Consider the following 57,671-nt stretch of genomic DNA (forward strand, 5'->3'; position numbering starts at 1 on the left):
GGACTTGACAAAAAAGCTTTAGGTGAGGCAATGTTGCTTTCTAATTCAGTTTTTCCACTGCATTAAAATACCCGGATACCGACTATCTTACTTTCGGGATTGATCTGTGAAAGATCGTTTCTAGCCAAATTTTGCTGATATAGATCAGTGAGATCATTGAAGAGAAACTCGATGTTTTTTAGTTCTGCTACAGAGACTGCGAGGCAGGCATCTTGTTCATAGGGGTGCTGGTCAAATTTATTGACTTCTAACTTCGAATAGGCAGTTTGTAATGCTGAAAGTGAACTTCCTACTTTGATATTTTCACTAGTTTGCCACTTATCAGATAAAATGATGATCTCTGATATCTCGGCTGCTGTAGGGTCTAATTCATAAGATAGGGTTGTCTTTACGAGTAAGTTTTCTTTTCCAAATCTATACACTGTAAACCAAGGAGTGTCTTTGCCAGTCTGATCTTGGAGCGTATCTAGTGTGACTTCCCAGTCATCTCTTCCATATAGATTGGTAGCTTCATCGCCTAATTTCAAATCACCCACTTGTCCCTCTAGGATGAGTTTCAACTGAGCCAGTGTATCGAGTGGCTGTTGCTTATTGTCAGGAAGTGAGCAAAATGTGAAGACTAAAAATGCCATATAGATAAGCCAGATACCTTTTTTCATTTTAGGAGGAGTTTATATTTTTTCCCAGGAAGTGCTTTGACTAAGCCCTGAAATTCTAAGTTAAGTAAAATACTGGCTACTTGGGAGATTGATAGCTGAACTTGCCAACTCAGTGTGTCTATATGTAAATCTGTAGCTGAATCAGAGAGTTGCTGAATGACTTTTTGTTCATTTTCTGAAAAGGCACTAAGATCTAGCGTTGCTTTTTGTGGTCTCGCACTGGTACTATCCTCTAGATCCCAGCCTAATGCTTGTGCTACTTGATGAGCGTCAGTATATATACTCGCTTTCATTTCTTTGATCAGGGCATTGCAGCCTGCTGAGTATTTGCGGTCAAGTCCACCAGGTACTGCAAAGACTTCTTTATTGTAGGAGTGAGCGATATTGGCAGTGATGAGCGCGCCACCCTTTTCAGCTGCTTCTACTACAATCAGGGCATCTGAGAGTCCTGATATGATCCTATTTCGCTGTGGAAACTGCCTAGGATCTAGCTTGCTAAATAGTTGAAATTCAGAAATCAGTCCACCTTTCTCAAGCATTTGTTTGGCGATACTTTTATGCTGGGTAGGATAAATCGTATCTAAGCTATTGGCTAAAACACCAATGGTTGGGAGCTGATGTGCCAGTGCGGCTTTGTGTGCTTGTATGTCTATGCCGTAGGCCAGTCCACTAATGATCGTAGGTTGATAAGACGCTAGGTCTGCGATGATTTGATCAGTGACTTCCTTGCCATAATCTGTCGCTTGGCGAGTACCCACGATAGAGATCATCCTAGGACTATTGAAATCCGCTGCACCACTTGTATACAAGACAGGAGGTGCATCCATTAGTTGGTTTAGTCGCTTAGGATAGTCTTTTTCGAGAAAGGTCAATAATTCGATGCCGAGATCTTCTGCAGCTTTGAGTTCTGCTTCGGCCTCCTTTAGGACATCACCCCTTTCCTTGAAGGCATTGACGAGTTTTTGCCCAACTCCTGGGATTTTAAGCATTTTGCCTGGTGGCATATTCAGTACTGCTTGTGGAGAACCCGCATAGGAGATAAGGGCCTTGAAGCCCACTTTACCTATAAAAGGGATTCTTGAGAGGGCTATATAGTATAGCTTATCATCAGCCTGCATTGGTATCAAGTTGGCCTTTGATCTCAGTCAAAAACGCTCGAATATTTTTAAGGGAGTTGATGATTTCTGATTTATCATCCATACTTCCTTGATCATTTTTGAGGACTTCTTGTGCGCCTTGCAGCGTATAGCCTTTTTCTTTGACCAAGTGATAGATAAAGGTCAGTTTCTTAATGTCTTCTTTAGTGAACTGACGATTTCCTTTTTTATCTTTTTTGGGTTTGATAGCCGTGAATTGACTTTCCCAAAAGCGAATCAATGAGGTAGCTACACCCAGTTTAGTAGCTACCTCACCAATACTATAGTATTTTTTCTCTATCTCTTTTTCCTTGTAAGGCATGAGCTTGAGGAAGGTTAAGAGAGTGACTGGTTTTCTTTACTTGCCAATTCGAGAATTTTCTCAAACTCATCTGGCTGGAGGTCTCTGAAGAAGTAGTTGACAGGATTGACATGCTTGCCGTCTTTCCATACCTCATAGTGTACGTGAGGAGCGGTCGATGAGCCAGTATTGCCTACATATCCTATGCATTCTCCTCTCTTTACTTTTTGTCCCTTTTTTACATTAAACTCATTCATGTGAGCATAGCGTGTCATCAAACCAAATCCATGATCTATTTCTACATACTTGCCATAACCATTGAGCAGCGTCACTACTTTAGTGACTACACCATCTCCAGTAGCATAAATTGGAGTGCCTTTAGGGGCTGAAAAGTCTACACCTGTGTGCATTCTGCGGACTTTGTAGATAGGGTGTAGTCTAATACCATAACCGGAAGCAAGTCTTTTTAGCTCTTGGTTGTTGATAGGTTGGATGGCTGGGATAGATGCCCAATAAACATCTTTATTAGTAGCCATCTCCGCCAGATCATCATATGATACTGATTGGATATAGAGTTTCTTTTTTAGAATATCTACTTTCTGGATAGTATTGAGGATGAGCTTTTCTTGTTTCAAACCTTCTTCACGAAGCTTTTGGTAGCGGTCTGATCCACCAAATCCTGCATTTCTGATGGTAGATGGGATAGGTTCTGTGCCAAAAAGTACCCGATATAAGTTGTCGTCTCTTTCTTGAAGCAAAGCGGTCATTTCAGCCATATTGCTAAGCTCTTTGTCCATCAGCTCATAGTAGTACTTTAGCTCTGCATTTTCCTTCTTGAGCATCAGCTCTTTAGGGCTATCAAAGTAGGTGTTGAATAAGATCAACATCCCAATAGCAAAGACCAATGAAAGAGATAAAAATCCTAGTAGGCGCATCGTAATCTCCCACTTAGTGCGAGTGATTCTTTCGTATTTACAGGTCTTAGAGTCGTAGTAATATTTTATTCTAGGCATTATTGATTAACGGCTAAATCTTCTAATTTTGTGCATGTTTGGCTTTTATAGCCCACATTTGTCAAATAAAACGCTAAGATAACAAATTTTAGCAATTCGAAATTAAGCATAACCCTCTTCACTAGATGAAAGCTAAGGAAATACGCAATCAATATATTGAATTTTTTAAAACTAAAGCACATGCTTATGTGCCATCTTCACCTATCGTAGTTAAAAATGATCCCACGCTGATGTTTACCAATGCTGGTATGAATCAGTTTAAGGATTATTTTCTAGGTAACGATGTTGCCAAGCAAACTCGTGTAGCTAACAGCCAAAAGTGCCTGAGGGTTTCGGGAAAACACAATGATCTGGAGGAAGTGGGTGTGGATACCTATCATCATACGATGTTTGAGATGCTAGGTAATTGGTCATTTGGAGACTATTTCAAAAAGGAAGCTATCGACTGGGCTTGGGAGCTTTTGACGAGTGTTTATAAGTTGCCTAAAGATAGACTTTACGTGACCGTATTTGGTGGAGATGCTGGAGATAGACTGGATAAGGACATGGAGGCGTATGATCTATGGAAAGCACATATATCGGAGGACCGTATTTTATTCGGCTCTAAAAAGGACAATTTTTGGGAGATGGGAGATACAGGGCCTTGTGGACCTTGCTCTGAAATTCATATAGACCTAAGAACTGCTGATGAGATAGCCAAAATCCCTGGAGCAGAACTAGTCAATAATGATGATCCTCAAGTGATTGAGATTTGGAACCTAGTTTTCATGCAGTTTAACCGGATGGCTTCAGGCCAATTGGTCAATCTGCCTGCTAAGCATGTCGACACTGGGATGGGCTTTGAGCGTCTGGTTCGTGCGATTCAAGGAAAGAATTCTAACTACGATACGGATGTTTTTACTCCATTGATCAACTACGTGAGTCAATCGGCTAAGGTCAATTATGGTAAAGATGAGAAAATAGATATCGCTATACGTGTAATCGTAGATCATATCCGTGCCATTTCTTTTACGATAGCTGATGGTCAGCTGCCTTCTAATAATAAGGCAGGATATGTCATCAGGAGGATCTTGAGAAGGGCTGTTCGTTATGGTTATACATTTTTGGGTTTTAGAGAGCCTTTTATGTATCAACTTCTACCGATTTTGGCTGATCAGTTTGGAGAGTTTTTTCCAGAGATCAAATCTCAGCAGGACTTCATCGCTAAAGTAGTACAAGAGGAAGAAAGCTCATTTTTAAGAACACTAGAGAATGGTTTGAAGAAACTTGATCAAATCAAAGAAGAGTTGATTGCCTCTAAGCAAACTACCATCTCAGGAAAAGTGGCTTTTGAGCTTTATGATACTTTTGGATTTCCACTGGACTTGACTTCTCTGATCGCAAGAGAAAACGGCTTTTCTATAGATGAGAAGGGTTTTGATGAAGAAATGGAAATCCAGAAAAACCGCTCCAGACAAGCCGCTTCTCAAGAAACGGGCGACTGGACGATCTTGCGTAAAGACGAAGGAGTCGAGTTTCTAGGATATGATCAGCTTAGCAGCGAGTCGCAGATCATCAAGTATAGAGAGGTCAAGGAGAAAGGAAATACAAAGTATCAAGTAGTGCTTGACAGGACGCCATTTTATGCGGAAAGTGGTGGACAGGTTGGTGATACTGGCTGGCTCGAAGCTGAAGGGCAACGCATAGCGGTGATCGATACTAAGAAGGAAAATGACCTGATCGTACACTTTGTCAATCAGCTACCATCTGATGCTTCTGTGAGTTTTTCTTCTAAAGTCAATGCAGAGCGCAGACACCTAACTGAGAACAATCACAGTGCCACGCATTTACTTCATGCAGCCCTAAGGGAAGTACTTGGAGAGCATGTGCAACAAAAAGGCTCTTTGGTAAATGATAAAATATTGCGATTTGACTTCTCGCATTTTTCAAAAATGACAGATGAGGAAATCTCTCGCGTAGAGCAGATCGTCAATGCCAAGATCAGAGCTAATATACCACTCATCGAGCAGCGAAATGTGCCGATAGAAGAAGCCAAAAAGCTAGGAGCCATGGCGCTTTTCGGAGAGAAATATGGGGATTTTGTGAGGGTGATCACTTTTGACAAAGACTACTCTGTAGAACTTTGTGGTGGGACACATGTGACAGCTACAGGGCAGATTGGTTTATTTAAAATCACTTCTGAAGGATCCGTTTCAGCTGGTGTTCGTAGAATAGAAGCAATCACTGCAGCGGCAGCAGAAGCCTATTTTCAGCAAAAGGTAGATCTCATTAAGTCACTAGAAGAGTTACTTAAACATCCTAAAGATCTTGAGAAAGCCGTAGAAGCGCTCATAGAAGAGAGAAATGGTCTGAAAAAAGAAATTGAAGCTTTGCATTTGAAACTTGCAGGTGACATTAAGTCTGCGCTTTTAGAGCAAGTAGTCGCTCATGGAGATTTTAACCTGCTCATTTCTGAGGTCGTACTTCCAAATGCGGATGCTTTGAAAAAACTCGCTTATGAATTGCGCAATGAAGTGCCTCGACTAGCACTTGTACTAGCAGCTAATGTAGCTGATAAGCCTCAAGTAGCCGTGATGTTAGCAGATGAGTTGACTACCGAAAAATCGCTCCATGCAGGTAATATGGTCAGAGAACTGGCTAAGGAAATCCAGGGAGGTGGCGGAGGTCAGCCTTTCTTCGCGACTGCAGGAGGAAAAGATATTAATGGCTTGAGCAAAGTAGTAGCTAAAGCCAAAGAAATGATCCAATCAATTGTCTAATCAAAACTCCAATAGGAGAATCTAAAATATGTTGAGTCCTGAAATCAGAGATAAATACACCGTAGTCATAGGTTTAGAAGTGCACGCACAGCTTTTGACTAAAAGTAAAATGTATGCTCCTGACTCTACCGAGTATGGCGCTTTGCCCAATACGCACATAAGTCCTATTACGCTAGGTCATCCTGGTACACTTCCAAAAGTGAACAAGCGCGCTGTTGAATTTGCAGTAAAGATGGGCTTAGCCTGTGGGTCTGAGATCACACGCCACAATATTTTTGCGAGAAAAAATTACTTCTATCCAGATCTGCCTAAAGGCTATCAAATCACGCAAGACAAAGGCCCAATCTGCATAGGAGGAGAAGTGCATATCAAAGCTAAAGATGGTCTAGAGCGTTCTGTGAAGCTCACTAGGATTCACATGGAAGAGGATGCAGGAAAGTCCATGCACTTAGCTGGTGAGGTAGATACTTTAGTGGATTTCAATAGAGCTGGTGTGCCTCTGATCGAGATAGTATCAGAGCCAGATATCCGAAGCTCAGAGGAAGCCTATGCTTATCTCGTAGAGATCAAAAAGCTAGTGCGCTACTTAGATATCTGTGATGGTAACATGGAAGAAGGCTCACTCAGATGTGATGCTAACGTATCTGTGATGCTCAATGGCGCGAAGGAATTTGGTAAAAAAGTCGAGGTCAAAAACATGAACTCATTCCGTAATGTACAGCGGGCTATCGAGTTTGAAGTGGAGCGCCAGATCACTGCTATAGAAAATGGTGAGAGTATCGCTTCTGAGACACGTACATTCGATGCGACTACTGGCACTACAGCAAGTATGCGCTCAAAAGAGGATTTGAATGATTACCGTTATTTTCCTGAGCCGGATTTGAGTCCTGTCGTCATTTCAGATGAGTGGTTAGAAGCTATTCGAGCGGAGATGCCTAGCCTTCCGCATGCACTTTATACCAAGTTTACGAAGACTTTTGGTTTGCCTGAGTATGATGCACAAGTTTTGACTGACTCTAAAGAGATCGCACTTTACTTTGAAGAACTGTGTGGCTTGACAGACAATTATAAAGCAGCTTCTAACTGGATGATGGGACCTGTCAAGTCTTATTTGAATGAATTGACACTATCAATTGATGAATTTCCTATTCGTCCAAAAGGTATAGCAGATTTGATTGCTTTGGTAGATGCTGGTAGTGTGAACTTCTCGGTAGCGTCTCAAAAGGTGTATCCTGAGATTTTAAAAAATCCTTCGGCATCACCGCTTAAGGTAGCTGAATCTCTCAACTTGATACAAGAAAGTGATGCTTCCTCACTTCAGCCGATCATCGATCAAGTGCTAGCAGCTCATCCAGATAAAGTAGCCGCTTATAAAGCTGGTAAAACAGGTCTAATGGGAATGTTCATGGGGCAGGTGATGAAAGAAAGTAAAGGGAAAGCAGATCCCAAAGTTGCAACCCAACTGCTCGAAAAAGCGTTAAGCTAATATTGTGAATTGTATAAAGGAGATTCTTCGGAATCTTCTTTTCGTTTAGAGAAATTTTATTCTGTAAAAAACTATACTTTATAATGAAAAAATTAAGTGTTGTCCTTTTGAGTTTAGTTACGGCATTTAGCTGCTCATCAGATCAATCAACAGCGGATGCTTTTGATGGAGAAGTGATCCTCAGTGGTAAAATCGAAAACCCTAGAGAAGGTTTAATCCTGCTAGAAGAGTTTACGGATGAGGGGGTTGTGGTGAGAGATACGATCTCATTGGATGCCCAGTCGAGCTTTGAACTACCTGTAGCTATCAAGGAGCCCACTTTTTTCTCATTTAATCTTTATGGAGAGCGTCAGATCACACTAGCGCTTTTTGCCTCGGATATTAAACTCACTGTGGATGCATCAGAGGGGGGCGACTATACAGTAGAAGGGTCAACAGATACAGAATATGTCAAGCAGATAGACGATGTCATGCAGCGATATCAAGAGACTATCAATGAGCTCAACACTGAATATTATGAGGCGATGTCTCAAAAGGATGAAGAGCAAATGAAAGCTATTCAGGCGAGAGGTTTAGCATCTGATAAGGCTAAAAATGATGAGTTGGTAAAAGTCATCAAAGATATGGATGGCTCTTTTTCAGCTATCTATGCGCTTCAGCATCTTAATACACGTGAGTATTTCGGCTTTTTAGATACTTTATCAGCTGATTTGGTGAAGAATTATCCAAATTCTAAATATACGATCAGGCTTCGGGAGCAGATAGACAATATGCGTGCTTTGAGTTTTGGGCAAGTAGCTCCAGAGATCGCACTTCCAAATCCAGAAGGTGATACGCTAAGACTTTCAGACTACAGAGGATCTTATGTGATGATTGATTTTTGGGCTGCTTGGTGCAGACCATGTAGAGCAGAAAACCCAAATGTGGTGAGACTTTATGAGAAGTATCATGACAAAGGATTTGAGGTGTTTGGTGTGTCACTTGATAGAGGTAAACCTGAGTGGGTGAAAGCCATAGCTGATGATGGATTGACTTGGCCTCAGGTATCAGACCTACAATATTTCAACTCTCAAGCAGCAGCTACTTATAAAGTTGATGCCATTCCAGCGACATTTTTACTAGATCCAGAAGGTAAGATCATCGCTAAAGACCTGAGAGGTCCAGCATTGGAGGCTAAGCTTGCAGAGCTTTTTGGAGAATGATTAGTTGATGAATTTATAGCAAAAGACATGGATGCTAGTCCATGTCTTTTTTGTTTTAGGATTACTTGGTTTGAGCCTTTTCATATAACTCCGTGCATTCATCAAATGAATTCCCTTCCATATGGATACAAGCACAAAAGTTAATGCAGGCATCTATATTCCCATTTGGATCACAATCAGCAATGCAGTCTTCATAAGTATTTCTAGTTTTTTTCTGATATGACTGCGTGACCATTAGAACTGTTAATATGATCGTAGCGATGACTCCAATGAAAAACTTTACTGGAAATAATTGATTTACAGAGTGTTGAGCCAGCGGTATTATTGGTGGCTTAATGCCTAAAGGAAGCACATACTTGATTTTGTCATAGTCGTAGCAGATCAAGTACAGATTGGCCAACACCATTAAAGGAGAAGTCACGAGTGAGCCATCAAATCCTACAGATAGAGAGAGTATGCAGATATTGAGAATAATCGGGAAATAGATCAGGGCACCCAGTGTAGTCGTACGTGGAATGAGTAGTAGAATAGCCGCCAAAACTTGCATATAGCCGATAAAAGGGTAGTAGTATCCTGTATGAAAGAGTGCTTCGAGATAGTTGCCCATAGGATGCTCATTTGACAACGAAGTGAAGCGTTCTCCAATGATCTTGGTAAGTCCTGAAGGGATAAATCCTGCGGCTAATGCAATACGGTTGAAGATGGCAAAGTAGCGATACCATTTATTAGCTTTGATATCAGCATGGATTTGATCGAGTGTTAGTGATAGTTTCATTAGTGGTGTCAAAAGCAAAAGCCTCTCACAAGGAGTGAGAGGTGTGAAGTTTAGTGATCAGATGGTTAATTCCAAAGTGTACCATTGAGACCAAGGACCGTTCCTACCCATAGTATCACGACATAGCCTACAATACTGACAAATGTAGCTAGGATAGTCATCCATCCACCTTGATATCTGAGAGGATTCATCAGGTTATAAAATAGACCTCCCATAACACCCGCTGTAGGAACTACGAGTAGTGGCTTGATCATCCAGTATTTTCCCCAAGCTGGATCTGGATTTTTGACTCCTGATAAGAAAACAATGATCAATATTAGTGCAATAGCACCACCTAAGATCATACGCTTAGTTGTTGAGCCTTTTTGAATAGGCTTAGTTTGAGTGTTCATGATGTTTTGTCTAAAAGTTCAATGATTATAAAAGTACTTTGTAATTCAAAGTAATGGAGAAATAAAAAACCTTCCAAACAAATGCTCAAATATTTTTTAATCTTTATAAGCTATTGATTAGAAGGATTGGTTTGGTTATTTCTTTTTGACCACAAATGCTATCACCGCGGCAGTCAGTGCTCCCATGAACATAGATCCGATGACACCTTGGATGATGTAACTCTTCAAGTTAAAGTATGCTTCCAACTCTTCCGCTGATCCCTTGTTCTCTGCTATGCCATAGGCTATGGCATTAGTCAAATAATCTGGACTGATATAGCCTAAGCTGATATAGATGGCTAATGGACTGAGGGCTGCTACAAATAAGGAAATGTATAAACCAGCGACAAATCCTTGTAGCCAAGTGATACTGCCGCCAAGTTGGCTGCGTTTTTCTCTTAGGGCAAAATAATAAACGAGAATAGAGGGAATCGCATAATAATTGGTGTAGGAGGCATGCTGTGCAATGAGTTCATCATGCCATCCCATGAGCTTTTCAAAAGTTAGCCAAAGGATTGTCATTAGGCTAAATATGACTGCCCATTTGATTTCAAGGGTAAATTTCTTCATAGTCTGTGTTGGTTTATTTGTTAAACCAATTTACACAGAATTCTAATGATTCAGAATAACGATGAAAATACTTGTGGAGCTTTTGATCTAGGCTTAGTTAGGGTTTATCTTTTTGATCTTAAGTGAGATGTCATCGTCACCTTTTTCTAATCGCACACTGACCATATCACCGATCACTAACTGATCAAACTTAGCCTCTGTGACGCGATAGTGGTGCTCATCATCCAATACCACATAGTATCTAAAGTGAATATTGATATTGGGTTGATAGGATAGCGGTTTCACACTGTCGATAGGCACCATGCTCTTAAATTTATCTGTTACTTTCGCGAGGTTTTCGCCAGCGGGCTCTTCTTCATCTTCTTTGGATACGCTGGAAGCAACTACATCTACAGACTTGATGATTTTTTCGAATTGATTGTGTTTAAAAGTTATTTTATCTGTTGGATAGATGTATTGAGATACATGTTCTGGCTTTACGAGATATTCTTCTCCTGCCACCTTGATGCCTAGGTAGCTATCGACCTCTTGCTTATTTCTATTAGTTACGAGTAGTATTTGGTAAACATCTGCGATATCTGCCTGTCTTGTAAGTTCGAAGCTATTGCGCTTGATGCTTATCCATTCTGTATACTTTTTTATACCAATCAAAAAAGCGATCAAATTAATACTAGCAAATATGCTGAATACGATATGATCGACATCTAGATATAGGATCACAAAAATAGAGGAGATCATCAATGCACCTGCTACATAGGTGAGTACTTGATAGGGAAGAAAGGTATTTTTTATACTGCGCATCTCTTGTGGAGAGATGTCCGTTTTTTTAATGATTTTCAAAACTAGCTTAGGCTGATGTAAATGTCTCGCAAGGTAAAAAGAATATACCTGCTAAAACATCACCTTTTATGGGTATTTTTCTTGCTTGAGTGAAAATAAAAAACCTGCAAATACAAGACTTGCAGGTTTTCGTTTTGATGAAAATGTATAAGATCTAGTTCATTTGTTTTAGAATGAGCTTGACAGCCTCTTCTATTTGAGGATCATTTCCTTTGAGTCGATCTTTAAATGTCTGATCCACTTCTATATCAGGCTGAACACCAGTTAGTTCGAGATCATTTCCCTCCAAATCATAAAGTCCCCAGGCTGGCATTCTATGTGATGAACCATCTACTAGGCCAAATGCAGAAGTGAATATGATCCATCGGTAAGTTTCTTTACCCATAATAGTCCCTAGCTTCAAAGCTTTGAAGCCAGCGGCAGTCACCTCGGCATCACTGAGACTTTGCTCATTGATCAGCAGTACGATAGGTTTATCTGAAGGAGTGAAGTTTGGTTGAGAGGTTGGATTCCCTTCTCTGTATTGCCAGTTGGCATAGGTTTTCTGACTGAGTGTTTGCAGCACTTTATCATGTACATTGCCACCAGTATTATTTCTCAAATCCAAGATGAGTCCATCTTTATACTGTGCTTCATTGGCCATTTCTATGAGAAATCTTTCTAATTCACCACCGCTCATATTTTTCATATGGATGTAGGCGATTTTTTGATTACTCAATTCGTCTACTTTGGCTTGGTTAGCATCCATCCACTCATCATAAAGTAAGTTAGAGTAAGCGCCAGTGCTAATAGGATGTATCTTTACCATTTTACTATTTTTACCATCACTGAATGTCAGTGTAAGTTCAGGCGAGATATCAGCACTGGTGAGGTATTGATACATGTTGACCTTGGAGTCGATCTTTTGTCCATTGATTTCGGTGAGGATGTCTCCCGATTTTATGGTATTGTTTGGGTAATCAAGGGGTCCATTTTTGATGATATAATCTACTGTGTAGGGTTTGTCCGTTTGAAATACTATACCAAGCATCGCAGTTCTTTGACGATAGTAGCTAGATTCTTCTCTTCCTGAGCTATTAAAGCCCATGTGAGAAGCATTGATCTCGCCAAGCATCTGATTGGTCAACACACGAAGGTCAGATCGATTGGTCACCTTAGGTAAGTGTACTTCATAGGTCTTTTTGATGGCTTTCCAGTCTATGCCATGAAAGTCTTTATCATAGAAATTCTCAGCAATATTTGCCCATGTCTCATAGAACATTTGCTCAAATTCAGCTCTGAGGTTCTTCTCAAATCGGTAATCTATACTGATCTTTTCGACTGTGCCAGCATCTACTTTGAGTTGATGGATATCTCCACCCATCAGTCCATAGATATTAGATTTGGCTGCTACTATATTATTGATACTTCCTCTGGTTCCTTTAAACTTTTCTGTTTTATTATTTTCAAAAGGCGCTATTTCTGTTTTCCAAAGCGTAAATCCTGCACCATCTTGATTGGAATTATAGAGCACTGTATGCTTTCCATCTTTGACAATGGTAAAAGGGCTCACCTGAGAGTTGCTAGCTGTAGTCACTTGTTCCCATCGCTTCTCTATATCTTTGAAATCAATGCTTACATTTATTTTATCGCCTTTTTTGTCGAGACCTTCATCCTCGAAGAGTTTTTCAAACTCATCACTTTTAAAAGGCTCCATCAGCTTGACAAGTGGGATACGGTAAATTTTTGGGCTTGTAGCACCAGTAGGATAGGAAGGCTGCGTACGATCTGTAGAAAAGTAGATATACTGTCCATCAGCTGAGAAGTGAGGACTGTTTTCGGAAACCATAGTGTGTGTCAGATTGGTGATCTGCTTGGTTTCTAGATTGACTATGATGATTTCCTTCTCAAAATTTCTAGTGCTATTGAAGGCTAGAAATTTATTGTCTGGAGAGAAGTGTGCTGGATTATTTTGAAATCCCCACAGCTCATCCGATGCAACTGTTTGCACTTTGAGATCGGTAAGATTGATCACTTTGACATCATTTCTCCCACTATAGAAAGCCATTAACTTCCTATCAGCTGACATCACAAGATCACGATCATGCTGCTCTTGAGAGGTGATTTGCTTTGGAATTCCCTTACCATCTGCTGCAGCAGTATAGAGGTTTCTCCAGCCTTTGTTGGTTTGATTGAATATTAAAGTTTTATTGTCCTCAAGCCAATTGACTTCTTGAACTCTTTCATGCAGAGGTGTAGGGATTCTTTGGGTAAACTTTCCTTTGATATCAGTCACAAAGAGGAGTCCTCTAGAAACAAAGGCGATCTTCTTGCCATCTGATGAGATATCATAGTGGCTGATGTTTCCACTCGTGTTAAAAGTTTGACTAGTTTCTAGGGCATTGGCACTACTGATGCTGATGGGTATCTCTTTTGTAGATTTATCAGCAGGGTAGTAGGCAAATAGCTGATAGTCTTTTTCGAACACGACCACTTGTCCATTGGCACTCACTTGTGGATTTCTGATGGCTGTTTTGAAGTTTGTCAAGGCTACTTTTTTACCCTGTTCTAAAGTATAAAGGTTCATTTCCTCATTGACTTCATCAGAAGCAAAGTATAGCTGTCCAGCTTTCGAAAAGCTAGGCCACATGTCCTTGCCTTCATAGTTGGTTAATTGCTCATAGCTATCTTTTTTGATATCATAGGACTTGATATCAGGGTTAAAAGCCCCTTTGTAACGTTTGCGAGAGGCTTGATTGTAGCTCTCCCATGAATCTGTGAAGAAATACTGCTCTTTGTTCAGTGGATTTTCTAGTAAGTCGTGAGGGATATTAAAGTAATGTCCAAAAAGTCGCTTGGGGGTACCACCTGCTAGCGATACTTGATAGGTGGAGACCCTATTGTAGCGATTAGAGGAAAAGTAAAGCTGCTCACTATCCCAGCTCCAAGAACTCATCAAATCCGCGCCATCGTGATAGGTAAGTTGTCTGATATCACCGCCATCGATAGGCATGACATAGATATTTGGATTGCCGTCTTGAGCGCCAGTAAAGGCTAGCCATTTGCCATCTGGAGAAACCCTTGGGTGAGATTCATCTCCAGGCATTGCGGTGACTCTACGCGCTGTACCACCTTTAGTTTCTGTGACCCAAATATCCCCCTGATAGGCAAAGTACACTTGGGTACCGTCAGGGTTTGGGGCAGGATGTGTACTAAAGTAGGCGTTTTGAGCTTTTAGTGAATAGCCAAAAGTCAAGCCTATAGATAACATGAGTATTTTCTTGATCATGATGTATAGCTGCTTAGATTAGTTTGGGTGTTTTACATAGCGTTCAAAGAACTCAATGATGCGATTGAGCCTGTCCATGCGTCTATGGATAGCGCCAGATCTGCTGAGTTCGTGTCCTTCATCTGGATAGCGTACATACTCAGTTTCTTTGCCTAGGATTTTCAAACTTTTGTAGAGTAGCTCAGACTGTCTGACACCTGTGCGGTAGTCTACGCTACCATGTTGAATGAGTAGTGGCGTACGGATGTCTTGCACATAGTTTTGGGGAGAGTTATAGTCTAGGATTTCTTTGACACCGTCTTCCCATGGATAGCCAAAGTGATTAGGGACGAGTCTCCAAGCATTGCCTTCCCCCATGAAGAAAGTAAGTTCATACACGCCACGCTGCGCATAGGCAGCCTTGAATCTGTGGTCATGTCCTACGATCCATGCGGTCAGATAGCCAGCGTAGCTACCACCTGTTAAGACATATTGATTGCGATCTATCCAGCTGTATTGCTCTGTAGCGAGATCGAGTGCTTCGAGTACATCAGCGGCAGGTCCATCTCCCCAGTTGCGATAGTTTCCTCTCTGGAAGTTTTTGCCATAGCCACCACTTCCTCTCGGATTGGCGTATACCACTCCATATCCCCATGCAGCCATGAGTTGAAATTCATGCCACATACTAAACTCGCCAGGTCCCCACATCGCACTTGGTCCACCATGCATCTGGAGTACTGTTGGATACTTAACTCCTTCTTGGCGCTTAGCTGGCTCCATCACCCAATAGTCTATTTCATAGCCTTCTACTGTAGTATACCTGTGGGCGGTAGGCTCTACGATCAGTCTGTTAGCTAGCCAAGACTCATTAAATTTTGTGAGTTGTTTGGTTTCTACTTTTTTTCCTTTGATCTCTCTGAGATAGAGTTCACTTGGATTTGCTACTTTGGTGAGGGTGTAGAGTATTTTATCATTTGCCAAAGCAAAATCTGTCACACCAACTGGTCCAGAGATGGTTTCATTGATCTCTGCAGTTTTGACATTATATTGGTATAAGGTAAATCCTCCTTGGTTGGCAGCTGTGAAGTAAACTGATTGACCATCTGGTGACCAAGTATGGCTCCCAGCGCTTCTATCTAGTTCTTCAGTGATCCATTGGGTATTAGTGCCTTCAGCACTGACTACTCCTAACATACTCTGGTTGTAACTGCTTTCTCTGATGTCTTGACCTCCAAATAGCACGAGTTTTCCATCTGGAGAATAGACTGGGTTACCTACTCGATGATTAGTGATATGAAGAAATAGAGATGCTTTTTTATCACTAAGATTGATTTTATAAATGTCGGTATGCATTGTTCTGTCAGGATGTTCTTCATACTTGACAGAGGTAGCTAGTAGGTGGCTCCCATCTGGTGCCCAAGTAGCACTGTAGTAGTTTTGAAAGCCATCAGTTAGTTGTATTTGTTCGCGATCGCTCAGTCTTATCGAGAATAGATGGCTGAAGTAGAGGTCTGGAGAAAGTGATTTTTCACCTAAAAAATTCAATCTATCAATCACTGTAGGGTCATTTTTGGCTGCATTTTCTGCTAGCCAAGCACGAACTTCTTCAAGTGTGCCATCAGGATTCCCTTTGATAGAAGGTTTTTCTTTTGCTTTGTAGTTAGGTTCATCACCATACTTTCTTCCTGGACGCTCATAAGGCCAAGTTGGTTTTCCTTCGAGATCCCACATAGGGATGGTGCTACTGAAAAGTATCTGAGAGCCATCAGGAGACCAGCTTGGCGCGCTAGCGCCATTAGGATGCTCAGTGAGAGCAAATGCTTCTCCTCCAGCTATCGGTAGTAGCCATATCTGATTCGATCTAACGAAGGCTATGTGTTTGCCATCTGGAGAGATCGCAGGCTGACTATCATTTTTATCCCCATGGGTGAGTTGTTTGAGCTCACCTGTGCTGAGGTCTACCCACCATAGATGACTTTGATAGTTGTACTGATTTTCGCTTTTGTGTTGAATACTATTTTTGACAAAAACGGCCCATTTGCCATCATTTGAGATATCTTGACCACCTGTGGTGACGATCTTAGTCAGGTCGCTAGTTTTGATCAATGTTTTTTCTTGAGCTAGGGCTGATAGGTTTAAAAGGAATAACCCTAGTAAAAGCAGCAAGTGATTTTTTCTTTTTATCATAGGTTGTTTCGATCGTTGGATCATTAAATATAGTTTTCTTTCAGATAAGTACTGCATTTTCAAAGCAGACACTTATTGGTTACTTGGCTTTTTTTTTCGTAAATAGCATTAGGTTTATTCAGTTTGAGTGCATCTTATTTGGGACTTTATCCAAATAAAAAAAGGAAGTATCAAAATGACACAATTGATAAAAACTCAAACGGTAAAGTAAAATAAATGGAGATTAATAGTCCTAGCATCGATTTTAATAAAGATCAGTCACTTTTAAAACTATTGATAGATAGTCAAAGTGATTTGATATGCTATTATGATCCGCAGTATAGATTGCTTTTTTCCAATCAAGCGTATGCTGATTTTTTTGGTTTTAAGACCGAACAAATCAAAGGGTTTAATCTACTTGATCTGGTCGATGAGGATGAAAGAGAAGTGTTTTTAGAAAAACTCCAACATCATAATAAAACGCGTAAGACGGTCAAAGATGAGGCGCTGATCACTGATGCTCAAGGAAAAGCGCATTGGATAGAATGGACAGATATCCCTATCTCTAATGAAGAGGGTGACTTGCTTTTTTGGCAATCGATAGGAAAGAATATCACCACGCTCAAGCTACAGGCAATCAAGCAAGAAGAGGAAAATATTAGGTTCAAACTTGCGCTAGATGGAGCACATGCAGGTACATGGGAGTGGTATGCAACTGAGCAATCACCGCAGATCTGGTCTGAGGGTACGTATAAGTTGCTAGGATTAGCCTATCCACCTGTAGCAGGATTTGCTCCAAACTGGTATAGTCAAGTCTATCACTTAGACAAAAGTAGCTTCGAACAACAGATGGCGATAGGTTGGGAGCAAGAAAAGGAAATACGCATAGAATTTAGACTCAGTAGAAATCCATCCAAATGGCTAAGAATACAAGGGCTTCCAGTATTTGGAGCGAATGGTCAGCTACTAAAATTTACAGGGTTGGTTACAGACATCACTCCTGTCAAAAACTCTATTTTTTTAAAAGATCGGAACATTGATTTCTTCAATTCATTATTGAAAAATAGCTCTGACTTCATAGCGATCATAGGTGAAGATGGGTCGATGCTCTATGAGAGCCCTTCTTTTTACAGTTATTTCGGATTTACAGAAGAGGAAGTGATCGGTCAGCCTGCATTCAACATGGTACATGAAGATGACAGACAGGCGATCAAGGAGTTGTTTTACAAGGAGCGAAACAATTTTGGAAAAACACTTCAAGTAGACTTCAGACATGTGACTAAAGATGGTGGATATGTGCTGCTTGAAGGTATCGCTACGGTGCTCACGCATGATCCTTCTATCAATGGCATCTTGCTCAATTCAAGAGATATCACCGCTTATAAAAAGGCGGAGAAATCACTCAAGAAGCGGTTTGAGTTAGAACATTTGATTAATGAGGTATCTACTTTATTTATCAATGCTACCTCTGCTGATTTTGATCGCTTGACCAAAGAAGCGCTTCAACGGTTAGCCATTTTCGAAAAGGCCGACAGAGCCTATTTGTACATGCTCTCTGAAGGAGCGGATTTTTTCTATTTGCAAGAGGAATGGAACTTACCTGAAGTGACGCCCCTATCGGCTAGTCAGCATATACTCGTAGGAGATTTGGCAGATTGGCTGATGAATAAGTTTGAGGCAGATGAAGTCGTTTTTATCAACGATGTCGATACTGATTTCCGAGTTTCAGCATCATTTCTCGAGAGCATATCCAAGTCTGTCACAAAGTCATTTGTAAGCTTTCCATTGATGTCTGACGGAGTTCTGAAGGGCTTTTATGGTTTTGATACGGTTTTACAAGCCAGAAACTGGCATACAAATGACGAATATGTGCTCAGGCAGTTGGGACATATCATCATGGGTGCGTATAAGCGAAATGAGGTGGAGAAAGCGCTTAAAGCTAATGAGCAGCTACTTTCCCAAACAGAGATCATCTCTAAATCAGGCAGCTGGAAATGGATTGCATCGAGTAATGAGTTGATCTTCTCTGAGGGGCTAGCTGAGATTTATGGTGTCAAACAAGGAACCTTGGAGCATTCATTCAAAGGCCTTTTTGGTCGTGTAAGCAAGCGTGATCGAGCGAGAGTCAAGAGACAGATTAAGAGATTACTTTTTGGAGAGACTGTAGAGCCATTTGAGTTTAGAATTAAAAATGGCCTAGGAGTCAAGAGACACGTGCTTGCGAGTGCACGTCTCAAAGCCAATGAACTAGGAGAACCTATCGAGCTTGTCGGTATCGTTCAGGATATTACAGAGCGGAAAGACGCTGAGTACAATATCGTATTGCAAGCACAAATGCTCTCTCAGATCAATGATCCTGTGATGGCCATTGATGCTGATTTTAGAGTGACATATTGGAATCAGGCCTCAGAGCGAGTTTACAAAATATCAAAAGAGGAGATCCTCGGTAAAAAGATCAAAGAAGCCTTGATCTGGGAGTACTATTCGACAGCAGAAAAAGAGGCGTGCTTTAAGCAAATAAGAGAAGAAGGATCTTGGCGCGGTGAAGTGATTCATCATCTCAAAGACGGTAGAGCCATTCCAGTCGAATCTTCTTTTCAAGTGCTCTTCAATGAGCGGGGAAAGGCAATAGGCTATACCTCTATCATCAGAGAAGTAGAGACCAAGAAACGCTATGAAGAGCTTAGTAGAAAGGCGCGTCTGATCGTAGAGAATAGCCCTGCTGTACTCTTCTTATTAGAAGCAGATGATCGCTTTCCGATACGCTACATGTCTGATAACATCAGCCAGTTTGGCTACAATGCTCAAGACCTCATCAATGATAAAGTGAATTTTCTCGACTTAGTGTACGAAGAGGACATTGCGAATATTTCTAAATACTTTGATACTGTAAAAACCAATAAAGGTTTTAAAGCTTTCAGTGGGGAATATAGGATCAAGTGTAAGAGTGGCGAACTGAGATGGGTAGAAGATAAAACCAATGAGGTCTATGACGAAAAGGGAAATATCATCTCACATCAGGGAGTTTTACTTGATATCACTGAGAGAAAGCTGGCAAGACTGGCCTTGGAGCAGAGTGAAAGTAGGTACAGGGTATTAGCAGCCAATATTCCAGAGACTAATGTGTTTCTTTTTGATCATGAGCAGCGCTATATCATCGCGGAGGGCACTGATCTCAAAGATTGGGGAGTATCTTCAAAGATGTTTGAAGGATTCAAGATCAAGGATGTGAAGATCAAAAGTCAAGAATACATCCAATCCTTGGTCAATACATGCTTTGAGCGAAAAATGACTGTCACGGGTGCTTTTCCTTTCAATGAAGCTTTTTACGAAGTGATCATCCACCCAATATTAGATGAGTACAAAAAGATCACTTATGGTTTGGGTATCGTCAGAAATATCACAGAGCGCACCAAGGCCGAAGAAGCCCTGAGACAAAGTGAAGAAAAGTATCGAACGCTTGTTGAAGAGTCTTCAGAGATCATTTTCTCTATTGATTTGGAGTTGAGATTCTCTTATTTATCACCCAATACGAAGCATTATCTAGGCTATGAACCAAGGCAATTGATTGGTAAATCCTTTCTAGATTTCCTTCATGAAGATGATCGAGGGAAGATTCAAGAAAGTTTTGCTAAGGTAGTTCAAGAGAGAGAAGATGTGCCAAACTTTGAGTATAAAATAAGGACTAATGCTGGTGAGTATAGAGTCTACACGCATGAGGGAAAACTCATCAAAGATGAACATGATAAGCCTCGATACTATGTGGGTATAGCTAGAGATATCACGGAGCTGTCCTTTGCTCAGAGGCAGTTATTAGAGGCTAAAGACAAAGCTGAGCAGGCTGCTGTAGCCAAGACACAGTTTCTCTCTATCATGAGTCATGAGATCAGAACTCCGATGAATGCTGTAATTGGATTGTCACACTTACTCATAGAGGATGATCCTCGTCCAGATCAGTTGGAAAATCTCAAAACACTTCAGTTCTCAGCTGAAAATCTACTTGGCTTGATCAATGACATCCTCGATTACAATAAAATAGAATCGGGGAGGCTTGTGCTAGAGCATATTGACTTTAGTTTTAGAGAGTTGATGCAGCGCATCGTTCACAGCTATTCTTATCAAGCACGTGAAAAGTCCATCCATATAAGCCTCAGCATAGATGATGAGATACCTGAGGAAGTGAGAGGAGACTCTATGCGACTCAGTCAAGTGATCAATAATCTCCTAAGTAATGCTGTGAAGTTTACTGACAAAGGATCTGTGAGCGTCAATGTACAGCTACTTTCTTCGGATGAGAAGGGACATCTGTTGCGATTTGAGATTTCAGATACGGGCATAGGGATTTCTTCTGATAAGTTAGATTCTATTTTTGAAGCTTTCACGCAAGCCAGTACAGATACTACGAGAAAGTACGGAGGTACTGGGCTAGGTTTGGCCATTGTGAAGCGATTACTAACGCTATTTAAATCTGAAGTTACTGTAGAAAGTGAGCTAGGAAGTGGTGCTAAGTTTACATTTGACTTATTATTAGAAAGAGCAGAAAACCCAAAAGCCCTTCAAAAGCAATTAGAAAATACTGATCTCAAAGACCATACAGCAGCGAAAATTCTAGTAGTAGAAGATAATGCAGTCAATCGTCTGATGGTAGAGAAGTTTTTAAGAAAATGGCAGATCAAACACATAGATCATGCGAGCAATGGCGTAGAAGCACTTCGTAAAGTCTATTTAGAAAGATATGACCTGATCTTGATGGATTTACAGATGCCTGTCATGGATGGATTTGAAGCAGCTAAAGCGATTCGCCTCATGAAAGATCCGCACTATCTCCAAGTACCGATCATAGCCCTGTCTGCAAGCTCTTTGATAGAGGTGAAAGACCAATTAGAAAAAAATGGACTAGATGACTACATCTCTAAGCCTTTTAATCCCAATGAATTAAGTACTAAAATCGCCCATTACCTAGAGCGTTTCATTAAGTATTAATACCTGATATTGGGTATTTTTTATGTAAATCTTTTCTCTTGCTACACAGTTTGCTATTTAATTGGTAACTTTCCTAAGAGATCATCTTTACACATATCATGAGAAAAATCACTCTATCATTTGTCGCTTTGTTGTTTAGCTTGTCCCTGTTGGCTGAACCGATCAATTTCAATAAAGGAGATTGGAGCGATGTACTCAAACAGGCTAAGGAATCGAATAAATTAATTTTTGTAGATGCCTATGCGACTTGGTGTGGTCCATGTAAGATGATGGATCAAAATGTCTTTGCTGCTGATGAGGTAGGGGAGTTTTACAACGAGACTTTTGTTAATTTCAAAATTGACATGGAATCTGAAGCAGGTCTGGTATTTGATGAAACGTATCCAGTGACCGCTTATCCTACTATGTTTTTTATTAACCCTGATGGAGAAATCGTCAAAAAGCTGGTAGGTTATAGAGAAGTCGAAAACTTTCTAAATGTTGGAAGATGGGTAAAAGATCCAACATCAGCTCCTTCCTATGAGCTTTCTAAACAGTATGCTACAGGAGATAGGTCTCAAGAGTTTTTGAAATCATACATCGATGCACTCAATGAAGAAGGTGAAGATGTAAGCCACTTGATTGATGCTTACTTCCAGACATTGCCAGGTAGTGCATTAGAAGATGAGGATACCTTTATACTTTTTTATCAAAATGCTACTGATATCAACTATCCTGCGACAGAGTATTTTCTAGTGAATATCAATACTTACTTGAATATATATGGTGATGAATTGATGAATGAAAAGGTGTTTTCAATTATTGATGCTAACATTATTAAAGCAGCAAATAATCAGGATGATGACACATTTGAGAAGCTGCTAGTACTCATTAAGCCAATCTTTTTGGAAGATAAATGGCCAGAGTTTGAAGAGAGACTTAGAGGATATTACGCTGAGATGAAGGAAAGGTAAGTTTAAAAGAATCTAAAGTAAAAGCCATCTCTAACTATAGGGATGGCTTTTGATTTTTATATACTTTTGATCTTTGATAAATTCTCAAAAATCCGAGTCCAAACTTTCATAATCCATATTTCTAGCCTACATTTGAGCTTGCTTATCGAGAAAGACTGAGGGACGGGCCCGTTGACGTCTTAGCAACCTGAAAACAAGGTGCTAATTCCCATTCTAAATGATCTATTTAGATAAAGATGAGCAAACGCTACCTCTTAGCGGTTCTTTCTCGATAGTTGATTAGTAGACTATGAATAGAAAAGAACAACTCCTTAAACTCCTCAAAGAACGTATTCTCATATTGGACGGTGCCATGGGCACGATGATCCAGCGATATAAGCTAGAGGAAAATGATTTTCGCAATACCTCACTCGTGGATCACACGCATCCTCTCAAAGGAAATAATGATCTATTGACACTGACAAGGCCAGATGTCATCAAAGAGATCCATGCTGCCTATTTTGAAGCTGGAGCGGATATAGCAGAGACCAATACTTTTAGCAGTACTAGTATCGCTCAGGCTGATTATGGTTTGGAGCATTTGGCTTATGAACTTAATCTTCAAGGGGCAAAGATAGCTAGAGAAGTTGCTGACGCATTTACAGAGAATAATCCTCACAAACCTAGATTCGTAGCCGGATCTATAGGTCCAACCAATAGGACTGCTTCCATCTCTCCAGATGTCAATGATCCAGGTTTTAGAGCAATTAATTTTGATCAATTGGTGGAGGCTTACACTGAGCAGATCAGAGGTTTGATAGATGGTGGAGCGGACATATTATTGGTAGAGACTGTTTTTGATACGCTCAATGCCAAGGCAGCACTGTATGCGATACAAGATGTCTATGAGGAATATGCTAAGCAATTAAATCAACCTGATTTTGGCCTTCCGATCATGGTTTCGGGTACTATCACAGATGCCAGTGGACGCACACTCTCAGGTCAGACCACTGAAGCCTTTTTGATCTCATTGTCCCATGTGCCTCTTTTAAGCATTGGATTAAACTGTGCCTTAGGTGCTAAAGAGCTTAGACCTTATCTACAAGTCCTAGCCCGTAAAGCTCCGTTTGCAGTGAGCGCCCATCCTAATGCTGGACTACCTAATGAGTTTGGTGCTTACGATCAAACACCAGAGTTGATGGCTGCTCAAGTAGAGGAGTTTTTACAAGAAGGACTGCTCAATATAGTAGGAGGCTGCTGCGGGACAACTCCCCCTCACATTAAAGCCATCGCTGAAGTAGCAGCCAAGTATAGTCCTAGAACAACAGCAGAGGCATTAGCTTAAGATATTTTCCATCATGACACAAACGAGTAAAGATTATACCCTAAGATTATCTGGATTGGAGCCTTTGGTGGTTACTCCCAGCGCTAATTTTATCAATATCGGTGAAAGAACAAATGTAACTGGGTCAAAGAAGTTTGCCAGACTGATCAAGGATGGTAGATTTGATGAAGCTTTAGGAATCGCTTTGGATCAAGTACAAGGTGGCGCTCAAGTACTTGATGTCAATATGGACGAAGGGATGCTTGATGGGGAAGCTGCCATGGTTAAATTCCTCAACCTAATAGCTGCGGAGCCAGATATATCACGCATTCCGATCATGATAGATAGCTCTAAGTGGCACATCATTGAAGCAGGCCTAAAGTGTATTCAAGGTAAGGGTATTGTCAATTCCATTAGTTTAAAAGGTGGTGAAGCAGAGTTTTTAGCCCAAGCAAAAAAGATCAAAAGGTTTGGAGCAGCAGTAGTGATTATGGCCTTTGATGAAGACGGTCAAGCGGATACTTATGAAAGGAGGATAGCCATCTGTGAGCGAAGCTATAATCTCCTAAGAGAACAATTGGACTTTCCTCCTCAGGATATTATTTTCGATCCAAATATATTTCCTGTCGCTACTGGAATGGAGGAGCATGTCAATAATGCCATTGATTTTTTCAGAGCCACCAAGTGGATCAAAGAAAACCTACCAGGAGCTAAAGTAAGTGGAGGCGTAAGTAATGTTTCTTTTTCTTTTAGAGGGAATAATACGGTTAGAGAAGCTATGCATTCGGCTTTTCTATACCATGCGATACAGTATGGTATGGATATGGGCATCGTGAATCCTACGATGCTCGAAGTTTATGATGATATCCCAAAGGATCTCTTAGAGCATGTCGAAGATGTCCTATTGAATAGACGACCTGATGCCACAGAGCGTTTGATGGCCTTTGCAGAGCAGGTGGTAGGTTCAGATAAAAAGGAAAAAGAAGCTGAGCTTTGGCGTAATGATCCCGTAGAAAAGAGGCTCGAACATGCACTGATCAAAGGCATCGTGGAATACATTGATGCTGACACGGAAGAAGCTAGGTTGAAACTAAATGATCCACTGAAAGTGATCGAAGGCCCTCTAATGGATGGAATGAATGTCGTAGGAGACCTTTTTGGCTCTGGCAAAATGTTTCTTCCACAAGTGGTTAAAAGTGCTCGTGTCATGAAGAAAGCTGTAGCTTACTTAGAACCCTTTATCCTTGAAAAAAAACGAGAGATACAAGCAGCAGGAGGCACCCAATCAAGAGGTCCACTCAAAATACTCATGGCTACCGTAAAAGGCGATGTGCATGATATCGGTAAAAATATCGTGAGTGTAGTACTCGCATGCAATAATTATGAAATCATCGATCTAGGAGTGATGGTGCCAGCTGATAAGATCATCGCTGCGGCTATCAAAGAGGAAGTTGATATCATAGGTTTATCTGGACTGATCACCCCTTCACTAGATGAGATGGTCTTTGTCGCGAAGGAGATGGAACGTCAAGGACTCAAGATCCCTCTCCTCATAGGAGGTGCTACTACCTCACGAATACATACCGCTGTAAAGATAGATCCCGTGTATAGTGGAGCTGTTGTGCACGTGCTTGATGCTTCTAAGAGTGTCCCTGTTGCTGGCGAGTTGACGGGAGAGGAGTCTTATGATAAGCTTTTTGGTAAAATCAAAGAAGAGTATGCACAACTTAGAGAGGATCACCTAAGTAGACAAAAGGAGAAAAACTATATCAGTTATCAAGAGGCTAAGGCAAATGCACTTCAGATAGATTGGAATGATTACACACCACCTAAACCAAAGCAGTTAGGTCTTCAGACCTTTAATACCTATGATTTAGCGGAAATTAGAGCTTATATCGATTGGACGCCATTTTTCAGCACATGGATGCTTAGCGGCAAATATCCTAAAATCTTTGAGGATCAAGTAGTAGGTGAAGAAGCTAAAAGACTTTTTGATGATGCTCAAGCCATGCTCGATCAAGTGATCAGTGAAAAATGGCTTCAAGCCAATGCAGTGGTGGGTTTATTTCCAGCTCAGAGAAATGGTGATGATATCAAGGTCTTTGATCCACAGACTGGTGCTGAGATAAAGAGTTTTCACTTTTTACGTCAGCAAGGAAAGAAAGGTAAAGGACTTGCCAATGTCTCTTTAGCGGATTTTGTCAAGGAGCAAGATGATTACCTTGGCTTCTTCGCTGTCACAGCTGGTATAGGTATAGAAGAGCACTTGGAGAGATTCAAACAAGCACACGATGACTATAATAGTATCATGCTAAAAGCCATAGCGGATAGACTTGCAGAAGCTTTTGCAGAGTTGATGCATGAGAAGGTCAGAAAAGAAATTTGGGGATACGCACCAGATGAAAAACTAGAAAATGAGCAGCTGATCAGAGAAAACTATCAAGGAATCAGACCTGCTCCTGGCTATCCTGCATGTCCAGATCATACAGAGAAAGCAGATCTATTTGATTTGCTTCAGGCAGAGAAACTCGCTGGGATCAAACTCACAGAGAGCTTTGCTATGTATCCTGCGGCAGCTGTGAGTGGATTTTATTTTTCACATCCTAAGTCTCGATATTTTGCACTGGGCAAAATAGAGCAAGATCAGGTAATCGACTATGCTCAAAGAAAGCAGAAGTCTCTGGAAGAAATGGAAAAATGGTTAGCGCCTAACTTAGCTTATTAATCAATCGATATGAAAATCACCGAACATATTCAAAACGCAAAGCAAACACTGTTTTCATTTGAGATTTTGCCTCCATTGAAAGGACAAAATATGAATGAAATGATGAATAGCATAGAGCCTTTGATGGAATTTAACCCACCCTTCATCGATGTGACTTATCATAGAGAAGAATATATCTATAAAAAGCATCCTAATGGATTGTTGGAGCGTGTATCTACTCGCAAAAGGCCAGGAACTGTAGGGATCTGTGCAGCGATCATGAATCGATTTAAAGTAGATGCTGTACCGCACTTGCTTTGCGGTGGATTTAATAAAGAAGAAACAGAAAATGCATTGATTGATCTCAACTTCATCGGTGTGGACAATGTGCTAGTACTTAGAGGAGATGCGATCAAATCTGAAGGTCGATTTATGCCAGAAGACAATGGACATGCTTATGCTTCTGAGCTGCTCAAGCAAGTAGTCGATATGAACAATGGTCACTACTTGCACGAAGAAGTGGAAAATAATAATAGTACTAACTTCTGCATAGGTGTGGCAGGATATCCGGAGAAGCACTTTGAATCACCGAGTCTACGTACAGATATGAAGTATCTCAAAGAAAAAGTAAAGGCTGGAGCAGATTATATTGTGACTCAGATGTTTTTTGACAATCAGAAATTTTTTGAATTTGTAGATAAGTGTAGAGCTAATGACATACATGTACCGATCATTCCAGGACTGAAACCCATTACGACACTAAATCAGATCACGATGCTACCAAGTACTTTTCACATTGACATGCCAGATGCTCTGCTAGATGAATTGGAAAAATGTAAAGACAATGCCGCTGTGAGAGAAGTAGGTATTCAATGGGCTATACAGCAGAGTAAAGAACTCGTAGCAGCGGGTGTACCATGTCTTCATTACTATACGATGAGTAAGGCAGAAGCTACTTATCGAATAGCTAAAGCATTGTTTTAATCAAAAAAGTCAGCTTTGCAGCTGACTTTTTTATTGTAGGATATTTAAAATTGATAACTTTATAAAGATCCATTTTATGAAGCGCCTTAAGCCCCAATTAAATTGAAGGCTAGAAGAGTAAAAACCATTTATAATGTTTAAGTTTCAAGATGAAAAGCAGCGATTGATAGCCATTTCGTTTGGTGTAAGTGTCTTATTATTAGTCATTAAGTTTGTTGCTTTTTTTATCACAGGATCAAATGCTATACTGTCTGATGCACTAGAAAGTATCATCAATGTAGTTGCTTCTGGGTTTGCTCTATATAGCATTTATCTGAGTGCGCTTCCCAAAGATGAAAATCATCCCTATGGTCATGGCAAGATTGAGTTTTTTTCATCAGGTTTAGAGGGAGCACTTATAGTGATTGCTGCATTTTTCATTGGTTTCAGGTCAATTGAGGGGCTAATTGACCCTAGCGTTCCACGTAATCTTCCTTTTGGTCTTTTACTCATAGCGCTGAGTACAGGAGTCAACTTTGTGCTTGGACTGACGCTCATCAAGCGAAGTGAAAGGCTCAATTCTATTACGATCAAAGCAGATGGTAAGCATATCCTCACTGATGCTTGGAGTAGCTTGGTGCTTCTGCTTGGTGTAGTCATCGTTTATTTGACTGGCTGGCCATGGTTGGATAGCGCCTTATCATTAGCTTTTGCTTTTTTCATTTTGTATAGCGGGTTTCAAATACTCAAAGAGTCGATCAGCGCACTCATGGATGAGTCTAGTCCCAAGATGATCGGTAAAGTCGTCAAAAGCCTCAATAAAAACAGGCGAGAAAACTGGATCGATGTACACAATCTGAGGGTGCTTCGTTACGGTGGAGATCACCATGTAGATTGTCATTTGACTTTGCCGTACTATTTTACCCTGACAGCGGTACATGATGAGGTTGAAGAGATGGAGCGTATCTTGGAAAAAGAGCTTCCAGGTGTAGTAGAAGTCTTTATCCATGCGGATCCATGTCTACCAGATCTTTGTTGTCAATACTGCAATGTGGCTGATTGTGCTGTGAGAAAGTATTCTAAACGACATGACATCCCTTGGACTTCACAAAACATGGCTAAAAACCAAAAACATTATCACGAAGCAATCGATTAAAATTTCAGGAAGTCTGACAATATGACTTCAAATCAAAATTCAGCATAACCTTTGAATGCATTTACAAAAAATAAGTTTATGAACCCATTATTGATAGATTTTAAAACACCATTTGATACAGCACCTTTTGATAAAATAAAGACTGAAAACTACCTGCCAGCAATAAAAGCAGCTATAGAGGAAGCTAAGTCAGAAATAGCTGCTATTAAAAAGGTAAAGGAGATCCCCACTTTTCAAAATACAATCGAAGCTCTAGAAGTTGCAGGAGCTAGGCTTGATCGTATATCTAGTATTTTTTTCAATCTCAATTCAGCAGAGACCAATGATGAAATCCAGAAGTTGGCAAGGGAGATTTCACCTTTATTGACGACTTATAGCAATGATATCATGCTCGACCAAGAGCTATTTGATCGAGTCAAATCAGTCTATGATCAAATAGATAAGAGTCAGTTAAGTACAGAGCAGCAGACACTACTAGAGAAAACATACAAGGGCTTTGCACGAAATGGCGCACTGCTCGATGAGAAAAAGAAGGAGAGACTAAGAGCCATCGACAATGATCTAGCCCAGCTTAGCCTAAAGTTTGGTGAGAATGTACTGGCGGAAACTAATCGTTATGAACTCATATTAGAGGATGTTTCGGATTTGGATGGTTTGCCACAAGACGAAATAGCCGCAGCTGCAGAACTTGCTTCTGAGAGAGGGCATGAAGGCAAGTGGGCAGTGACGCTCGCATATCCTAGCTATATACCCTTTATGACTTATGCTCAAAATAGAGCACTTAGAGAAAAGCTCTTCATGGCTTATAATACAAAATGCCTCAAAGGAGATGAATTTGACAATACTCAAGTGATCAAAGACATCATCACTTTAAGGGATGAGAGAGCGAAGCTTTTGGGGTATGACTCTTTCGCTGATTTTGTATTAGAAGAACGTATGGCTGAGAAGCCTAAAAAGGTAACAGATTTTTTGTCTGATATGCTAGAAAAGGCTAAGCCTGTAGCTTTAAAAGAAATGCAAGAGCTTCAAGACTTTGCAAGAAAAATGGGAGGTCCTGAAAAATTGCAAAAGTGGGATTTAGCCTTCTATGCAGAAAAACTCAAGAAAGAGAAGTTTGCCATAGATGATGAATTACTAAAGCCATATTTTAAACTGGAAAATGTCATAGAAGGTGTATTCCTAGTAGCAGGTAAGCTATATGATTTGCAGTTTAAAGAGAATAAGGATATACCTGTCTATCATCCTGAAGTCAAGGCATATGAAGTATCAGATAGTCAAGGGAGACATGTTGCTGTTTTCTATGCTGACTTCTTTCCGAGAGCTGGCAAGAGAAACGGTGCATGGATGACTAGCTACAGAGGACAAAACAAGCGTAAAGAGCAAGAGCAAAGACCACACATTTCTATAGTCTGCAATTTCACTAAACCGACTAGCACTAAGCCATCGCTTCTTACTTTTAATGAGGTGACCACGCTTTTTCACGAGTTCGGTCATGCACTGCATGGTATGTTGGCAGATGGTCACTATGAGAGTCTGTCGGGCACCAATGTTTATTGGGATTTCGTAGAGTTACCTTCTCAGATATTTGAGAACTGGTGTTATGAAAAAGAGGCTTTAGATCTTTTTGCGAAGCATTATGAGACTGGAGAGGCGATACCATCGACACTAGTAGAAAAGATCAAAGCCAGTGCAAACTTTCATGCAGGATATCAGACTATCCGTCAGTTGAGTTTTGGGATTCTCGACATGACTTATCATAGCATAGACCCTGCTGAGTTAAAGGATATTTTAGCTTTCGAAGAGTCAACTACTCGTGAAGCCAATGTACTACCCAATGTATCCGGAACGGCTATCAGTCCATCATTTTCACATATATTCCAAGGTGGCTATGCAGCTGGATATTATAGTTACAAATGGGCTGAAGTTTTAGACGCAGATGCTTTTGAGTATTTCTTAGAAGCGGGGATTTTTGATCCTAAAGTATCACAGCTTTTCAAAGAGCATATCTTATCAGCAGGAGGGAGAGAGCATCCTATGACGCTTTATAAGCGCTTTAGAGGGAGAGAGCCTAAGCCTGAAGCTTTGTTGAGAAGAGCGGGGCTTCTAAAAGCAAGCTGACAGGAAGCAAGCGTATAATAATCAAGGTCTTACAAATTATGTAAGACCTTGATTTTTTATGAGGTATAATCATGTCTGATCAGTGTAAAAAAACAATCTGCATCGTATCTGCTTAATATTATAGAACCAAATAGATTTTAAAATGGCATATACAGTTAAAATTCTAGACATTTTTTCATTGACACATGATGTAAAACAGCTCAAAGTCGAAAAGCCAAAAGGTTATGATTTTATTCCTGGTCAAGCGACTGAAGTAGCTATCAATCAATCAGGATGGCGAGATGAAAAGAGACCTTTTACCTTTACTTCTTTGCCTTCTGATGAGCATTTGGAGTTTGTGATCAAATCTTACAGAGATCATGAGGGCGTGACTAAAAAGATAGATGAATTGATCGCTGGTGAAGAGCTTATCCTAGATGACGCTTGGGGAGCTATCCAGTATCATGGTAAAGGTACTTTCATCGCAGGAGGGGCTGGAATCACTCCATTCATCAGTATTTTTAGAGACTTAGCTTCCAAAGGTGAGACTACTGGTAATCGACTTATATTTGCTAATAAGACAGGTAAAGATGTCGTTCTAGAAGGTTATTTTCAAGAATTATTAGGAGACCAGTTTACCTCCATCCTGAGTGATGAGAAGATACCCGGTCATGAGCATGGATTGATCAATATGGAGTTTTTGAAAAAACATATCAGTGATTTCTCTCAGAATTTTTACATCTGCGGTCCGGACAAGATGGTATCCGATTTAAGTGAAAGCTTGAAGTTTTTGGGTGCAGATCCCGATGGAATTACTTTTGAAAAATAATAAAAATGGCCAGCTTGAATCTTCAAGCTGGCCATTTTCAAATAGGGTGGATTATTAATGGTTTGTTTTATTTCTAAAGTAATTGATCACCACGACTAGCATGACTATGGTAGAGCTTATCATAATGAAGTAAAGTAAAGCGAATCTGCTTTGAAAAAGACTTTCTCTAAACAAATCTGTCATAGCGATGACGCTTAGAGAGTTACCAACAAACCATAGCAGCACTACCCAGATGAGGTTGGTAGCAGTTGGCTCGCTGATCCATGCTCCGCGAGAATTATCTGAATGTTCTGAAAACAGCTTTGACACTATAGTTATATTTATTTATCAAATAAATCAATAATTACTAAAGTAGATAATATTTGTTTATATTCAAATTTTTTATCTATAAAAGGTTGAATAAGCCTACGAAAGGTTATAGTTAATGTGACTTAATGTTTATGATCTTTCATTCCCATCCTATTTTGAATGATATAGAATTGACTAGTAAGCCGTATTTATGATTGATTTTTACTTACTGTAAGAACTATTATGTTAATTTTGAAGGCTCATGGAAAAACAGGTCATCTATCAGATACAGCAATCTATCAGAGAACACCAAGTAGCTATTATTCACTGTAAGTCTGGATACTTTATGCTTACTTACAGCTACCTATCAGAAATGGTGGAGAGACTAGCTCAAGACACCTCCTTTAAGTTTGATGATCAACTGATATTGATAGGGGAGATTGGACTGCTCAATGGCCTAGTCAAAGAACCAACACCATTGCTATATGATATCCTAGAGATGACAGAAAAGCCTTTAGAGATGATCTTGCCAGAAGGACAGTTTGTCCCGTCTGCTCTGATGAATTCAGATGGTGACATTCGAATGGCGTTTTGCAAGGTCGACTGGCTCAATCAAGTACTCTATCAGTTAGCTAAATCCGTGGTGGCTATCAAAGTAAAGCAGGTTCCAAATGGCTATGATCATTTGACGGTAGTTCAGATAGATGAACACTTTCCTTATATCAATCCTCAAGTATCCAAGATGCGTTTGGGGAAATATGGTGAGGTTAAAATCTTTAAAAAATAAGCTTTGAATTTAGCAGTTGGGTCACATAATTTTTCAGAGGCATTAGCTCAGAACGAACTGTTTGCACGTGTAGGTAAGTGTGCAGATGAGTTGGGAGTATCAGTGTATGTGATAGGTGGTTTTGTACGAGATTTATTGCTTAAGCGCACTAATAAACAGGATCTGGACTTTGTCTGTATCGGTAGCGGTATCGCTTTAGCACAGAAAGTAGCCGAATCTTTTGAAGAGAAAGTACCACTATCAGTATTTAAAAATTTCGGTACGGCCATGATCAAAGTGGGCGATTGGGAGTTGGAGTTTGTCGGTGCGCGTAAAGAAAGCTATCAGCGAGACTCACGGAAGCCTATTGTAGAAGATGGTACGCTCGAAGATGATCTCAATAGGAGAGACTTTACGATCAATGCGATGGCTATTTCTTTGAATCAAGCTACATTTGGACAGTTGATAGATCCATTCGATGGTCAGAAAGATCTCAAGAGAAGACTGATCAAAACACCACTTGATCCAGAGGTTACTTTTTCGGATGATCCTCTTAGAATGCTTCGAGCGGTTAGATTTGCTACACAGTTGGGTTTTGATATCGCACCTGATACTTTTGATTCTATTATGAATAATGCTCAGAGACTGGAAATCATCTCTATGGAGCGAATCATCGATGAAGTCAATAAAATCATCTTGACTCCTAAGCCTTCTTATGGATTCAAACTCCTTTTTGTATCGAAGTTGCTCCATCAGTTCTTTCCAGAGATGGTTGATTTACAAGGAGTAGAAACCGTACAGGATAAATCACATAAAGATAATTTTTATCATACTTTACAAGTCTTAGACAACGTTTGTACCATGTCTGATGACCTTTGGCTACGTTGGGCTGCGATCATGCATGATATCGCTAAGCCAGCCACCAAGCGATTTAATAAAAAAGTGGGTTGGACTTTTCATGGTCATGAGGAAAAAGGAGCTAGAATGGTCCCTACTATCTTTAGAAGATTGAAACTTCCACTCAATGAACACATGAAATATGTGCAAAAATTGGTAAGATTGCATTTAAGACCCATAGCGTTAGTCAAAGATACTGTCACAGATTCAGCAATCAGAAGACTTTTATTTGAGGCAGGAAATGAGGTAGATGATCTGATGACACTTTGTAGAGCGGATATTACTTCTAAGAATGATTTGAAAGTGAAGCGTTTTTTGGAAAACTTTGATAAAGTGGAACAAAAGATGCAAGAGGTCGAGGAGAAAGATAAATTGCGTAATTTTCAACCTCCCGTATCTGGAGAAGATATCATGAATGCTTTCAAGGTTCAGCCTGGAAAAGAGATCGGCATCATCAAAGAGCGTATCAGAGAAGCTATACTAGAGGGAAATATCAAAAATGATAGAAGTGAAGCACTGCAATTAATGTATGAAATTGCAGCGGAATTAGGATTAAAGCGTTGAATTAAACAAAAACAAACATGTTAAAGCAAAAATTTTTTCTGGCTGTATTGACCTTAGCAATGACAGGTGCAGTAGTCGCTAATGCACAAGAGGCTAAGCCAGATAGTACTAAGACAGCAGGCGCACAAGAGTTGAAAGAAGATGAGCGTATCTACGCGCGTGCCCTCAGATACAACGATGTCACAGTAGCGAAAAATGCACTATTTCGCCTGATCGAAAAGTACCCTCAAGATCTCCGCTATATCGAGGCCTTAGCTTCTTTATATTACGAGTACGAGCAGTATAGCTCCAGTGCTTTGGTAGCTCTTGATCTATTGAAAATAGACGATGACAACATTGCCGCATTAGAAATAGCTGCTGTTTCTCTAGAGAATATTGGTGCTATCGAGCGATCAGTATCCTATTATGAGTCACTTTATTTATTGACCAATGATTTATTCACTCTATATAAAGCCGCGTATCTCCAGTATGGTCTAAAAAGATTTACAGAGGCAGATAATTCTATCAAGATGCTGCTAAGCGCTAGAAAAATAGACGAGGTAAAATTGAATTTCCCTAAAAAGGACAATACGCAACAGGAAGTTCCTTTGAGAGCCGCAGTGCTTAATCTAAAAGGCCTTATGGCATTAGAGCAAAATAACAAAGCAGAAGCATTGGTTCAATTCAATGAAGCTTTGAAGATCTTGCCTGATTTTGAATTGGCTCAAGAGAACATAAAAACTGCAAATGCAAAATAATTCGCATTAATGAAGGGTTTTAAACAAAGGCTGAGAGGATAAATCTCAGCCTTTGTTTTTTCAATTGAGTATAGAGATAAATCTAACTCTAAACATGACTATTAGGAGATCTACTGTTAGCTCGTTGAAGCTATAAATAAAATAGCCTTATAAAAAACAAGCACTAATCGATATGATCGATCAGTGCTTGTTTAGTCTTAATGATTAGTTTGTTTAAAAATTATCTATTCTTTATTAGAGTCATTTTTTTCGCTCACTTGCTCTAAGTCCTGTTGCATATCTGCAGATGGCTTAACTTCTTCAGTCGATATGGTATCTACTTTAGGAGTTTCCTTCTTATTAGTGAAAGCTTGATAAGTTGTTTCCTTATCAAAAGGTCTTTGACCAATCAGCTTTTCTAGATCCGCTTGAAATAGAATCTCTTTATCTAGCAGTTCTTTTGCTAAGATTTCAAGTTCAGCCTTTTTGTCAGTGAGTAGTTTCTTTGTTCTTTCATAAGCCTTCGCGATGATTTTATTTACTTCTTCATCGATCAACTGTGCAGTGTGCTCAGAGTATGGTTTATTAAAATTGTACTCACTAGACTTAGAGTCATAGAATGAGATATTACCTAGTTTTTCATTCATACCATAGACTGATACGATGCTGTAGGCCATCTTGGTGATTCTCTCAAGGTCACTAAGTGCTCCTGTAGATATTTTACCAAAGATGATATCTTCTGCGGCTCTACCGCCAAGTGCCATGCACATCTCGTCTAGGAGTTGTTCCGTTTGATACAAAAACTGCTCTTTTGGTAGGTATTGCGCATAACCTAGGGCTGCTATACCTCTAGGAACTATACTTACTTTGACCAATGGATCAGCATGTTCTAAGAACCAACCAGCCACTGCATGTCCAGCTTCATGATATGCAACAATCTTTTTCTCTTCTGGAGAGATGATTTTATTCTTTTTCTCAAGACCACCGATCACGCGATCTACTGCATCTTGGAAATCTTGCATGTCGACTGCTTCTTTATTTCTACGAGCAGCGATAAGTGCAGCTTCATTACATACGTTAGCGATCTCTGCTCCAGCAAATCCAGGAGTCTGAGCTGCTAGTTTTTTAGCATCTACATTAGGGCCGATTTTGATAGGCTCTAGGTGGACTTTGAAGATGGCTTCTCTGCCCACGATATCTGGCTTATCGATACTAATCTGTCTGTCAAATCTACCTGGTCTGAGTAGGGCAGAGTCTAATACATCAGGTCTATTGGTCGCAGCTAGTACAATCACACCTGTATCTGTACCAAAGCCATCCATCTCTACAAGGAGAGAGTTGAGCGTATTTTCTCTTTCGTCATTTGAGCCAGGCATCTGACCTTTTCCTCTTGACCTACCTATGGCATCGATCTCATCTATGAAGATGATACAAGGTGCTTTTTCTTTGGCTTGCTTGAAAAGGTCTCTCACACGGGCAGCACCCACACCTACGAACATCTCTACGAAGTCCGAACCAGAAAGCGTAAAGAATGGCACGCCTGCTTCACCTGCTACAGCTTTAGCCAAGAGGGTTTTACCCGTTCCTGGAGGTCCTACTAGTAGAGCGCCTTTAGGGATCTTACCACCTAGCTTAGTGAATTTTGAAGGGTACTTTAAGAAATCTACAATCTCTTTTACCTCTTCCTTGGCTTCGTCCAATCCAGCTACGTTGTCAAAAGTGATTTTCACTTTGTTTTCCGCATCAAAAAGTGCCGCTTTGGATTTACCGATATTGAAGATTTGACCGCCTGGACCAGCACCGCCAGACATCCTTCTCATCATCAACCAAAATAGGAAGAATATCAGTATGAAAAAGCCAATACTTGTCAAAAAGCTCATATAGTCTTGACGTTCTTCTACAGATAGACCTATTTGATCCGCTTTTGGGATTTTAGCCTCTATCTCTTCAAACTTCTTACTGAAATCATCTACAGAAACTACTTTAAGTATATAGTGAGGGCCTGTTTGATTGAGAAACATGTTTCGCTGTTCAAGCTCATCTTTATACTTACTATTTTCTAATGCACCTTCTTTTAGTGTGATCTCTGCTTGATTTTGGTTACGAATCAAGACTACCTTTTTAACATCTTTTGCTAGCATCATCTCCTCAAATTTCTTTTGAGAAACTTCTACTGTAGCATTAGATTTATTGAAAAGCGTCACCGCAATCAAGATAACCACCGCAGATATGATCAACCAAAGCTGAGTGTTTGGTTTTTGCGGAGGTTTAGGCATTATTTTTTTATTCTTAGGGTTGTTACTCATCAGTTTTGATACTTTTTAAAAACTCAAATCTAAAACGCATTCGATCTAGGAAAGTTCGTGTTTAATTAGCCACATTGGTAAATTTAGCATCGCCCCAGAGTTCTTCTAGCGCAAAAAATTCTCTTTTGTCTTTTTTAAATACATGAGCCACTACATTGGCAAAGTCTATTAAGATCCATTCTTTATTAGCCTTACCTTCTTTATGCCATGGTCTTTCATTGGCTACTTTATATACTTCGTCTTCTATGGAGTCAGCTATAGCATCTATCTGCGAATCTGAATTACCAGAGCATAGTACAAAAAAGTCTGCTACGGCATGTTTTACTTTTCTCAAGTCCATCACTACGATGTCATGTGCTTTTTTTTCTTCCATTCCTTTCACGACAAGATCGCAAAGTTTGTCAGCACTCAATGAGCCTTCAGGTTTTGTTTTCTTCATAAATTTGTATTCCCAATAACCACGCCTATTCGGTGGTTTTTTCTCTATTTGAGATTAAAGATGTAAATTGTGGCTTAAAAATACTAAAATCGGTGCATAATTCACTTGAGCATACCATTTTTCTAGGTAAGCATATCATACACATGTCAGAGTGTCATTCTACTAATGACAAAGCCGCAGAACTCTATAAAACTGGCCAAATTCATGAAGGAAGCATCGTGATCACCGATCATCAAACCAAAGGTAAGGGACAGCGAGGAAATGTATGGCTAAGCGAGCCTAACCAAAACTTGACCTTCAGCATATTATTAAAACCTCAATTTTTAGAGATAGGAGATCAGTTTTATTTACACATGGTAACAGCACTGTCAGTTCAAGAGGCTGTTCAGAATTTATTTGATTTACAGATTCAGATCAAATGGCCTAATGATCTATATATTGAAAACAAAAAACTAGGAGGAATACTCATAGAAAATAGCCTCAAAGGTAAACAAATAGATGTGTCTATAGTGGGGACAGGTATAAATGTCAATCAGCTCAATTTTGGAGCTTTATCAGCCACATCTCTTGCAGCACATTTTGGTCAGTTGATCTCGATAGAGCTTTTTCTTGAGCAATTGGTAAGACATATGGAGAGGCGTTATCTTCAGTTAAAAATGGGACAAAGAACCTTACTAAAGGCTGATTATCTCAAGCACATGTACTGGCTCGGTGAATGGCATGTTTTTGAAGATCAAAATGTGTTTGAAGGCAAGATTGAGGGGATAGATTCTGATGGTAAATTGTTAATTCTTGATAGGTCTGGCAGTATAAGGTCTTATGCTTTTAAAGAAGTTAAGTTTATACGCTAAGCTAAATTTCAGATTCTTAATGGAATTCGCTAATTTTGAAGATTGAAAACGAAAGCATTAGAACATAAATAGTAATAATAATAATCAAATGGTTGAAACGTATATCAAGTACAAAGTAAAAGATATCTCATTAGCTGATTGGGGTAGAAAAGAAATTAGATTGGCAGAAGCTGAAATGCCAGGATTGATGGCATTGAGAGAAGAGTATGGTGCTTCTAAGCCACTTAAAGGAGCTAGAATTGCAGGTTGTCTTCACATGACTATTCAGACGGCTGTCTTGATAGAGACACTAGTAGAACTAGGTGCAGAAGTGACTTGGTCCTCTTGTAATATATTCTCTACACAAGACCATGCAGCAGCGGCCATCGCAGCTGCGGGGATTTCAGTATATGCTTGGAAAGGCATGACAGCAGAGGAGTTTGACTGGTGTATAGAGCAGACTCTTTTCTTTGGAGAAGACAGAAAACCACTCAATATGATCTTGGATGATGGTGGTGACTTGACTAACATGGTCTTAGATAACTACCCTGAGTTAGCTGCTGGCATCAAAGGCCTATCAGAAGAAACTACAACAGGTGTTCATAGGCTATATGAGCGTATGAAGAAAGGAACACTCCCAATGCCTGCTATCAATGTGAACGACTCTGTCACTAAGTCAAAGTTTGATAATAAGTATGGCTGTAAAGAATCACTCGTGGATGCTATCAGAAGAGCTACCGATGTGATGATGGCTGGTAAAGTAGCCGTAGTAGCTGGATATGGAGATGTAGGAAAAGGTTCAGCTGCATCTCTAAGAGGTGCTGGTGCACGAGTGATTGTGACAGAGATAGACCCTATCTGTGCACTTCAGGCAGCTATGGATGGCTTTGCAGTGAAGAAAATGGTAGATGCTGTCAAAGAAGCTGACATTATAGTCACTGCAACTGGTAATAAGGATATCATCGGAGCGCAGCACTTCAAAGCGATGAAAGACAAAGCGATCGTGTGTAACATCGGTCACTTTGATAATGAAATCGATATGGCGTGGTTGAATAAAAACTACGGTCATACAAAAGATGTCATCAAGCCTCAAGTGGATCTATACAATGTAGATGGGAATGATATCATCGTGTTAGCCGAAGGCAGACTAGTTAACCTTGGTTGTGCTACAGGCCATCCATCTTTTGTGATGTCTAACTCATTTACTAATCAGACTTTGGCTCAACTAGAGCTTTGGACTAATACTGATCAGTATGAGAATGCAGTTTATACATTGCCTAAGCATTTAGATGAAAAAGTAGCAGCTCTTCACCTAGCCAAATTAGGCGTAGAGTTGGATGTACTTTCTGTAGATCAAGCCGAATACATCGGAGTGACTCCAGAAGGACCATTCAAGCCAGAGTATTACAGATATTAATCTGCTAGATTAGTTCATACACATAAAAAAAGCTACTTGAAAAAGTAGCTTTTTTTATGGTGTTTAGAAACTAATGATTAATTACCGCCATCCAAGATCTTCAATAGATCATCAAGATTTGGTGTGAGGATGATTTCTGTTCTTCTGTTTTTAGCTCTTCCTTCAGGAGTGGTATTGACTGTTACAGGAGAATATTCACCTCTACCTGTCGCCAATACTTGGTTTTGACTTACGCCATTAGCAGTTAAGATTCTCGTGATAGAAGTTGCTCTAAGCACAGATAGGTCCCAGTTGTCTTTGAGATATTGATTATTTCCTCTGATAGGTACATTATCTGTATGACCTTCTACCATGATAGAGATGTCTGGGTTGTCTTTGATTGCTTGGGCAAGTTGCTTGAGTGCGTTAGCACCTTTAGGATCGACTACAATACTTCCAGAACTAAAGAGTAACTGCTCTGCGAGTGAAACATAGACTTTACCATTTCTGATTTCTACCGATAGGTCTGAATCTTGAAATCCTAAAAGGGCTTGTTTGATTTTATCTCTTAGGGCTTTTACTGCATTTTCTTGATCAGCAAGAATCTTTTCAAGCTCTTGTACACGCTTTTCTCTGGCTAGCAAGTTTTTGCTGAGCTCTTCATTTCTAATACGCGTAGCTTCTAGATCATTTTCAATCGCTTGAAGTCTAGCCTGCTGTTCCGCAAGGTCTTTTCCAAGCTTGCTACTATTGCTCAATACGCCATCATAAAGTTCTTGTAGGTTTTTATAGTCAGCTTTTAGTTTTTCGAGCTCTTGGTTAGCTGAATATAGTTTTTCCTCAAGATTAGTGTTGTCAGTAATGAGTTGTTTTACTTGTCTGTCAAGCCTGTCAGCTCTCTCGCTGGCTATTTTTAGACTTTCTTCCAAAGCTGATTTTTCGCCTTCTAACCTGACTTTATTAGCCATCAAGTCATCGTATTTCTTTTGACTGACACATGATGACATCATGATGATGGCTACTAATGAAAAGAGGATGGATTTTGTTTGGATGTTTTTCAACATAGGGTTTGTTTTAGGATTTGAAGCAAATATGTAGATCATTTTTTGATTTGCAATAAGCAAGTGACAAGCGGTCTAACTTTTTTAGAAAGACTTTTATTCTTGCTAGAAAGCACCTATATTCCAATATCTAAAATCATACCATATAAATAAAAGATGATACATACAGAAGGAATGCTCAAAGACGGTGCCCTCAAAGGCAAAACATATATCGTAACAGGTGGTGGAACTGGTCTTGGAAAGGCTATGGGTACTTACTTTTTAAAGCTTGGAGCCAATCTGGTAATCACTAGTAGAAAGCTTGAAGTCCTCCAGCAAACAGCCTCAGAGATGGAGCGTGAAACTGGGGGGAAAGTACTTGCTGTAGCTTGTGATGTGCGAGACTATGAGCAAGTAGAAGCTGTGATCAAAGCTACTGAGGAGTGTTTTGGTCAGATAGATGGTGTTTTAAATAATGCTGCAGGTAACTTTATCAGTCCTACAGAAAGACTGTCAAATAGGGCATTTGATACTGTAGTAGATATTGTTTTAAAAGGCTCTTATAATTTCACTTTAGCAGCTGGTAAAAACTGGATAGAGAAAAAGCAAAGAGGTGTATTTTTGAATATCGTGACTACTTATGCATGGACTGGCTCTGGCTATGTAGTCCCCTCTGCTGCGGCCAAAGCAGGTGTGCTCGCGATGACGCGTTCACTAGCTGTAGAGTGGGCCAAGTATGGTATTAGATCTAATGCCATTGCTCCTGGGCCGTTTCCTACCGAAGGTGCTTGGAGTAGACTACTGCCTGGAGATTTGGTCAAAAAGTTTGATCCAGCAAAGAAGGTCCCTGTCAAGAGAGTAGGAGAGCATCAAGAATTAGCTAATCTAGCCGCTTATTTAATGTCTGACTTTGCTGCTTATGTCAATGGTGAGGTAGTTACTATAGATGGTGGTGAATGGCTACAGGGTGCTGGAGAGTTTAATAATCTAGATGCTATACCAAATGAAATGTGGGATATGCTGGAGGCATCTCGTGGAAAAAAGCAATGAGCCCTAAACTAGTTTGGGGCTATCTCAAAGCTAAATGGAAAATTAGGAATTTGTAAAGGCCCTAAATGGGTCTTTTCTTTTTTTAATAGAGTTAGGATTACAATTGTTAAGATCTAAATCTGGCTTAGAACTTAAATTAGCGGTGAAATTGTACTCTTAATATATTTTTTTAATTCTAGTTATTGCATAAATAAATTGAATTAGATATAATTGATATACGTTTTATTTAAGGGATTAATCATTATCTAAATGCTGTTCAGGTTATCAAAATATTTATTACTTATAGGTTTCACTAGTGTCTTTTTCTCTACTCAAGCCAACGATTTAGAATCTACAATAAATTCAAAAATCATAGAAAGAGCTCAGACTATCACTTTAAATTCAGACTACTCGATGATAGAAGAAGTTTCTGTCGATATGTTGGTACTGAATAGAGATGGGCTGAAGCATGCTTTGATAGCTATTCAGTACGATGAGCTCATCAGCATTGAGGCATTTGAAGGGGAGATTTCTAATCCGCTTACAGGCAAAACTACTTCTAAGCTTAAGTTAAAAGATTTAAATGATATCTCTATCATTTCTAATTTTTCAATTTTTGAAGATAATAGAGTAAAGTATTTTGAGCCAAATGCAATTACCTTTCCTGTAAGAGTTAAGTATAGTTTTAAGAGAAAATATCTAGGTAATTTATTTGTTCCTGGCTGGATACCTATTCCAAATTATCAACAAAAGGTAGAAAAGACGACTTTCAGGTTACAATTTCCTCAAGATTTGCCACTTAGGTACTTGGAAAAAAATATCCCTGTATCAGCTCAAGAAAGTGTTGAGAATAATATGCGGATAGTATCATGGCAGCTAGCAGATTTAGATGTTCAGGAAGATGATTTTCCTAAGGAGGATGATTTATCTATTAAGGTGGCTCCGACTAGATTTTCAATGCAAGGTTATGAATCAGATTTATCTACTTGGAATGGTCTTGGTCAGTGGATTTTAAAACTCAATAATGGTAGGTCTGAGATATCTGAAAGAGATGCGAAATGGCTTAGGGAAAATATCAAAGAGGATGAGGAGCCCTTTCAAAAGATCAAATTGATCTATGAATACATGCAAAAAAATAACCGGTATGTGAGTATTCAATTAGGCATAGGAGGCTGGCAGCCTATGTCCGCTAAGGAAGTCTCAGATTTGAATTATGGTGACTGTAAGGCACTGACTAATTATATGATGGCTATGCTAAAAGCGGTGAATATTACTTCAAATTATACATTAGTAAAAGCGGGCAGTGATGAAGAGGATATTGACATAGACTTTCCTTCAAATCAGTTTAACCATGCTATTTTATCAGTGCCCATGGAACGGGATACACTTTGGCTAGAGTGTACTTCTAATGTACTCAATACTGGTTTTTTGGGAAGTTTTACAAGTAATAGACACGTGCTTTTAGTCAATGAAACGGGCGGTCATTTAGTGAAAACACCCATTTATGGAGATGATGTATATCATAGCAGGCTTATAGATACTAAAATCGATCTACTGGATAATGGAAATGCTGAAATAGAGCAAGAGAGAAAGTTATTTGGCTTTGCAGCTGAAGATTATTTAGCGATTAAGCTGATGCTCAATGAGGAAGAAACTAAGAAATATATTTATGATGATTTGTCTATCCAGGGTTTATATATCAATGACTTTCAGTTAAATGTCAATAAGGATGGTTTGATACCTGAGGCAAATATCAAGCATAATTCAGTTTTGAATAAATACTATACTTCAACAGGAAAGCGAATTATCATCAAGCCCAAATTTGATAACGATCTGCCTTTTATCACAGATGGTCAATCTATCGAAATAAAGGAAAACTATCAGGTAAGGCTTAATCAAAATGTAAGTCCAGAACAGTTGAAGTCTGAGGTTATATTAGAGGAAGAAGGAATAATTTATAAATATCAAGCGCAGCTTAGTGATGATCTTTTGAGTTGCAAGCGTACAATCAAAATAACAAATACAAATCATAATAAAGAAGCATGGAAAAAGATTGTAGATCGAATCAAAAAGCTAGATGATCAGACTATCATATTTACCAAGAATCAATAATCATGAAAACACTTACCACCAAATTAGTAATGATACTGGTTGCTTTTATAATCAGTATCAATCTCATCAAGGCCCAAGGCTTGAAGTGGGGTAAAATCAGTCAAGAAGAAATAGATTACAAAACAGTTGATTTTGAGCCTGATGCTGGAGCTGTTGTATTAGCAGAACAAGGAGTTACCTCTATTATTTCGGGTAAAGTATTAACTGATTATCATTTTAGAAAAAAAGTGCTCTCTGAGAATGGAAAAGATATAGGTGATGTAGTTATCAGCTACAATTCTGGGTCGAGAAAGATCAATGGTCTAAAAGCCCATATCATCACCTTTGAAGGTGGTAAGGAAAATGTTATAGAATTGAAGAAAAAAGATTTTTTTGAGACAGAAGTAGGTGATGGGTTTAAAGAGATTCGATTTACTTTCCCAAACGTAAATCCAGGAGCCATTATTGAATATACCTACAAGGAAGTTTCTGACAACCTTACTTTTATTAATGGATGGACGTTTCAGAATGACATTCCCACACTAAGATCTACTTATGAGTTTCAACGTGATCAAAATTTAGACTATAGAGTTTCTTTTCAAGGGTACAATCTGGCTGTTTCCGGACAAATGCAAAAAAAAGAAAGTAAGTGGGAACTGACCAACCTGCCTTCAATGAAGCCAGAGCCTTACATGAATAATTTCAGAGATTATTTAGATGTAATTAAGTTCCAATTGGCAGGTTACACCACTGTAGTAGGTGGTAATTCTTACGAATCTCCATTAGAATACAAAAGCTTTATTGCTACATGGGATCAATTAGCCAAAGAGCTTTTATCAATAGATACGTATGATTCATATGTGGGTAATAACAGTGTGACTAGATCTCTTGCAAAAGATCTAGTGTTAGAAGGTGAGAGTACTTATGAAAAAATGAAATTTGCTCACAAGTATGTCTTAGAAAACTTTGAATTCGATGGAGATGAGGGTATCATACCCAGTAGAAGACTAAAGGATGTTTTAGAGGCTAAAAGAGGAAGTCAAGTAGAGCTAAATATGGTCTTGGTTGCCATACTTAAGGCTCACGGTATTACATCAAGTCCTGTCCTTATCAGTAGTAAGGGAAATGGAAGTTCGGTTTTAAGTACCTATCCTTTTATCAATCAATTTGATGCTTTGATTTTGACGGCAGTCCATGATGGTGATTTTATCTTTTTCGATACTACAGATGATGATTTACCCTTTGGAAGTATTCCGTTAAAGTATGCCGTAGAAAAAGGCTTTATCATGAGGGATCAAAATAGCATATTGTTGGATATCAATACGCAAGTAAGGTCAGGTAGAGCATCTATGAATCAAATATCTTTTGAAGATGGTAAAGAGAAACATGATAACCTATTGAGACTTTCTGGATATGATGGCTTTATTGCTATGAAACGTATGAAGAAAGTGACAGATGAAGAACTTCAAAAAGAAGTAATGTCTGAAGAAAACAAAAATACTGCGACTAACTTCATTGCTAGTAAAAATCAAGTGAACGAAAATACTTTTGATCTTAAGTGGAGTTTTAGTAAAGAGTTTGAAGGGGATGATATCGTTTATGTCAATCCTTTTGAGGATGAAAAGTGGGATGAAAATCCATTTAAAAATGATACAAGATTATTTCCTGTAGATTTTAATTATCTGATGTCAGATACTTATACCAGCATTATTAAGATTCCTGATGGGTATGAGTTAGATGATTATCCTGAAAATCAAGCTATTAAAATTGTAGATAATTTAGGTACTTTCTACTATCAGGTAAGTGAATTGGATGGTACAGTAACAGTTTCTGCTAAAGTTATTTTCAATGCTATCATTTTTCCACCTGCTTATTATCCTTATTTGAAGTCATTTCTCGACAATGTCGTATCTAAACTTAAAGAACCTTTAGTGTTTAAAAAGTTGGCAAATCCTTAAAGCAAAAAAACTAAGTATATAAAAAGGCAGCTTCTAAACTTAGAAGCTGCCTTTTTATTAGTTAATTATATACAAGCTTATTGAGCTTCCATAGTTTTTGCCATTCTAGAGCGCTCATTCTCGTCTAGGTAGATTTTTCTCATTCTCATGCTCTTAGGCGTGATCTCTAAGTACTCATCTTTTTGGATGTACTCCATGGCTTCTTCTAGTGAAAACTTCTTGGCAGGAGCGATTCTAGTATTATCATCAGATCCAGAAGCTCTCATGTTAGTGAGTTTCTTTCCTTTGATTACGTTCACTGAGATATCATTTTCTCTATTGTGCTCACCGATCACTTGACCTGCATAGATCTCATCACCTGGCTCAATGAAGAATGTACCTCTGTCTTGCAATTTGTCGATAGAATAAGCTGTAGCAGATCCTGCTTCCATAGAGATGATAGATCCACTATTTCTGCCAGTCATCACGCCTTTATAAGGCTCATAAGCTACAAATCTGTGATTCATGATTGCCTCACCTTGAGTAGCCGTTAAGACATTATTTCTGAGACCGATCAGACCTCTTGATGGTATCTGAAACTCTAAATGCTGAAGGTCTCCTTTTGGCTCCATGATACGTAGCTCACCTTTTTTCTGCGTAGCTAGCTCGATAACTTTTCCTGAGGATTCAGCTGGTACATCTACTACAAGAAGCTCCATAGGTTCACATTTCTGTCCATCGATCTCTTTGAAGATTACCTGAGGCTGACCTACTTGAAGTTCATAACCTTCTCTTCTCATCGTCTCGATCAATACAGAAAGGTGGAGAATGCCTCTACCAAAAACGATAAATTTATCTTCACTGTCAGTTGGCTCTACTCTAAGTGCTAGGTTCTTTTCGATTTCTTTGAAAAGTCTATCTCTTAGGTGTCTTGAAGTGACAAATTTGCCTTCTTTACCAAAAAATGGAGAATTGTTGATCGTGAAGAGCATATTCATCGTAGGCTCATCAATAGCAATTCTTGGTAGTGGCTCTGGATTTTCTACATCAGCTATAGTATCACCGATTTCAAAGTCTTCAATACCAGTGATAGCACAGATCTCTCCTGAAGATACTTCTGTTACTTTATTTTTGCCCAATCCCTCAAAAACATGGATTTCTTTGATTCTATTCTTTTTAGCTGATCCATCAGCTTTGCAAAGTGACACCATAGCGCCTTCTTTGATCGTACCTCTATGCACTCTTCCGATCGCTATTCTACCTACGAAAGACGAGTAGTCCAATGAGGTGATTTGCATCTGAGTGGTACCTTCATTGATTGGTGCAGCAGGAATGTGTTCAATGATAGCATCTAAAAGTGGAATGATGCTATCTGTAGGGTTTTTCCAATCAGGCCCCATCCAACCTTGTTTAGAAGAACCGTACATCGTGACGAAGTCAAGTTGCTCTTCTGTAGCATCTAAGTTAAACATCAAGTCAAAAACAGACTCGTGTACTTCATCTGGACGACAGTTTTCTTTATCGACTTTGTTGATTACTACGATAGGCTTGAGACCTAAGCTTAACGCTTTACCAAGTACAAATCGAGTTTGTGGCATAGGGCCTTCAAAGGCATCTACTAATAGTAGTACACCGTCTGCCATCTTTAGTACGCGCTCTACTTCACCGCCAAAATCAGCGTGACCAGGGGTATCTATGATGTTGATTTTTACATCTTTGTATCTCACAGATACGTTTTTAGACAAGATCGTAATGCCTCTTTCTCTTTCGAGGTCATTGCTATCTAGGATCAAGTCATCAAACTGTTGATTTTCTCTGAAGATTTTAGATGCGTGGATGATTTTGTCAACTAGCGTAGTCTTGCCGTGGTCAACGTGTGCGATGATCGCAATATTCCTAATATTTTGCATGAGTTATTCAATTATGGCGCAAAAATACGAATATTATTTCGCTTTTCGGTTATGCTTGTGTGAATGTTTGACCGCTTTTGAAAATAAAAGTCAAACTTCATTAAAGACTCAAACCTTCCAAATGCTCTATTTTATCCCCTGAAAGTGTCCAATAAGCCTTCATAGCATCAGCAGTCATACAACTATGCACAGGTAAGATGCCTACGACATCACCAATTTGTATTTGATTATAAATGGCATCTGAGACACGTAATATGCCGTGCTCTTGTGATATACTACGTACATAAGCACCTTCTACAGGTGCTGACCATCTATCCTCTGATAGCCAAACCATTTGTCCATAGATGGCGCCTAGTTTATCTTCTAGCTTATCTTTTGCCAGATGTACCCCTCCACCATGAATGACGATTTCTCTCCTCTCTTTATTTTTATCCACTACAGGACAGGCAAGAGCAACAGCAATGTCACCTTTTGAGCAACTACCAATCTGCGCTTGAGTCAAATCATAAAAAATAAAATTGCCTGGGCCTAGTTCGTCTACACCAATGAAATCGTCCATTATAGAGGCTGAAGGAGTATCTCCATATCGGCAGATAAGTTTTGGATAATCGTTTATGTAATGTGCTTTTAGTTGTCTAAGTGCATTCAAGGATGTCTGATGGATCGTTGACAGACCTTTAGCATCTGCATGATAGGTATGTCCAGCATGTATGTAGAAACCTTTAAAGTGCAATATACTCCCTTGAGTTTTATGGAGAATTTGATCTATTTTTTCCAAATCCTTATTGGATACACCTGTCCGATGATATCCAGCATCTATTTCTATGAAAAATTGACAAGTATGCTTTAATGACTCACATAAGTATTTGGCACTTTCCACATTGACGATATGGAAACTAAGGTTTACTTTTTTACTTAGTTCATTGAGTTCTTCTACACCTCTTATATTCACAGGGAAGGCTATATTGATATTTTCCCAACCATGGGAGGCAAAGTATTTAGCCATTTTGATCGAGGACACTGAGATGGCATCTATGCCTACCTGTCTAAACCACTCACCGACCTCAGCTGACTGATGTGTTTTGAAGTGCGGGACAAGCTTCAAGTGATGTTTTTGAGCTTTTGAGACCATTTTTTGCAAATTAGCCTGCGCTATTCGAGTATCAATCATGAGTGTGGGGTGAGCTATTTTCAGAGTCATTTAACTATTATCTTTTAATATTTCCATTAAATTAGAGCGAAAGGAAAGAAAATAACAGTCAAACCACTTAATATTTACTATGAAATTTAACTATGATAGATTGATACCAGTACTTCTGGGGGTATTGGTATTTGCTTGTGGGCCTGCTGATTTTGATCAGACAGGTGCTAGCACTTTTACGAGCGAAGGACTCGAAAGTAGAATTATTAAGCTTTCTTCGGATGAATTTATGGGAAGAAAACCATTCACAGAAGGTGAAGTGAAGACCCTCAACTATCTAGAGGAAGAGTTTAAAAAACTCGGTCTAGAACCAGGAAATGGTGATTCCTATTTTCAAGATGTCCCCTTGATGCAAGTCACTAGCCAAGCTACAGAGTCAATGCTAGTAAAGTCTCCAAAAGGTGATTTTAGCCTGAAGGGGAGAGAAGACTATGTGATCTGGTCGCCATCTATGGATGCTAATATCGATTTAAATAATGAGGAAGTCGTTTTTGCTGGGTTTGGTATAGTAGCTCCTGAATATGGCTGGAATGATTATGAAGGACTTGATGTCAAGGATAAGATCGTATTGGTATTGGTAAATGACCCAGGGTTTGGGACAGACAGTACGGAATTTTTTAAAGGAACTACCATGACTTATTATGGTAGATGGACTTACAAATATGAAGAAGCAGCTAGACAGGGAGCAAAAGGCTGCTTAGTAATCCATAATACGATCCCCGCAGGATATGGCTTCAATGTCGTTCAAAATAGTTGGAATGCAGCTAAACTTTATCTTGATAGAAGAAACTCTGAAGAAAAAGTATGTGATGTAGAAGGTTGGGTCACTTTAGCTACTGCTCGAAAGTTCTTTGAACAGGCTGGTAAGAAAGATAGTGAATTACTAGCCGCTGCGAGGACGCCAGAATTTAAAGGAGAAAGTCTGGGGATAAGACTGACAACAAGCATCACCAATGAAGTGACTTATGATGTCTCTAAAAATGCCATAGCAATGATAAAAGGCAGCGAATCACCTGATGAATATGTGATTTATACGGCACACTGGGATCACTTAGGTGTAGGTACAGCGTATGATGGAGACTCGATTTACAATGGAGCTCTGGACAATGCTAGTGGAACTGCAGCACTGCTAGAGATAGCGGCAGCATTTAAATCCATGAAGAAAAAACCTAAAAGAAGTATAGTGTTTTTAGCAGTGACTGCCGAGGAACAAGGTCTGTTAGGCTCTGCTTATTATGCTGCTAATCCTGTGTTTCCTATAAGTCAGACGATTGCCAATATCAATATGGATGGTATCAATCCATATGGTAAGATGAAAGACATTGTAGTCGTAGGAAATGGACAGTCAGATCTTGAAGATTTACTTGCAGAAGTAGCCAAGACCAAGGATATGTACACTACAGTAGAACCTAGACCGGAGCAAGGGATTTATTTCAGATCTGATCATTTCAATTTTGCTAAAGTGGGTATTCCAGCGCTATACACTGCTACTGGAATCGATCATTTCGAAAAGGGAAAAGAATATGGAAGTGAACTTCAGGCTAACTATACGCAGGAATATTATCACAAACCGTCTGATGAATATGACCCTGAGAGATGGGATTTGGGCGGTGCATTAGACACCATAGGATTGTTGTTTGAAGTAGGTAACAAACTGGCTAATGAAGGTATAGTGCCCGAGTGGAAAGCCAATTCTGAGTTTAAGGATAAAAGATAAGTATCCATAAAAAGAAGCTCCGGGATAATGTCCCGGAGCTTAACTCACTTAAACTAACACTAACTTTATGTATAAAACTTAAAAAATGCGCTTTAATGAATGATTTGATATAATTCTATGACGTATTATTTAAGTACTAAATTAGATGTCCCTCAGCGTATTTCCAAAGCTTTTTTTGAATTTGTACATACATTTTTTTACGTTTTAAAAACGCAATGGTTTGTATAAGTTATTCTTTTACAAAGATTTACAGAATTTATCGGAAAATGATAGTGTAGGTATTATATGTATCAGTATTTAATTTGGCTATTTTTTGATTCTCTGAGATTTGACTTCGAATCATACTTTTGAATAAAAATTAAAAAATCTTCTAGCTAGTATGTATAAGTTTTATGATGTATTAATATTTTTCAGGGACAAAAAATTTACCTGACATAAGATAAAGTCTTTTGATAGAATATGAGTATCCTGGTCTGGTCAAGATGGGATTATTTTCTGCGATATTGATGACTTCTGCTTCATTTTCATGATTCATGATCCAGAGCGTTTCTGGCCTTGTATCAAATCCTCCAGAGAATAATAAACCTCCTTTTTTCTTTTTAAGAGGTCGCATATAGCGTTTGAATTTCCTATTACTACTTCTCTTGGGCTTATTGGTTCCATCGTACAAGTATGAGATTACCCAGTATTCATTTTTATCAGCAGCGCCTCGAGCTATTCCACCAAAATCAACAAGCATAGGGGAGATGACCATCTCAAACTGTCCTATTTGGAGTGCTGGGTCTTCTGTGAATAGGTTTTCAATTTTGCTTTCAGACTTACTATTAAAAACTAGGATGAATTCACTATCTAATTTACCCACTGCAGCTACTTTTCTATTTTCTGCTAATGAATAGATAAGGTCTTGATGTTTTTTCTCGGTCAATTGAAGTGAAGTATGACTGAAGTCAGCTGTAGTTTTGCTCGGCTTGAAATAGACAAATTTCAAACTGCTCATTTGTCCTTGCGCCAAGTTAGAACAAGTTAAACATATCAATAATATGATGAGATGCTTTTTCATGAGTGTAAAAGTAATTAATTTTTATATGAAAATTTAATAATTCCATTCAATGAATTTTTCGTAAGAGATAAAGAAAAATTGTTTCTAAGTTTAGTCTTAAAATAATTCGCTTTTTCTATATTTGAAATAAATAAAAAAATCTTTTAAAAATGAAAAAACTTTTATTTTCTCTCTGCTTTTTTGTCATACTCATGAGCGCTCAAGCGCAAGATCAACCCTTACCAGCGACTCAAGCAGTGTATGTTGAACTTGGAGGTGCGGGACTTTCTTATTCATTTAATTATGATTTTAGATTTGATAAGACCAAGATTGATTCTTGGGGTATGCGTGTAGGAGCGAGCGGTTACAGTTTAGAAGGTACTTCACTCTTCACCTTTCCTATTCAAGTTACCCGTTTATTTGGTAGAGATGGTAGATACTTTGAAATCGGTGGCGGTTTGACTGTGATGGCTTTTGATAATTATTACTACTCTTATGACTGCACGGGAGCGGGGCCTTGTGTAGAAACAAAGGTCAGAACGGATGATTATAACTTCATCCTAGATGTGAATGGAAGTCCAAATGTGATGGGTACACTAAACTTTGGCTATAGGAAAATCCCCACAGACGGTGGCTTCATGTGGAGAGTTAATCTCAATCCTATCTTTAATAGCAACGGTTTCTGGCCGATATTTGCAGGGTTAGGCTTTGGATATGCCTTTTAAGTAAAAAGACACTGCTATGTATAAAATAGCAGTGTCTTAATGATACTTAGTTTTTAATATTTATTTTCTCTCTATAGCTCTAAGCGCAGCAGCTACTATATTTTCAGCACTTAAGCCATATTTCTTCATTAGTTCAGCAGGTGTTCCGCTTTCTCCAAATGAATCTTTCACTGCGACCATTTCTAGCGGCTTTGGATTATTTCTCACCAGCGTATTAGCGATACTTTCTCCAAGTCCTCCATTGATTTGATGCTCTTCTGCTGATACAGCACAGCCTGTTTTAGAGACTGAAACCAAAATAGCTTCTTCATCTAATGGCTTGATCGTATGGATATTGATGATCTCTGCACTGATACCTTTTTCTGCTAGTATAGCTTCAGCTAAGATAGCTTCCCATACAAGATGACCTGTTGCGAAGATAGAGACATCTTTACCATCTACCATTTTCCAAGCTTTACCGATTTCAAACTTCTGATTGGCAGGAGTGAAGATAGGCATAGAAGGACGACCAAATCTCAAGTAGACTGGGCCTTCATGCTCTGCTATAGCGATAGTCGCAGCTTTTGTTTGATTATAGTCACATGGGTTGATCACAGTCATATGTGGGAGCATTTTCATCATCCCGATATCTTCTAATATCTGGTGGGTGGCACCATCTTCTCCCAATGTGAGACCAGCGTGCGAAGCACATATCTTTACATTTTTTCCTGAGTAGGCAACTGATTGTCTGATCTGATCATACACACGACCAGTCGAGAAATTGGCAAATGTACCTGTAAAAGGGATTTTTCCACCGATAGTCATTCCAGCAGCAAGGCCAATCATATTAGCCTCAGCAATTCCTACTTGGAAAAAACGCTCAGGAAATTCCTTTTTGAATGCTCCCATTTTGAGAGATCCTGTGAGATCCGCACAGAGGCCTACTACATTGGGATTTGTTCTGCCAAGCTCTAAAAGGCCATCACCAAAACCTGATCTTGTATCTTTTTTATCTGTATAGGTAAATTTCGTGTTCATGTTTGTTTTGATTTAATGGTTTAGTAGTCGCCTAGAGTTTCTTCCAATTGTCCAAGAGCACGAGCTAGTTGCTCATCATTAGGTGCGATACCGTGCCACTCATGTGTACCTTCCATGAAATCAATTCCACTACCCATAGCAGTTGTCATGATGTGTAGGATTGGCTTGCCTTTACCTGTAAGTGATTTGGCTTTGGTAAGATTAGCTACCAACTGATCCATATCATTGCCATTTGCTGTCGTGATCACTTCCCATCCAAATGCTTCCCACTTAGCTTTGAGATCAATGAGATCCAAAACTTCTGTAAGAGGGCCATCTATCTGTTGACCGTTATAGTCTATCGTTGCGATCACATTGTCTATTTTGTTGTGAGCGGCATACATCGCTGCTTCCCAAACTTGACCTTCTTGCTGCTCTCCATCTCCCATGAGGACATAGACAGTTTTAGGATCTTTATTGAGTTTTTTGACTTGAGCAGCTCCTAGTGCTACAGAAAGTCCTTGGCCTAATGAGCCTGAAGCTACTCTGATTCCTTCTAGACCTTCTTCAGTTGCAGGATGGCCTTGTAGTCTACTGTTGAGCTTTCTGAATGTGCTTAGCTCTTTCACATCAAAGAACCCACTTCTCGCCAGCACACTGTACCAAACGGGTGAAATATGTCCATTTGAGAGGAAGAAAAGATCTTCGTTTTGACCATCCATATTGAATGGTTTCTTGTAATCTAATAAATGGAAGTAAAGTGCTACGAAGAACTCTGTGCATCCTAGAGATCCTCCTGGGTGACCTGATTGTACAGCATGCACCATGCGGACGATATCTCTACGAACTTGTGAACTGATTTTTTTAAGTTCGTTGATTGTTGGTTTTTGATCCATGTTTTGGGGTTTATTTTAGTATTTGAGCAGTGTGTTCTTTCGTCTTCACTTTATCGATGATTTCTGCGATTTGACCATTTTCATCGATGATAAAGGTAGTTCTAGCAGTACCCATGTACTTTCTGCCATACATAGATTTTTCTACCCAAGTGCCAAATTGCTCATGGATCTTCAGATCAGTATCAGCGATCAGAGGGAAAGGAAGGTTTTGTTTTTCGATAAATTTCTGGTGAGATTTCTCATCATCTGAGCTGATGCCGAGTATGACATAGCCAGCTTTTTGGAGTGCAGCATAATTATCTCTCAAGTCACAAGCTTGCGCGGTACAGCCTGGAGTATTGTCTTTTGGATAAAAATAAAGAACGACTTTTTTGCCTTTGAAATCGGTCAATTTGATCGGTTTACCATTTTGATCTCTGCCTTCAAATGAAGGTGCTTTGTCTCCAACTTGTAGTGCCATGATATTTATAGTTTAGTTTGATATATTTTCTCATTTCCAGCATTATCGACCACTTTCAAGACGAGGTCTCCTTTGAGCGGAGGGCTATCATCTTTTTTATCTGACCAGATTAGACTTTGTTTGTAATCATAGTGCATGAGTAGCCATTCACCGTTTACTTTTACTTCATAAGAACTCAAGCCAGATAGCTCATCCTTGATCACAAATCTCACTTGAGTGCTATTGAGCATGATCGGGCGGATAGTAGGAGGTATAGTGTCTTGAGCTAGAGCAAATGTACCAAAATTTCTGATTTGAAATTTAATTTTATCTCCGACCCATGTTCCCCCTATAAATGACTTACTGCCATTTGATCCTATCTTGTAAACATGTGTTTTGTTTTGATTTTCTATTCGTTCAAGTGGTGTGTAAATGACCTCTAGATTACCATTGAGTGGGACGGATTCTTCATGAATAGTGAATTCTTCTTGTCTATTATACTCATTGAACGCTTGCTGTGTCTTGAGATACAGCGTATCATAAAGCGTATTTTTTCTAAAGTTAAGCGTTAGGTTTCGCTCATTGAACTGGTAGATTTCGGTAGAAGGTATAGTAGCCTTGAAATGCAGCACTTCAATTTGATCATCTACTTTCACAGAGTCTGGTAGACCTTTTCTCATATCCCAGAGGTAGGTCGATTTATTAGTTCCCACTATAGCAGGTGCTAACTTTATGATGAGACCGTTACTGTATACTGTTGCAGAGTCTGTGATTTTTCTTGAAGATTTTGAATTAATCACTAGGGTTTTTTCAAGTAAGCTGATCCTCCCATCATAACCACTTGAGTAGTTGGTGGTACCTAAAAGCGTATCCGCTTTTTCTCCTTTTAGAGTAAAACTCAGGCTGCTTTTATTTTTATAGGCATCATGAAACTCGATATCAAAGCGACTAGTTTCGTCTTCCGCTAATTCAATGACCCCTTTATGATTTCCACCAAAAGTATAAAATGGAAGACCATTTCCATTCATTAAATACATTCTAGTATACCTAGGCCCACTTAGAGATACAGGATAGTTTGTATGTAGTAGGAGCATGCGCGTATCTGCAAAGGAAAAGCTATTGATATGGGTTCGGATGAATAAAGCGCTGTCTCTAAGAACTTCTATGTAAGGGACACCATTTTTATTTGCAGCACCATCTAGGCGGTCATAAGCTAGTATTTCAAGTCCTATTTGTCCTTTTACGCTGATATTTCTAGGAATGCTGTACGTATTACCGACTCTAGATACGGGATATTCAAACCTGCCAAAATTACCATTGATTCTGGCATCAGGACTAAGGGTGATCAGCGCTATTTTCTCCACATTTGGGGCAGTCCGATCTTTGATCTCATCAAAACCATAGACTAATGGATCTAGTACATGCTGTCTGCTATCTCTGATCTCAAAATGAAGGTGGGGACCTCCCGAACTACCTGAGTTGCCAGAGTAAGCGATCACATCACCTTTTGAAACTTTGAGTTCATTAGGTTTCGGGAATAATTCTAGTTCAAAACTTTTGGCTGCATATTGTCCAGATTTCATGTATTGCGAGAGTTCTTTATTAAAGCTCTGCAAGTGTGCATAGACCGTAGTGGTGCCATTGAGGTGTGTAATGTAGACTACATTTCCATAACCCCAAGCAGAGGCTTTGATGCGACTCACATAGCCATCTGCTGCGGCATAGATAGGAAGTCCTTGTCTTCCACCTGTTTTGATATCTAAGCCCGCATGAAAGTGGTTTGGACGGAGTTCAGACATATTGCCTGAGAGATAATTGATCTGTCCAGGATTGATTGGAAACTGATAATAGCCTTTCCCAGTGATCCCTTGACTGAAGGCGGAAAAACGAAGAAGAATTAAGATTAGAAAGAGAGGGGTGAACTTATTTAACTTCAAAATCGAGTAGTTTTTGATCTCCGATAAATGCTTCTAGTCTATTTCCTATTTGTACAGGTCCTACACCTGCTGGTGTGCCAGTGTAGATGAGGTCTCCTTTTTTCAAAGTGAAGAATTGAGATAAATAGGATATTATGTAATCAAACGGAAATAGCATCATAGAAGTATTTCCTTTTTGCTTGACTTGACCATCAACAAGCAAATGAAAATCAATATTGTCTAGTGCTCCCAGCTTTTCTTTTGGTAAAAACTCTCCTACAGGAGCAGATCCATTAAAGCCTTTAGCGATTTCCCAAGGAAGCCCTTTTTGCTTACATCTATCTTGTAAGTCTCTGGCTGTAAAGTCTATGCCAATACCCACTTCTTCAAAATATCTATGAGCAAACTTCGGGTCTATATGCTTACCTTCTTTGGATATTTTGAGTACTAGCTCTACTTCATGATGGATATTTTGTGAAAAGTCAGGATAGTAAAAAGGACTATTGTTTTTAAGTAGTGCGGTGTCAGGTTTAAGGAAAACCACAGGTTCAGAGGGTCTTTCATTTTTGAGCTCTTCGATGTGCTCAGCATAGTTTCTTCCAATCGCTAAAATTTTCATAAGCCCCTTATTTCCTAGTTGATTTTACTTATTTTTGAACTTCTTAAGTGATACAAAGTAATCCAATTTTAAACGCTTTTGAAAATCTAAACCTTAAAAAATATTTATGCTTTGGCATGAATTTAGGTTGTTTCCTCATTAAAACTTTAAATAAAATGTATAAGAAAATTATCGTTTTTGCGCTCATAGGAGCATTCGTTTGGGCTTGTGCTACAGTGCCTATTACTGGAAGAAGACAAGCCGCTTTAGTGTCTAATGAAGAGATACTTCCGCTGGTAGATCAAGAATATGAGAAGGTGCTCAAAGAATCTCAGTTAGTAAACAACACGCCTGAAGGTCAA

45 protein-coding genes and 1 riboswitch (2 of these 46 running past the window's edge) are annotated in these 57,671 nt (G+C 39.3%); of the genes, 23 read left to right on the plus strand and 22 right to left on the minus strand.

Annotated features, from left to right (window positions below; genetic code table 11):
• Positions 1-66 carry the 3' end of a hydroxymethylglutaryl-CoA lyase gene (locus I5349_RS02045; RefSeq protein WP_226389061.1) on the plus strand. Its footprint begins 789 nt before the window's first position, so 66 of the gene's 855 nt are visible here — the last part of the coding sequence; its start codon lies beyond the left edge, outside the window; its stop codon occupies positions 64-66.
• On the opposite strand, the gene I5349_RS02050 is transcribed toward I5349_RS02045, so the two are convergent.
• From I5349_RS02050 to I5349_RS02065, 4 genes are read right to left on the minus strand one after another with little or no spacing between them, the layout of a single operon-like run.
• Positions 63-659, minus strand: a complete 597-nt coding sequence (locus I5349_RS02050; RefSeq protein WP_226389062.1) for a hypothetical protein — start codon at positions 657-659, stop codon at positions 63-65. The genes I5349_RS02045 and I5349_RS02050 overlap by 4 nt on opposite strands.
• Positions 656-1,777 carry a DNA-processing protein DprA gene (dprA, locus tag I5349_RS02055; protein WP_226389063.1) on the minus strand — a complete coding sequence of 374 codons (1,122 nt, stop codon included), beginning with the start codon at positions 1,775-1,777 and terminating at the stop codon, positions 656-658. The genes I5349_RS02050 and dprA overlap by 4 nt, the downstream gene beginning before the upstream one ends.
• On the minus strand, positions 1,767-2,117 hold the full coding sequence (locus I5349_RS02060; RefSeq protein ID WP_226389064.1) for a MerR family transcriptional regulator: 351 nt from the start codon (positions 2,115-2,117) through the stop codon (positions 1,767-1,769). The genes dprA and I5349_RS02060 overlap by 11 nt, the downstream gene beginning before the upstream one ends.
• Before the next feature lie 14 nt (positions 2,118-2,131).
• Positions 2,132-3,109: a M23 family metallopeptidase gene (locus tag I5349_RS02065; protein ID WP_226389065.1), complete on the minus strand. Its 978-nt coding sequence runs from the start codon at positions 3,107-3,109 to the stop codon at positions 2,132-2,134.
• 125 nt (positions 3,110-3,234) lie between these two features.
• On the opposite strand from I5349_RS02065, the gene alaS reads away from it, so the two are divergent.
• From alaS to I5349_RS02080, 3 genes are all read left to right on the plus strand, one after another.
• Positions 3,235-5,868: an alanine--tRNA ligase gene (gene alaS, locus I5349_RS02070; protein ID WP_226389066.1), complete on the plus strand. Its 2,634-nt coding sequence runs from the start codon at positions 3,235-3,237 to the stop codon at positions 5,866-5,868.
• 28 nt (positions 5,869-5,896) lie between these two features.
• Positions 5,897-7,354 (plus strand): Asp-tRNA(Asn)/Glu-tRNA(Gln) amidotransferase subunit GatB, encoded by a 1,458-nt coding sequence (gatB, locus tag I5349_RS02075; RefSeq protein ID WP_226389067.1) that lies wholly within the window; start codon positions 5,897-5,899, stop codon positions 7,352-7,354.
• Between the two features lie 83 nt (positions 7,355-7,437).
• Positions 7,438-8,556 (plus strand): peroxiredoxin family protein, encoded by a 1,119-nt coding sequence (locus I5349_RS02080; RefSeq protein WP_226389068.1) that lies wholly within the window; start codon positions 7,438-7,440, stop codon positions 8,554-8,556.
• Positions 8,557-8,617: 61 nt separating this feature from the next.
• Here the strand turns inward: I5349_RS02080 and I5349_RS02085 are convergent, their stop codons facing one another.
• The 6 genes from I5349_RS02085 to I5349_RS02110 all read right to left on the minus strand — a co-directional run bounded on the left by I5349_RS02085 (position 8,618) and on the right by I5349_RS02110 (position 16,606).
• Positions 8,618-9,331 carry a DoxX family protein gene (locus tag I5349_RS02085; RefSeq protein ID WP_226389069.1) on the minus strand — a complete coding sequence of 238 codons (714 nt, stop codon included), beginning with the start codon at positions 9,329-9,331 and terminating at the stop codon, positions 8,618-8,620.
• A gap of 65 nt (positions 9,332-9,396) precedes the next feature.
• On the minus strand, positions 9,397-9,723 hold the full coding sequence (locus I5349_RS02090) for a potassium transporter KefB (RefSeq protein ID WP_226389070.1): 327 nt from the start codon (positions 9,721-9,723) through the stop codon (positions 9,397-9,399).
• Between the two features lie 135 nt (positions 9,724-9,858).
• On the minus strand, positions 9,859-10,332 hold the full coding sequence (locus I5349_RS02095) for a DUF4199 domain-containing protein (protein ID WP_226389071.1): 474 nt from the start codon (positions 10,330-10,332) through the stop codon (positions 9,859-9,861).
• Positions 10,333-10,425: 93 nt separating this feature from the next.
• Complete coding sequence (locus I5349_RS02100; protein ID WP_226389072.1) at positions 10,426-11,172, minus strand: hypothetical protein; 747 nt, start codon at positions 11,170-11,172, stop codon at positions 10,426-10,428.
• A gap of 154 nt (positions 11,173-11,326) precedes the next feature.
• Complete coding sequence (locus I5349_RS02105; RefSeq protein ID WP_226389073.1) at positions 11,327-14,440, minus strand: S41 family peptidase; 3,114 nt, start codon at positions 14,438-14,440, stop codon at positions 11,327-11,329.
• An 18-nt stretch (positions 14,441-14,458) separates the two neighbouring features.
• On the minus strand, positions 14,459-16,606 hold the full coding sequence (locus I5349_RS02110) for a S9 family peptidase (protein ID WP_226389074.1): 2,148 nt from the start codon (positions 16,604-16,606) through the stop codon (positions 14,459-14,461).
• Between the two features lie 216 nt (positions 16,607-16,822).
• Here I5349_RS02110 and I5349_RS02115 point away from each other — a divergent pair, with 216 nt between their 5' ends.
• The 8 genes from I5349_RS02115 to I5349_RS02150 all read left to right on the plus strand — a co-directional run bounded on the left by I5349_RS02115 (position 16,823) and on the right by I5349_RS02150 (position 31,573).
• Positions 16,823-21,568, plus strand: coding sequence for a PAS domain S-box protein (locus I5349_RS02115; protein ID WP_226389075.1), 4,746 nt, complete (start codon positions 16,823-16,825; stop codon positions 21,566-21,568).
• A gap of 98 nt (positions 21,569-21,666) precedes the next feature.
• Positions 21,667-22,521 carry a thioredoxin family protein gene (locus tag I5349_RS02120; protein ID WP_226389076.1) on the plus strand — a complete coding sequence of 285 codons (855 nt, stop codon included), beginning with the start codon at positions 21,667-21,669 and terminating at the stop codon, positions 22,519-22,521.
• Between the two features lie 139 nt (positions 22,522-22,660).
• Positions 22,661-22,764, plus strand: a riboswitch (SAM riboswitch).
• Between the two features lie 46 nt (positions 22,765-22,810).
• A complete protein-coding gene (locus tag I5349_RS02125; protein WP_226389077.1) occupies positions 22,811-23,845 on the plus strand; it encodes a homocysteine S-methyltransferase family protein in 1,035 nt (344 codons plus the stop codon).
• A 13-nt stretch (positions 23,846-23,858) separates the two neighbouring features.
• Positions 23,859-26,549 carry a methionine synthase gene (gene metH / locus I5349_RS02130; protein WP_226389078.1) on the plus strand — a complete coding sequence of 897 codons (2,691 nt, stop codon included), beginning with the start codon at positions 23,859-23,861 and terminating at the stop codon, positions 26,547-26,549.
• 9 nt (positions 26,550-26,558) lie between these two features.
• Entirely contained in the window at positions 26,559-27,512 is a 954-nt protein-coding gene (metF, locus tag I5349_RS02135; protein WP_226389079.1) for a methylenetetrahydrofolate reductase [NAD(P)H], read from the plus strand.
• A 133-nt stretch (positions 27,513-27,645) separates the two neighbouring features.
• The gene (locus I5349_RS02140) at positions 27,646-28,647 is read left to right on the plus strand and encodes a cation diffusion facilitator family transporter (RefSeq protein WP_226389080.1); all 1,002 of its coding nucleotides are present in this window, start codon (positions 27,646-27,648) and stop codon (positions 28,645-28,647) included.
• A 78-nt stretch (positions 28,648-28,725) separates the two neighbouring features.
• Positions 28,726-30,765, plus strand: coding sequence for a M3 family metallopeptidase (locus I5349_RS02145; protein WP_226389081.1), 2,040 nt, complete (start codon positions 28,726-28,728; stop codon positions 30,763-30,765).
• A 142-nt stretch (positions 30,766-30,907) separates the two neighbouring features.
• On the plus strand, positions 30,908-31,573 hold the full coding sequence (locus tag I5349_RS02150) for a ferredoxin reductase domain-containing protein (protein ID WP_226389082.1): 666 nt from the start codon (positions 30,908-30,910) through the stop codon (positions 31,571-31,573).
• Positions 31,574-31,627: 54 nt separating this feature from the next.
• Here I5349_RS02150 and I5349_RS02155 read toward each other — a convergent pair whose 3' ends face one another.
• Positions 31,628-31,882, minus strand: coding sequence for a hypothetical protein (locus tag I5349_RS02155; protein WP_226389083.1), 255 nt, complete (start codon positions 31,880-31,882; stop codon positions 31,628-31,630).
• 241 nt (positions 31,883-32,123) lie between these two features.
• On the opposite strand from I5349_RS02155, the gene I5349_RS02160 reads away from it, so the two are divergent.
• Genes I5349_RS02160 through I5349_RS02170 form a run of 3 tightly spaced genes read left to right on the plus strand, consistent with a single transcriptional unit; the run spans position 32,124 to position 34,825 of the window.
• Complete coding sequence (locus I5349_RS02160; RefSeq protein ID WP_226389084.1) at positions 32,124-32,648, plus strand: hypothetical protein; 525 nt, start codon at positions 32,124-32,126, stop codon at positions 32,646-32,648.
• A gap of 3 nt (positions 32,649-32,651) precedes the next feature.
• The gene (locus tag I5349_RS02165) at positions 32,652-34,088 is read left to right on the plus strand and encodes a CCA tRNA nucleotidyltransferase (RefSeq protein ID WP_226389085.1); all 1,437 of its coding nucleotides are present in this window, start codon (positions 32,652-32,654) and stop codon (positions 34,086-34,088) included.
• Positions 34,089-34,105: 17 nt separating this feature from the next.
• Complete coding sequence (locus I5349_RS02170; protein WP_226389086.1) at positions 34,106-34,825, plus strand: tetratricopeptide repeat protein; 720 nt, start codon at positions 34,106-34,108, stop codon at positions 34,823-34,825.
• A gap of 224 nt (positions 34,826-35,049) precedes the next feature.
• Here I5349_RS02170 and ftsH read toward each other — a convergent pair whose 3' ends face one another.
• Both ftsH and rsfS read right to left on the minus strand, forming a co-directional pair.
• Positions 35,050-37,110, minus strand: coding sequence for an ATP-dependent zinc metalloprotease FtsH (ftsH, locus tag I5349_RS02175; RefSeq protein ID WP_226389087.1), 2,061 nt, complete (start codon positions 37,108-37,110; stop codon positions 35,050-35,052).
• A gap of 61 nt (positions 37,111-37,171) precedes the next feature.
• Entirely contained in the window at positions 37,172-37,549 is a 378-nt protein-coding gene (gene rsfS, locus I5349_RS02180; RefSeq protein ID WP_226389088.1) for a ribosome silencing factor, read from the minus strand.
• Between the two features lie 143 nt (positions 37,550-37,692).
• On the opposite strand from rsfS, the gene I5349_RS02185 reads away from it, so the two are divergent.
• Complete coding sequence (locus tag I5349_RS02185) at positions 37,693-38,400, plus strand: biotin--[acetyl-CoA-carboxylase] ligase (RefSeq protein WP_226389089.1); 708 nt, start codon at positions 37,693-37,695, stop codon at positions 38,398-38,400.
• An 88-nt stretch (positions 38,401-38,488) separates the two neighbouring features.
• Positions 38,489-39,796 (plus strand): adenosylhomocysteinase, encoded by a 1,308-nt coding sequence (gene ahcY / locus I5349_RS02190; protein ID WP_226389090.1) that lies wholly within the window; start codon positions 38,489-38,491, stop codon positions 39,794-39,796.
• Between the two features lie 77 nt (positions 39,797-39,873).
• Here ahcY and I5349_RS02195 read toward each other — a convergent pair whose 3' ends face one another.
• Positions 39,874-40,839, minus strand: coding sequence for an OmpA family protein (locus I5349_RS02195; protein ID WP_226389091.1), 966 nt, complete (start codon positions 40,837-40,839; stop codon positions 39,874-39,876).
• Positions 40,840-40,992: 153 nt separating this feature from the next.
• Between I5349_RS02195 and I5349_RS02200 the strand changes: the two genes are divergently transcribed.
• From I5349_RS02200 to I5349_RS02210, 3 genes are all read left to right on the plus strand, one after another.
• A complete protein-coding gene (locus I5349_RS02200; RefSeq protein ID WP_226389092.1) occupies positions 40,993-41,865 on the plus strand; it encodes an SDR family oxidoreductase in 873 nt (290 codons plus the stop codon).
• A gap of 393 nt (positions 41,866-42,258) precedes the next feature.
• Positions 42,259-43,956, plus strand: coding sequence for a DUF3857 domain-containing protein (locus I5349_RS02205; protein ID WP_226389093.1), 1,698 nt, complete (start codon positions 42,259-42,261; stop codon positions 43,954-43,956).
• Positions 43,957-43,958: 2 nt separating this feature from the next.
• The gene (locus I5349_RS02210; RefSeq protein WP_226389094.1) at positions 43,959-45,893 is read left to right on the plus strand and encodes a DUF3858 domain-containing protein; all 1,935 of its coding nucleotides are present in this window, start codon (positions 43,959-43,961) and stop codon (positions 45,891-45,893) included.
• A 77-nt stretch (positions 45,894-45,970) separates the two neighbouring features.
• On the opposite strand, the gene typA is transcribed toward I5349_RS02210, so the two are convergent.
• Complete coding sequence (typA, locus tag I5349_RS02215; protein ID WP_226389095.1) at positions 45,971-47,782, minus strand: translational GTPase TypA; 1,812 nt, start codon at positions 47,780-47,782, stop codon at positions 45,971-45,973.
• A 100-nt stretch (positions 47,783-47,882) separates the two neighbouring features.
• Positions 47,883-48,983 carry an alanine racemase gene (locus I5349_RS02220; RefSeq protein WP_226389096.1) on the minus strand — a complete coding sequence of 367 codons (1,101 nt, stop codon included), beginning with the start codon at positions 48,981-48,983 and terminating at the stop codon, positions 47,883-47,885.
• A gap of 79 nt (positions 48,984-49,062) precedes the next feature.
• Here I5349_RS02220 and I5349_RS02225 point away from each other — a divergent pair, with 79 nt between their 5' ends.
• Complete coding sequence (locus tag I5349_RS02225; RefSeq protein WP_226389097.1) at positions 49,063-50,700, plus strand: M28 family metallopeptidase; 1,638 nt, start codon at positions 49,063-49,065, stop codon at positions 50,698-50,700.
• 400 nt (positions 50,701-51,100) lie between these two features.
• On the opposite strand, the gene I5349_RS02230 is transcribed toward I5349_RS02225, so the two are convergent.
• Entirely contained in the window at positions 51,101-51,697 is a 597-nt protein-coding gene (locus I5349_RS02230) for a hypothetical protein (RefSeq protein WP_226389098.1), read from the minus strand.
• A 212-nt stretch (positions 51,698-51,909) separates the two neighbouring features.
• Between I5349_RS02230 and I5349_RS02235 the strand changes: the two genes are divergently transcribed.
• Complete coding sequence (locus tag I5349_RS02235) at positions 51,910-52,464, plus strand: hypothetical protein (RefSeq protein WP_226389099.1); 555 nt, start codon at positions 51,910-51,912, stop codon at positions 52,462-52,464.
• A gap of 60 nt (positions 52,465-52,524) precedes the next feature.
• Here I5349_RS02235 and I5349_RS02240 read toward each other — a convergent pair whose 3' ends face one another.
• From I5349_RS02240 to I5349_RS02260, 5 genes are read right to left on the minus strand one after another with little or no spacing between them, the layout of a single operon-like run.
• The gene (locus I5349_RS02240; protein WP_262895346.1) at positions 52,525-53,481 is read right to left on the minus strand and encodes a transketolase family protein; all 957 of its coding nucleotides are present in this window, start codon (positions 53,479-53,481) and stop codon (positions 52,525-52,527) included.
• Between the two features lie 20 nt (positions 53,482-53,501).
• Entirely contained in the window at positions 53,502-54,356 is an 855-nt protein-coding gene (locus tag I5349_RS02245) for a transketolase (protein ID WP_226389100.1), read from the minus strand.
• A 10-nt stretch (positions 54,357-54,366) separates the two neighbouring features.
• On the minus strand, positions 54,367-54,816 hold the full coding sequence (gene bcp / locus I5349_RS02250; RefSeq protein WP_226389101.1) for a thioredoxin-dependent thiol peroxidase: 450 nt from the start codon (positions 54,814-54,816) through the stop codon (positions 54,367-54,369).
• A gap of 5 nt (positions 54,817-54,821) precedes the next feature.
• A complete protein-coding gene (locus tag I5349_RS02255) occupies positions 54,822-56,732 on the minus strand; it encodes a M23 family metallopeptidase (RefSeq protein WP_226389102.1) in 1,911 nt (636 codons plus the stop codon).
• Positions 56,719-57,330 carry a fumarylacetoacetate hydrolase family protein gene (locus I5349_RS02260; protein ID WP_226389103.1) on the minus strand — a complete coding sequence of 204 codons (612 nt, stop codon included), beginning with the start codon at positions 57,328-57,330 and terminating at the stop codon, positions 56,719-56,721. The genes I5349_RS02255 and I5349_RS02260 overlap by 14 nt, the downstream gene beginning before the upstream one ends.
• 155 nt (positions 57,331-57,485) lie before the next feature.
• Here I5349_RS02260 and I5349_RS02265 point away from each other — a divergent pair, with 155 nt between their 5' ends.
• On the plus strand, positions 57,486-57,671 hold the 5' portion of the coding sequence (locus I5349_RS02265; protein ID WP_226389104.1) for a M48 family metallopeptidase. The gene runs 618 nt beyond the window's last position; the window shows 186 of its 804 coding nt (coding positions 1-186); its start codon is at positions 57,486-57,488; the stop codon falls past the right edge of the window.

It is taken from the genome of Penaeicola halotolerans (genome assembly GCF_016464625.1).
In the GTDB taxonomy this organism is placed as follows: Bacteria; Bacteroidota; Bacteroidia; order Cytophagales; family Cyclobacteriaceae; genus Penaeicola; species Penaeicola halotolerans.

Excerpts from the sequence above, each read along its gene's own strand:
- I5349_RS02050 (WP_226389062.1), bottom strand. The coding sequence starts at position 659 with ATGAAAAAAGGTATCTGGCTTATCTATATGGCATTTTTAGTCTTCACA.
- dprA (WP_226389063.1), bottom strand. The coding sequence starts at position 1,777 with ATGCAGGCTGATGATAAGCTATACTATATAGCCCTCTCAAGAATCCCT.
- I5349_RS02060 (WP_226389064.1), bottom strand. The coding sequence starts at position 2,117 with ATGCCTTACAAGGAAAAAGAGATAGAGAAAAAATACTATAGTATTGGT.
- I5349_RS02065 (WP_226389065.1), bottom strand. The coding sequence starts at position 3,109 with ATGCCTAGAATAAAATATTACTACGACTCTAAGACCTGTAAATACGAA.
- alaS (WP_226389066.1), top strand. The coding sequence starts at position 3,235 with ATGAAAGCTAAGGAAATACGCAATCAATATATTGAATTTTTTAAAACT.
- gatB (WP_226389067.1), top strand. The coding sequence starts at position 5,897 with ATGTTGAGTCCTGAAATCAGAGATAAATACACCGTAGTCATAGGTTTA.
- I5349_RS02080 (WP_226389068.1), top strand. The coding sequence starts at position 7,438 with ATGAAAAAATTAAGTGTTGTCCTTTTGAGTTTAGTTACGGCATTTAGC.
- I5349_RS02085 (WP_226389069.1), bottom strand. The coding sequence starts at position 9,331 with ATGAAACTATCACTAACACTCGATCAAATCCATGCTGATATCAAAGCT.
- I5349_RS02090 (WP_226389070.1), bottom strand. The coding sequence starts at position 9,723 with ATGAACACTCAAACTAAGCCTATTCAAAAAGGCTCAACAACTAAGCGT.
- I5349_RS02095 (WP_226389071.1), bottom strand. The coding sequence starts at position 10,332 with ATGAAGAAATTTACCCTTGAAATCAAATGGGCAGTCATATTTAGCCTA.
- I5349_RS02105 (WP_226389073.1), bottom strand. The coding sequence starts at position 14,440 with ATGATCAAGAAAATACTCATGTTATCTATAGGCTTGACTTTTGGCTAT.
- I5349_RS02110 (WP_226389074.1), bottom strand. The coding sequence starts at position 16,606 with ATGATAAAAAGAAAAAATCACTTGCTGCTTTTACTAGGGTTATTCCTT.
- I5349_RS02115 (WP_226389075.1), top strand. The coding sequence starts at position 16,823 with ATGGAGATTAATAGTCCTAGCATCGATTTTAATAAAGATCAGTCACTT.
- I5349_RS02120 (WP_226389076.1), top strand. The coding sequence starts at position 21,667 with ATGAGAAAAATCACTCTATCATTTGTCGCTTTGTTGTTTAGCTTGTCC.
- I5349_RS02125 (WP_226389077.1), top strand. The coding sequence starts at position 22,811 with ATGAATAGAAAAGAACAACTCCTTAAACTCCTCAAAGAACGTATTCTC.
- metH (WP_226389078.1), top strand. The coding sequence starts at position 23,859 with ATGACACAAACGAGTAAAGATTATACCCTAAGATTATCTGGATTGGAG.
- metF (WP_226389079.1), top strand. The coding sequence starts at position 26,559 with ATGAAAATCACCGAACATATTCAAAACGCAAAGCAAACACTGTTTTCA.
- I5349_RS02140 (WP_226389080.1), top strand. The coding sequence starts at position 27,646 with ATGTTTAAGTTTCAAGATGAAAAGCAGCGATTGATAGCCATTTCGTTT.
- I5349_RS02145 (WP_226389081.1), top strand. The coding sequence starts at position 28,726 with ATGAACCCATTATTGATAGATTTTAAAACACCATTTGATACAGCACCT.
- I5349_RS02150 (WP_226389082.1), top strand. The coding sequence starts at position 30,908 with ATGGCATATACAGTTAAAATTCTAGACATTTTTTCATTGACACATGAT.
- I5349_RS02160 (WP_226389084.1), top strand. The coding sequence starts at position 32,124 with ATGGAAAAACAGGTCATCTATCAGATACAGCAATCTATCAGAGAACAC.
- I5349_RS02170 (WP_226389086.1), top strand. The coding sequence starts at position 34,106 with ATGTTAAAGCAAAAATTTTTTCTGGCTGTATTGACCTTAGCAATGACA.
- ftsH (WP_226389087.1), bottom strand. The coding sequence starts at position 37,110 with ATGAGTAACAACCCTAAGAATAAAAAAATAATGCCTAAACCTCCGCAA.
- rsfS (WP_226389088.1), bottom strand. The coding sequence starts at position 37,549 with ATGAAGAAAACAAAACCTGAAGGCTCATTGAGTGCTGACAAACTTTGC.
- I5349_RS02185 (WP_226389089.1), top strand. The coding sequence starts at position 37,693 with ATGTCAGAGTGTCATTCTACTAATGACAAAGCCGCAGAACTCTATAAA.
- ahcY (WP_226389090.1), top strand. The coding sequence starts at position 38,489 with ATGGTTGAAACGTATATCAAGTACAAAGTAAAAGATATCTCATTAGCT.
- I5349_RS02195 (WP_226389091.1), bottom strand. The coding sequence starts at position 40,839 with ATGTTGAAAAACATCCAAACAAAATCCATCCTCTTTTCATTAGTAGCC.
- I5349_RS02200 (WP_226389092.1), top strand. The coding sequence starts at position 40,993 with ATGATACATACAGAAGGAATGCTCAAAGACGGTGCCCTCAAAGGCAAA.
- I5349_RS02205 (WP_226389093.1), top strand. The coding sequence starts at position 42,259 with ATGATAGAAGAAGTTTCTGTCGATATGTTGGTACTGAATAGAGATGGG.
- I5349_RS02210 (WP_226389094.1), top strand. The coding sequence starts at position 43,959 with ATGAAAACACTTACCACCAAATTAGTAATGATACTGGTTGCTTTTATA.
- typA (WP_226389095.1), bottom strand. The coding sequence starts at position 47,782 with ATGCAAAATATTAGGAATATTGCGATCATCGCACACGTTGACCACGGC.
- I5349_RS02220 (WP_226389096.1), bottom strand. The coding sequence starts at position 48,983 with ATGACTCTGAAAATAGCTCACCCCACACTCATGATTGATACTCGAATA.
- I5349_RS02225 (WP_226389097.1), top strand. The coding sequence starts at position 49,063 with ATGAAATTTAACTATGATAGATTGATACCAGTACTTCTGGGGGTATTG.
- I5349_RS02230 (WP_226389098.1), bottom strand. The coding sequence starts at position 51,697 with ATGAGCAGTTTGAAATTTGTCTATTTCAAGCCGAGCAAAACTACAGCT.
- I5349_RS02235 (WP_226389099.1), top strand. The coding sequence starts at position 51,910 with ATGAAAAAACTTTTATTTTCTCTCTGCTTTTTTGTCATACTCATGAGC.
- I5349_RS02240 (WP_262895346.1), bottom strand. The coding sequence starts at position 53,481 with ATGAACACGAAATTTACCTATACAGATAAAAAAGATACAAGATCAGGT.
- I5349_RS02245 (WP_226389100.1), bottom strand. The coding sequence starts at position 54,356 with ATGGATCAAAAACCAACAATCAACGAACTTAAAAAAATCAGTTCACAA.
- bcp (WP_226389101.1), bottom strand. The coding sequence starts at position 54,816 with ATGGCACTACAAGTTGGAGACAAAGCACCTTCATTTGAAGGCAGAGAT.
- I5349_RS02260 (WP_226389103.1), bottom strand. The coding sequence starts at position 57,330 with ATGAAAATTTTAGCGATTGGAAGAAACTATGCTGAGCACATCGAAGAG.